Annotated in this window: 50 protein-coding genes (1 of these 50 cut by a window edge); 27 read left to right on the top strand and 23 right to left on the bottom strand. The window is 69.5% G+C overall.

The window, feature by feature from the left end; genetic code table 11:
• Positions 1-1,415: the 5' portion of a thiamine pyrophosphate-binding protein gene (locus ON19_RS29805; protein WP_043700157.1), read on the bottom strand. 274 nt of this gene lie to the left of the window's left edge; only the first 1,415 of its 1,689 coding nucleotides appear in the window; the start codon lies at positions 1,413-1,415; its stop codon lies off the left edge, out of view.
• Positions 1,416-1,551: 136 nt separating this feature from the next.
• Here ON19_RS29805 and ON19_RS29800 point away from each other — a divergent pair, with 136 nt between their 5' ends.
• The 3 genes from ON19_RS29800 (at position 1,552) to ON19_RS29790 (ending at position 3,934) form a co-directional block, all read left to right on the top strand.
• A complete protein-coding gene (locus ON19_RS29800) occupies positions 1,552-2,082 on the top strand; it encodes an EXLDI protein (protein ID WP_043700155.1) in 531 nt (176 codons plus the stop codon).
• Between the two features lie 113 nt (positions 2,083-2,195).
• Entirely contained in the window at positions 2,196-3,167 is a 972-nt protein-coding gene (locus tag ON19_RS29795; protein WP_043700153.1) for a daunorubicin resistance protein DrrA family ABC transporter ATP-binding protein, read from the top strand.
• Positions 3,164-3,934: an ABC transporter permease gene (locus ON19_RS29790; RefSeq protein ID WP_043700151.1), complete on the top strand. Its 771-nt coding sequence runs from the start codon at positions 3,164-3,166 to the stop codon at positions 3,932-3,934. Before ON19_RS29795 ends, ON19_RS29790 begins: the two co-directional genes overlap by 4 nt.
• A gap of 54 nt (positions 3,935-3,988) precedes the next feature.
• Here the strand turns inward: ON19_RS29790 and ON19_RS29785 are convergent, their stop codons facing one another.
• From ON19_RS29785 to ON19_RS29775, 3 genes are all read right to left on the bottom strand, one after another.
• On the bottom strand, positions 3,989-4,732 hold the full coding sequence (locus ON19_RS29785) for an anti-sigma factor family protein (protein ID WP_043700149.1): 744 nt from the start codon (positions 4,730-4,732) through the stop codon (positions 3,989-3,991).
• Positions 4,729-5,268 (bottom strand): sigma-70 family RNA polymerase sigma factor, encoded by a 540-nt coding sequence (locus ON19_RS29780; protein WP_227954518.1) that lies wholly within the window; start codon positions 5,266-5,268, stop codon positions 4,729-4,731. The genes ON19_RS29785 and ON19_RS29780 overlap by 4 nt, the downstream gene beginning before the upstream one ends.
• A 132-nt stretch (positions 5,269-5,400) precedes the next feature.
• Positions 5,401-6,045: a YqgE/AlgH family protein gene (locus ON19_RS29775; protein WP_043700146.1), complete on the bottom strand. Its 645-nt coding sequence runs from the start codon at positions 6,043-6,045 to the stop codon at positions 5,401-5,403.
• A gap of 138 nt (positions 6,046-6,183) precedes the next feature.
• Between ON19_RS29775 and ON19_RS29770 the strand changes: the two genes are divergently transcribed.
• On the top strand, positions 6,184-6,936 hold the full coding sequence (locus ON19_RS29770; protein ID WP_043700143.1) for a lysophospholipid acyltransferase family protein: 753 nt from the start codon (positions 6,184-6,186) through the stop codon (positions 6,934-6,936).
• Between the two features lie 4 nt (positions 6,937-6,940).
• Here the strand turns inward: ON19_RS29770 and ON19_RS29765 are convergent, their stop codons facing one another.
• Entirely contained in the window at positions 6,941-7,252 is a 312-nt protein-coding gene (locus ON19_RS29765) for a GNAT family N-acetyltransferase (protein ID WP_043700140.1), read from the bottom strand.
• A 158-nt stretch (positions 7,253-7,410) separates the two neighbouring features.
• Between ON19_RS29765 and ON19_RS29760 the strand changes: the two genes are divergently transcribed.
• Both ON19_RS29760 and ON19_RS29755 read left to right on the top strand, forming a co-directional pair.
• Entirely contained in the window at positions 7,411-8,997 is a 1,587-nt protein-coding gene (locus ON19_RS29760; RefSeq protein ID WP_043700137.1) for an alpha/beta fold hydrolase, read from the top strand.
• 412 nt (positions 8,998-9,409) lie between these two features.
• Positions 9,410-10,534 carry a glycerate kinase gene (locus ON19_RS29755; protein ID WP_043700181.1) on the top strand — a complete coding sequence of 375 codons (1,125 nt, stop codon included), beginning with the start codon at positions 9,410-9,412 and terminating at the stop codon, positions 10,532-10,534.
• Here the strand turns inward: ON19_RS29755 and ON19_RS29750 are convergent.
• Positions 10,531-10,881 (bottom strand): winged helix-turn-helix transcriptional regulator, encoded by a 351-nt coding sequence (locus ON19_RS29750; RefSeq protein ID WP_043700135.1) that lies wholly within the window; start codon positions 10,879-10,881, stop codon positions 10,531-10,533. The genes ON19_RS29755 and ON19_RS29750 overlap by 4 nt on opposite strands.
• 144 nt (positions 10,882-11,025) lie before the next feature.
• Between ON19_RS29750 and ON19_RS29745 the strand changes: the two genes are divergently transcribed.
• From ON19_RS29745 to ON19_RS29735, 3 genes are all read left to right on the top strand, one after another.
• Entirely contained in the window at positions 11,026-11,901 is an 876-nt protein-coding gene (locus ON19_RS29745; protein WP_043700178.1) for an NAD(P)-dependent oxidoreductase, read from the top strand.
• 169 nt (positions 11,902-12,070) lie between these two features.
• Positions 12,071-12,877, top strand: coding sequence for an ArsR/SmtB family transcription factor (locus ON19_RS29740; RefSeq protein ID WP_043700132.1), 807 nt, complete (start codon positions 12,071-12,073; stop codon positions 12,875-12,877).
• A 167-nt stretch (positions 12,878-13,044) separates the two neighbouring features.
• On the top strand, positions 13,045-13,491 hold the full coding sequence (locus tag ON19_RS29735; protein ID WP_043700129.1) for a nitroreductase family deazaflavin-dependent oxidoreductase: 447 nt from the start codon (positions 13,045-13,047) through the stop codon (positions 13,489-13,491).
• Between the two features lie 2 nt (positions 13,492-13,493).
• Here the strand turns inward: ON19_RS29735 and aroQ are convergent, their stop codons facing one another.
• Together aroQ and abmR are read right to left on the bottom strand one after the other, a co-directional pair.
• A complete protein-coding gene (gene aroQ / locus ON19_RS29730) occupies positions 13,494-13,949 on the bottom strand; it encodes a type II 3-dehydroquinate dehydratase (RefSeq protein ID WP_043700126.1) in 456 nt (151 codons plus the stop codon).
• Positions 13,950-14,002: 53 nt separating this feature from the next.
• Positions 14,003-14,602 carry an ATP-binding transcription factor AbmR gene (gene abmR, locus ON19_RS29725; RefSeq protein WP_043700123.1) on the bottom strand — a complete coding sequence of 200 codons (600 nt, stop codon included), beginning with the start codon at positions 14,600-14,602 and terminating at the stop codon, positions 14,003-14,005.
• 375 nt (positions 14,603-14,977) lie between these two features.
• Between abmR and ON19_RS29720 the strand changes: the two genes are divergently transcribed.
• Complete coding sequence (locus ON19_RS29720) at positions 14,978-16,657, top strand: NTF2-like N-terminal transpeptidase domain-containing protein (RefSeq protein ID WP_227954517.1); 1,680 nt, start codon at positions 14,978-14,980, stop codon at positions 16,655-16,657.
• Here the strand turns inward: ON19_RS29720 and ON19_RS29715 are convergent, their stop codons facing one another.
• The 3 genes from ON19_RS29715 to ON19_RS29705 are packed head-to-tail and all read right to left on the bottom strand — an operon-like array spanning position 16,658 to position 19,677.
• Complete coding sequence (locus tag ON19_RS29715) at positions 16,658-17,029, bottom strand: DUF3054 domain-containing protein (protein WP_043700117.1); 372 nt, start codon at positions 17,027-17,029, stop codon at positions 16,658-16,660.
• 34 nt (positions 17,030-17,063) lie between these two features.
• Entirely contained in the window at positions 17,064-18,152 is a 1,089-nt protein-coding gene (locus tag ON19_RS29710; RefSeq protein WP_043700114.1) for a lysylphosphatidylglycerol synthase transmembrane domain-containing protein, read from the bottom strand.
• A gap of 4 nt (positions 18,153-18,156) precedes the next feature.
• Positions 18,157-19,677: an adenylate/guanylate cyclase domain-containing protein gene (locus ON19_RS29705; protein WP_174377743.1), complete on the bottom strand. Its 1,521-nt coding sequence runs from the start codon at positions 19,675-19,677 to the stop codon at positions 18,157-18,159.
• Between the two features lie 143 nt (positions 19,678-19,820).
• Between ON19_RS29705 and ON19_RS29700 the strand changes: the two genes are divergently transcribed.
• From ON19_RS29700 to ON19_RS29680, 5 genes are all read left to right on the top strand, one after another.
• Positions 19,821-21,116 carry an AI-2E family transporter gene (locus tag ON19_RS29700; RefSeq protein WP_083899701.1) on the top strand — a complete coding sequence of 432 codons (1,296 nt, stop codon included), beginning with the start codon at positions 19,821-19,823 and terminating at the stop codon, positions 21,114-21,116.
• Entirely contained in the window at positions 21,076-22,269 is a 1,194-nt protein-coding gene (gene macS / locus ON19_RS29695; RefSeq protein ID WP_043700112.1) for a MacS family sensor histidine kinase, read from the top strand. Before ON19_RS29700 ends, macS begins: the two co-directional genes overlap by 41 nt.
• 19 nt (positions 22,270-22,288) lie before the next feature.
• Complete coding sequence (locus ON19_RS29690; RefSeq protein ID WP_043700109.1) at positions 22,289-22,954, top strand: response regulator; 666 nt, start codon at positions 22,289-22,291, stop codon at positions 22,952-22,954.
• 71 nt (positions 22,955-23,025) lie between these two features.
• Entirely contained in the window at positions 23,026-23,718 is a 693-nt protein-coding gene (locus ON19_RS29685) for a DUF1707 SHOCT-like domain-containing protein (protein ID WP_051169420.1), read from the top strand.
• A 45-nt stretch (positions 23,719-23,763) separates the two neighbouring features.
• Positions 23,764-24,132 carry a MerR family transcriptional regulator gene (locus ON19_RS29680; RefSeq protein ID WP_043700106.1) on the top strand — a complete coding sequence of 123 codons (369 nt, stop codon included), beginning with the start codon at positions 23,764-23,766 and terminating at the stop codon, positions 24,130-24,132.
• On the opposite strand, the gene ON19_RS29675 is transcribed toward ON19_RS29680, so the two are convergent.
• Positions 24,129-25,319: a helix-turn-helix domain-containing protein gene (locus tag ON19_RS29675; RefSeq protein WP_043700104.1), complete on the bottom strand. Its 1,191-nt coding sequence runs from the start codon at positions 25,317-25,319 to the stop codon at positions 24,129-24,131. The genes ON19_RS29680 and ON19_RS29675 overlap by 4 nt on opposite strands.
• Positions 25,320-25,691: 372 nt before the next feature.
• On the opposite strand from ON19_RS29675, the gene ON19_RS29665 reads away from it, so the two are divergent.
• Positions 25,692-26,144 carry a hypothetical protein gene (locus tag ON19_RS29665; RefSeq protein WP_043700102.1) on the top strand — a complete coding sequence of 151 codons (453 nt, stop codon included), beginning with the start codon at positions 25,692-25,694 and terminating at the stop codon, positions 26,142-26,144.
• A 916-nt stretch (positions 26,145-27,060) separates the two neighbouring features.
• On the top strand, positions 27,061-28,662 hold the full coding sequence (locus ON19_RS29660; protein WP_227954516.1) for a DUF2339 domain-containing protein: 1,602 nt from the start codon (positions 27,061-27,063) through the stop codon (positions 28,660-28,662).
• A gap of 77 nt (positions 28,663-28,739) precedes the next feature.
• On the opposite strand, the gene ON19_RS29655 is transcribed toward ON19_RS29660, so the two are convergent.
• From ON19_RS29655 to ON19_RS29640, 4 genes are read right to left on the bottom strand one after another with little or no spacing between them, the layout of a single operon-like run.
• Positions 28,740-31,751: an MMPL family transporter gene (locus tag ON19_RS29655; RefSeq protein ID WP_043700100.1), complete on the bottom strand. Its 3,012-nt coding sequence runs from the start codon at positions 31,749-31,751 to the stop codon at positions 28,740-28,742.
• On the bottom strand, positions 31,751-32,479 hold the full coding sequence (locus tag ON19_RS29650) for an NYN domain-containing protein (RefSeq protein ID WP_043700099.1): 729 nt from the start codon (positions 32,477-32,479) through the stop codon (positions 31,751-31,753). Before ON19_RS29650 ends, ON19_RS29655 begins: the two co-directional genes overlap by 1 nt.
• Positions 32,476-33,288, bottom strand: a complete 813-nt coding sequence (trmB, locus tag ON19_RS29645) for a tRNA (guanosine(46)-N7)-methyltransferase TrmB (RefSeq protein WP_043700097.1) — start codon at positions 33,286-33,288, stop codon at positions 32,476-32,478. The genes ON19_RS29650 and trmB overlap by 4 nt, the downstream gene beginning before the upstream one ends.
• A gap of 59 nt (positions 33,289-33,347) precedes the next feature.
• Complete coding sequence (locus ON19_RS29640; protein WP_043700170.1) at positions 33,348-34,694, bottom strand: lipase family protein; 1,347 nt, start codon at positions 34,692-34,694, stop codon at positions 33,348-33,350.
• Positions 34,695-34,844: 150 nt separating this feature from the next.
• Here ON19_RS29640 and ON19_RS29635 point away from each other — a divergent pair, with 150 nt between their 5' ends.
• From ON19_RS29635 to ON19_RS29620, 4 genes are all read left to right on the top strand, one after another.
• Positions 34,845-35,627 (top strand): SDR family oxidoreductase, encoded by a 783-nt coding sequence (locus tag ON19_RS29635; RefSeq protein WP_043700093.1) that lies wholly within the window; start codon positions 34,845-34,847, stop codon positions 35,625-35,627.
• 66 nt (positions 35,628-35,693) lie between these two features.
• Complete coding sequence (locus ON19_RS29630; RefSeq protein WP_043700090.1) at positions 35,694-36,827, top strand: P-loop NTPase family protein; 1,134 nt, start codon at positions 35,694-35,696, stop codon at positions 36,825-36,827.
• Positions 36,814-38,439 carry a hypothetical protein gene (locus tag ON19_RS29625; protein WP_227954515.1) on the top strand — a complete coding sequence of 542 codons (1,626 nt, stop codon included), beginning with the start codon at positions 36,814-36,816 and terminating at the stop codon, positions 38,437-38,439. The genes ON19_RS29630 and ON19_RS29625 overlap by 14 nt, the downstream gene beginning before the upstream one ends.
• A gap of 219 nt (positions 38,440-38,658) precedes the next feature.
• Positions 38,659-40,491 carry a phosphoenolpyruvate carboxykinase (GTP) gene (locus ON19_RS29620; RefSeq protein WP_043700084.1) on the top strand — a complete coding sequence of 611 codons (1,833 nt, stop codon included), beginning with the start codon at positions 38,659-38,661 and terminating at the stop codon, positions 40,489-40,491.
• Positions 40,492-40,605: 114 nt separating this feature from the next.
• Here ON19_RS29620 and ON19_RS29615 read toward each other — a convergent pair whose 3' ends face one another.
• Positions 40,606-41,358 (bottom strand): HD domain-containing protein, encoded by a 753-nt coding sequence (locus tag ON19_RS29615; protein WP_043700081.1) that lies wholly within the window; start codon positions 41,356-41,358, stop codon positions 40,606-40,608.
• A 113-nt stretch (positions 41,359-41,471) separates the two neighbouring features.
• Between ON19_RS29615 and ON19_RS29610 the strand changes: the two genes are divergently transcribed.
• Positions 41,472-42,422 (top strand): GlxA family transcriptional regulator, encoded by a 951-nt coding sequence (locus tag ON19_RS29610; RefSeq protein ID WP_043700078.1) that lies wholly within the window; start codon positions 41,472-41,474, stop codon positions 42,420-42,422.
• A gap of 345 nt (positions 42,423-42,767) precedes the next feature.
• The gene (locus ON19_RS29605) at positions 42,768-42,971 is read left to right on the top strand and encodes a hypothetical protein (protein WP_043700075.1); all 204 of its coding nucleotides are present in this window, start codon (positions 42,768-42,770) and stop codon (positions 42,969-42,971) included.
• Here ON19_RS29605 and ON19_RS29600 read toward each other — a convergent pair whose 3' ends face one another.
• The gene (locus tag ON19_RS29600; RefSeq protein ID WP_043700072.1) at positions 42,972-44,417 is read right to left on the bottom strand and encodes an aldehyde dehydrogenase; all 1,446 of its coding nucleotides are present in this window, start codon (positions 44,415-44,417) and stop codon (positions 42,972-42,974) included.
• A 209-nt stretch (positions 44,418-44,626) separates the two neighbouring features.
• Between ON19_RS29600 and ON19_RS29595 the strand changes: the two genes are divergently transcribed.
• Positions 44,627-44,938 carry a hypothetical protein gene (locus ON19_RS29595; RefSeq protein WP_043700069.1) on the top strand — a complete coding sequence of 104 codons (312 nt, stop codon included), beginning with the start codon at positions 44,627-44,629 and terminating at the stop codon, positions 44,936-44,938.
• Here the strand turns inward: ON19_RS29595 and ON19_RS29590 are convergent.
• Positions 44,935-45,720: a class I SAM-dependent methyltransferase gene (locus ON19_RS29590; protein WP_051169419.1), complete on the bottom strand. Its 786-nt coding sequence runs from the start codon at positions 45,718-45,720 to the stop codon at positions 44,935-44,937. The two genes, ON19_RS29595 and ON19_RS29590, sit on opposite strands and share 4 nt — an antisense overlap.
• A gap of 116 nt (positions 45,721-45,836) precedes the next feature.
• Between ON19_RS29590 and ON19_RS29585 the strand changes: the two genes are divergently transcribed.
• Positions 45,837-47,009: a glycosyltransferase family 4 protein gene (locus tag ON19_RS29585; RefSeq protein ID WP_043700066.1), complete on the top strand. Its 1,173-nt coding sequence runs from the start codon at positions 45,837-45,839 to the stop codon at positions 47,007-47,009.
• Positions 47,010-47,043: 34 nt separating this feature from the next.
• On the opposite strand, the gene ON19_RS44050 is transcribed toward ON19_RS29585, so the two are convergent.
• Positions 47,044-49,287 (bottom strand): MmpA family trehalose lipid delivery protein, encoded by a 2,244-nt coding sequence (locus ON19_RS44050; protein ID WP_051169418.1) that lies wholly within the window; start codon positions 49,285-49,287, stop codon positions 47,044-47,046.
• A 352-nt stretch (positions 49,288-49,639) separates the two neighbouring features.
• Here ON19_RS44050 and ON19_RS29575 point away from each other — a divergent pair, with 352 nt between their 5' ends.
• Positions 49,640-50,815, top strand: coding sequence for a polysaccharide biosynthesis protein (locus ON19_RS29575; RefSeq protein WP_227954957.1), 1,176 nt, complete (start codon positions 49,640-49,642; stop codon positions 50,813-50,815).
• 196 nt (positions 50,816-51,011) lie between these two features.
• Here ON19_RS29575 and pgfA read toward each other — a convergent pair whose 3' ends face one another.
• Complete coding sequence (pgfA, locus tag ON19_RS29570; RefSeq protein WP_043700062.1) at positions 51,012-52,163, bottom strand: cell envelope lipid trafficking protein PgfA; 1,152 nt, start codon at positions 52,161-52,163, stop codon at positions 51,012-51,014.
• 203 nt (positions 52,164-52,366) lie between these two features.
• Between pgfA and ON19_RS29565 the strand changes: the two genes are divergently transcribed.
• The gene (locus ON19_RS29565; protein WP_043700060.1) at positions 52,367-53,551 is read left to right on the top strand and encodes an acyltransferase family protein; all 1,185 of its coding nucleotides are present in this window, start codon (positions 52,367-52,369) and stop codon (positions 53,549-53,551) included.
• 18 nt (positions 53,552-53,569) lie between these two features.
• Here ON19_RS29565 and ON19_RS29560 read toward each other — a convergent pair whose 3' ends face one another.
• On the bottom strand, positions 53,570-54,070 hold the full coding sequence (locus tag ON19_RS29560) for a DinB family protein (protein WP_174377742.1): 501 nt from the start codon (positions 54,068-54,070) through the stop codon (positions 53,570-53,572).
• A gap of 125 nt (positions 54,071-54,195) precedes the next feature.
• Positions 54,196-56,710, bottom strand: a 2,515-nt coding sequence (locus ON19_RS29555) for an alpha-(1->3)-arabinofuranosyltransferase domain-containing protein (RefSeq protein ID WP_043700058.1), incomplete at its 5' end; no start/stop codon positions are given.

Raw genomic sequence — 56,710 nt, 5'->3', positions numbered from 1 at the left:
GCGTTGTTGTTCAGCACGACGAAGGTGACCGGCAGGGCATGCTCGATCGCGGTGTGCAACTCCATCCCGTGCATATAGAACGCGCCGTCACCGGCGATGACGACCGTGCGTCGCACGCCATCTGTTCTCGCGTGCCGCGCGAACGCTGACCCGATGCCCGCGCCGAACGCGTAACCCATCCCGCCCATGCCGAGCGCGACCACGAACCGCCCGTCCCGTGGGACCCGGAGATGGTGCACGACGGCCGCGCCGGTATTGCCCGCGTCGGCGAAGACATCGGTGCCTTCCGGCAAGGCGGCATCGATCGTCTCGACGACATCCCGGTAGCGCAGACCCGGACCGGAGGAGGCGGGCACGCGCAGGGAAGTCGGTGGTTGCGCCGCAGGGACGTGTTCGGATCCGGTGCGGCCGTCATCCAGTGCGTCGGCGAGGTCGGCGAGTGTCCGCGACAGATCGGTACTGGTCGCGTGGATGGTGGGCAGGTAGGGCGGCGCCACGCCGATGCTCGCCACCGTGCGGTCGGCCAGCGAAGTCTCCAAGCCGGCGCGGGTGGGCACCGGCAATCGGGTGCCGACCAGCAGGCACAGGGCCGAGGACCGGATGGCCGCGGCCAGTTCGGGGTGACCCATGGTGCCCGCGACACCGCAGAAGCCCGGATCGGTGTTGTCGTAGGTGTCCTTCGCGTCCGGCGCGACGCCCACGGCGGCGTTCAGTGCGGTGGCCAGGCGAGCCAGCTCGTCGCGCGCGTCGTCGCGCGCGACCTGATCGCCCGCGATGATCACGATCTTTCCGGTGTGCCGTGCGGTGCTGAGCACGGCGCGAACGCGGGCGATCGCGGCCTGGTCGGACCCATGCCTTCCCGGAGTCGGACGCAACGGCGCGACGTCGCCCAGATCGGCCTGCTGGACGTCTTTGGGCAGCAGCAGTACCGCCGGGCCGCCGCGCCGGGCGGCGGACACCGCCCTGTCGAGGCGATCCGGCAGGTCGGCGGCGTTTTCCACCCGTGCGCAATAGGTGCTGACCGCGCCGAACAGGCGGACGGCATCGATGGCGCCCGCGCGTCCGCTGGTGTCCTGGAACGCGCCGTTGCCCTCCAGGAGGGTCGGGGGCTGCCCGACCAGTGCGAGGACCGGCACCCGCGAAGCGAAAGATTCGGCAAGTCCGGCGACCAGATTCATCGCGCCACCGCCCGAGGTCGCCGCGACCACGCCGAGTCCGCCGGTGGTACGGGCGTAGCCGTCGGCCATGGTGGCCGCGGAGAACTCGTGTTTGGCGACCACCCCGGTCACGTGGTCCGGCGCGTCGAAGATCGCGTCGTAGAGGTCCTCGATGTTGGCGCCGTCCACTCCGAAGATGTGTCGCACCCCCAGTGCCGAAACCGCTCGCACCAGATAGTCCACGGCCCGAGTCCGCATCGGCCCTCCCTTCCGCTGACGAAATTCGACTGCGTACACCTGTGATATACGTCGTCGGCCGTCAAACGGTTCAAGGGTGGCTAAAGATTCACCCTAGGTGTTGCGTGTACGTATACATCTACGTATAGTCGGAACCATGCCCAACAAGACGATCTATGTAGCCGACGACGATCTGCCGCTTTTCCAGCGCGCGCAGGAACTGGTCGGCGGCAACCTCTCGGGGGCGGTGGTCACGGCGCTGCGCCGGTTCATCGAACTCGAAGAGGGCCGACTGGAGGGCCACGACGAGATTGTGCTCAATGTCGGTCGTGACGGTGTGCGGCAGGTGCGCTTCTCCGGCACCCTGCTCGGGGAATGGCACGACGTCAACGATACGCGGATCGAACACGTCAAGGTGTATCGCAGTCGCAAGGGCAAGTACGTGATGCACGCCCAGTATTCGAACTGGGACGAATATCCCGCCGACGCGGGTTCGAGTTGGCTCAAGGATTGGAAGGATCCGAAGAGCTGGCGCCGCCTGCTCGGCGTCGGGCAGCAGGACTGGGGTGACTTCATCTTCGTCGTGGTGGATTCCCTCGACGAGTTGAAGGGGCAGCTGCCCGACAAGCTCTATCGACGGGTGGCCGACTTGGCCGAGGGGCCGAAGATCGAGGACCTGGACATCTAACCGCCGCGCTCGGCGCGACAACCGAAATCCGTCTGGCATCGCACCCCTGGGGGCGGTGTGGATTACACATGCCCATATTCGCATATTGATATGTAGTTCAGAAAGGAAAACCCATGGTCAACGGCCATCGCACGCCCGCCGTCTCGGTACAGGGCCTGCGTAAATCGTTCGGTGAGCAGCTGGTGCTCGACGGGATAGACCTCACCGTCGCGGAGGGCACCGTCTTCTCGCTGCTCGGGCCGAACGGCGCGGGCAAGACCACCACCGTGCAGATCCTGACCACGCTGATTCATCCCGACGCGGGCGAGATCCGCGTCGGCGGTCACGATCTCGGCGCGGAGCGCGAGCAGGTACGCGCGCAGATCGGGGTGACCGGGCAGTTCTCCGCCGTCGACGAACTGCTCACCGGCCGCGAGAACCTCCTGCTGATGGCCGATCTGCACCACCTGCCGCGGCGCGAGAGCCGCAGGCTGGCAGCGGATCTGCTGGAGCGGTTCGACCTGGTCGACGCGGCGGACAAGACGGCATCCACCTACTCCGGAGGCATGACCAGGCGGCTCGATCTGGCCATGACGCTGGTCGGCGATCCGCGCATCATCTTCCTCGACGAGCCGACCACCGGCCTCGACCCGCGCAGCAGGCGCGCGATCTGGAAGATCATTCGCGGGCTGGTCGACGACTACCGCGTCACGGTCTTCCTCACCACCCAGTACCTGGAGGAGGCCGACCAGCTCGCCGATCGCATCGCGGTACTCGACCGCGGGAAGATCGTCGCCGAAGGCACCGCGGCGGAACTGAAGCGGCTGGTGCCGGGCGGGCACATCCGACTGGAGTTCGCCGATCGTGCCGCCCTGACCGCGGCGGCCGACGCGCTCGGCGCCGTCGCCGGGCCGCCGGACGACGAGGAGAAGCTCACCCTCGCGGTGCCGAGCGACGGCGGCGTGAAATCGCTGCGCGCCGTGCTGGATCGGCTCGACTATGAGCAGATCGAGGTCGAGGGCCTCTCCGTGCACACCCCCAACCTCGATGACGTCTTCCTGACCCTGACCGGACACCCCACCACCGAAAAGGAAACCGTGCGATGAGCACCATGTCCTACGCGCTCGCCGATTCGGCGACCATGCTGCGGCGCAATCTCTTACACGCCAAGCGCTATCCGAGCATGACCTTCGGCGTCATCCTGATGCCCACGGTGCTGATGCTGGTGTTCAACTTCGTCTTCGGCGGCGCGCTGGAGAAGTCTTCCGGTGGTAACTACATCGACTACCTCGCGCCCGGCATGTTGTTGATGATTCCGGCGTACATGACGGTCTCGGTCGCGGTGTCGGTCGCCACCGACGCGACCAAGGGCATCGTGAACCGGTTCCGCACCATGGACATCACACAGTCGGCCATGCTGACCGGGCACGTGGTCGGCGCGCTGATCCAAGCGCTACTCGGCATCGCCGGGATGACCGGCGTCGCAATGCTCATCGGCTTCCGCCCGAATGCGAACCCGGCCGAGTGGCTCGCCGTCTTCGGTCTGCTCGCGCTGGTGATGTTCGCGCTCACCTGGCTGTCGGTGGCGCTCGGCCTGCTCGCGCCGAACCCGGAGAGCGCGAGCAACACTCCCTTCCCGCTGGTGATGCTGCCGTTCCTCGGCAGCGGCCTGGTCGGCACCGACACCATGCCCGCCGGGTTGCGCCAGTTCGCCGAGTACCAGCCCTTCACGCCGTTCACCGAGACCATTCGCGGTTTGCTGATGGGCACCGAGATCGGCAACAACGGCGTCATCTCGCTCGCCTGGTGCGCCGGCCTCACGGTGGTCGGGTACCTGTGGTCGTCCTCGATCTTCCGGCGGCAAGCGCGCTGAACGTCGCAAGCGATCCCCCGCGGGGCAGTGCCCGGCGGGGGATCGTCCGATCGCTCAGATCGTGCCGGTGAGCAGCACCTTCCCGGTGTTCGCCGCGCGGATCTCGACCGAGCGGACCTGGTCGGGCGTGCCGTCGATGGTCCGGTCGATGGTCAGCTCGGTGCCGGGGCCCGCGGGCCACTCGTCGAGTTTCTGCTGCTGGCCGCTGGTGCTGGTGACGTACAGCGCGAGGTCCCAGTTGTAGCGCAACTGCTCCCCCGGGGGATAGCTGCAGGACATCACGAGCCGCGTGCGATCACCCTCCGGGAGCAGTTTGAAGCTCGCCGACACCGGCGTCGGTTCCAGCGGAGTCATCTGACGTTCGACGAACGCCTGCTCGCTGGTGCCCGGCTCCGGTGAGTCGTCCGACCCGGACAGCGAGACGGCGATCGGCACCGCTATCGCCGCAGCGGCCGCGGCCGAGGCCACCGCGATGCCGACCGACGTCCACCCGCTGCGGCGGCGGCGTCGTTCGGCCGCGTCGGCGAGCCGCGGTGGTGGCGGAAGCGAAGGCATCGGCGGTGGAGCCGATTCCGCCGCGAACTCGCCCGCTTGCGCGGGCGGCTCGATCATCGCGGTCGCGATGTCGGTCTCCACCAGGGCGAGCATGCCCGGCAGGCCCGCGAGTTCGGCCACAGCGGCCCGGCAGTCGGGGCAGCCCGCGAGGTGGCTCTCGTACCGGAGGCGCTCGTCGCGGGTGAGGGAGCCGAGCACGTACGCCGCGTCCCACGTGGTGTAGTCGTCGGTGATATCCGTCATTGGTTCGTCACCCCCATCTCCTGTAGTGCCAGGCGCAATGCGCGCATACCGTAGTGCATCCGGGATTTCACCGTGCCCGCCGGGACATCGAGTTCGTCGGCGATCTGCTGGGTGGACAGTCCCCGGTAGTAGGCCCGCACGATCACCTCGCGGTGGTCGGCGCTGAGCCTGCCGAGGGCGTCGGCGACCAGCCAGCCGTCCAGCGCGCGGTCGGACTGGTCCGGGGTCGCCCGTTCGGGCGGGCTGTCGGTGCGGAACTCGCGCCTGCTGCGGGCGCTGCGGTGCTCATCCACGGCGAGATTGCGCGCCACGGTGAACAACCACGCCCGCGCCGACGTGGTGGACTGATCCAAGACGTTCGGGCGTTGCCAGGCCCGCAGCAATGTTTCCTGCACGATGTCCTCTGCCCGGCCCCGGTCCCGAACCAGGCCGAGCGTGTACCGCCACAGCGGGGTGGCGTGTTCGCGATAGAGAGCCCGCATCAATTCGTCGGATTGGTCGTCGGGCTGGCCCGTCTCGCCGCGTATCTTGCGCACAACTGGATACCTCTCCGCTCGAATTGCGGGGCCGGTCGGTGGGCGTACCCGATGATTCACCCATGCTCGCGCCGGTTCAGTTGTCGTGTCTCATGTCGTGTCTCCTTCGGTCCCTTCGAGGAGTACACGGTCTCAGTTGCGTTCGAGTTCAATCGGGTGTGTCGCGAGCAGGGACAGCGGGAGCGGCTGGCGGCGCAGCACGTGCGCCCACAGGTCGGGACGGCCCGTGCTGATCGGGTCGGACGGCAGGGCCGACAGCACGATCCAGTCGTTGTTCTCCAGCTCCCCCTCCAGTTGCCCGAAGGTCCAGCCCGCGTAGCCCGCGAAGACACGGATGCCCTCGACGAGCGGAGCGACCCGCTCGGGGTCGGCGTCCAGATCGACCAGGACGACGCGTCCGTCGATGCGGCGCAGCCCCGGTACGCCCTCGATCCGCGCGCCCACCCGGACGGTGCCCAGGCACAGCGCCGCGTCCCGTTTCACCGGGCCGCCGATGAACAGCGTGCGAGGCGCCGCGACGGCGTCGGTCCAGCGGGGCAGCACCTCGTGCACGGCCGTGTCGCTCGGGCGGTTGAGCACGACGCCGAGACTGCCCGCCTCGTTGTGCTCGATGATGTAGACGACGGTGCGCCGGAAGGTCGGTTCGACCAATTCGGTGGCCGACACCAGCAGCGTCCCGGCACGAACCACCTGTTCGCCGTGCCGGAAATCGCGTCGCCTGCGGTCGCCGTGCCCGCCGCGAGTCTTCCGATCGTCCGGGTCTTCTGCGCGTGCCACTCCGACATCATCGCAGCTGTTCGCTCACAATGCGCCTTCTGCGGCTCACTTCCGTGTTCCGGATTTGCCGAGCCGCAGCGCGCACCGGACACCGGAGGCCCCGTTGCGCTACCGGCGCGACCTCGTAGAGTCCAGGTCATGGAACCGCCCGAGGTGCGCCTCGAGAACAGCGACACCGTGTACGACTTCTACCGCGATCATCGCCAGAACCGCCTGAAGGCATGGGGGGCTTACGCCATTCTCGGCCGCCGCTACCACCCGCGCGTCACCTACGCCGATGGCGCCCGCGAAGCGCTCCGCGCGGTGGTCGCGCAGGGCAGGCCGCTGCTGCTCGCGATCAATCATCTCTCCGAGAGCGATCCCTACACCGTGGCCGCGGCCGCGTGGCGCAGCGGACTACGGCGGGTGATCGGCCGGGTGCGCGTGCTGGCCAAGGACGAGCTGTTCGTCGATCCCGACCAGCGGCGCAAGATCGACATGATGGGCGGCATCCCGGTGTTCCGCGGCAAGGACCACGGCATCCGCGCGGTGAACGCGGCCGGCCAGCGCATGATGGACGTCTGCGCGGAGCGGATGGCCCGCGGCGACGGCATCGCGGTCTTCCCCGAGGGCACCTGCAACGACGTGGACCCGGCCCGCGTGCAGGCGGTGGGCAGCGGCATCGGGCACATCGCGTTCCGCGCGATGAAGCTCGGCGCGGAACCCGTGCTGGTCTCCATGGCGCTGAGCTACGGACCGCGAACGGTGCGGGCAACGAAGGAGGAGGCCAAAGGGGCGAGTTTCCACTTCGGTGTCCCCGTGCTCGAGCTGCCGCCCCGGCCCGGCGACATCGCCCGGCTGGTGCGCACCGATCTGCAGAAAGCGCTCGACGCCGCCGTCGCGGCGTACTGAACGGCTACTGCGGCAGATTCAGCCGGTCGCGCGCCCAGTGCGGCACCATCTCGAGGTATTCGGGACGGGTCTCGATGAAGTGATGGACCGTCCGGCACATGGGCAGCGCGCCGAGCTTGTCGTCGCGAGTGCTGTTGAGCGCGGTCTCCACCAGGAGCCGCGCATAGCCCTGGCCCTCGTACCGCGGGTAGATCTCGGTGTGCACGAACGCGCGCTCGGAGGCTGTGTCCTGGTATTCGGCGTAACCGGCGATCGCACCGTCGACGTAGATCTCGAAGCGTTCCAGTGCGGTGTTGTTGCTGACCTCGGTCGCCATGGCTCGACGCTACTCTGTGCGCCGTTGTCCCGGTAAATCACACACCGGGCGGGGCGGAATCCCGCCACCGACTTGTCTGTCCCGGCGGGTCTGCGCAGAATGCTCTTGGTCGGGTCCGTCGTCGCGCGCGAGCGGGCAGGCTCGGGGAGGTACGGAACATGATGAGGACACTGCGGGTTTCGCGGGTCGCGGCCACTGTCGTCGCCGTGGGCCTGCTGGGGGGATCGATCGTCACCGGCGTCGCGGACGCCGCCCCGGGAGTCGCCTTCGGTAAGTGTCCCGAGAGTGCCGTGCCCGCCGATCGGGGTGTGCAGTGCGCCGTGGTCAGCGTGCCCATGAACTACGCCGACCCGAACAGCACCGAGATCGAGTTGACCGTCAGCCGGATCGCGGCGACGGGCGAGCGGGAGGGTGTCCTGTTCGCCAACCCCGGCGGCCCCGGTGCGGACGCTCTGGACTTCTGGGCGCGCCGGGTGGAGGTGTTCCCCGCGGCGCTCGCCGAGCATTACGACCGCATCGCCGTCCAGCCGCGTGGATTGCGCTGGGCGACACCGCTGGAATGCGGGAGCAGGAAGAACCAGGAGGGGCAACAGGTCTCGTTGGGCGGCGGTAACCGCGACGAGATCAAGAAGGCCTGTGACGCGGCGCAGCCCGGTTACCTGGACACCATCACCACCGAGAACACCGCGCGCGACCTCGACGCGGTGCGCGCCGCGCTCGGTCTGGAGCGGATCGGTTACCTCGGCACGTCCTACGGCACCTACCTCGGCGCGGTGTACGCGGCGCTGTTCGGTGACCGGGTGGACCGAATGATCCTGGACTCCAACGTCAACCCGGACTGGGTGTGGACCGAGGAATTCGCTCAGCAGCAGGTCGCGGGCAAACAGCGCTTGGACGATCTGTTCACCTGGATCGCCGAACACGACGACGAATACCACCTCGGCGACACCGCCCTGCAGGTCTATCGCAACTGGGTCCGGCTGGCGGCCGCCCAGGGTGGCGGCTGGTACGCCAACCTGACCCCACCGCCCGCCAGCCTCGCCGACCTGCCCGGCGCGCTGCCCGAGCCGCTGGCCGAGATCGCGCGGGACGGCTACACCGGCAGCGTCGAGCAACTCGGCAAAGTGCAGAACCTGTTGCGCACCTTGGTGAGCGGCGGCGTCTCCGCGCAGGTGCCGTTGCTCGGCGCGACCACCGTGGCCACCTACACCCGCGCCTTCTGGCCCACCTTCGCCCGCGCGATGGCCGACGCCGCCGCCGATCCGGCGAACGTGCAGCGCCTGCGGACCATCGAGGGCGCGACCTCGACCGATCCCACCGGACGTTTCGTGTTCAGCGCCATCACCTGCAACGAGAACGCCGTGGCAGGCAGACCGGAGCTGCTCGGCGCCGCGGTCGGCACCATCGCCTCCGGCGGCAACGCCATGGACGCACGGGCCGACCTGGTGCGCTCCGGAATGGCGTGTGGGACGTGGAAGCCCGTGACGAAGCCGGTGCCGATCACCGGCGCCGGGCTGCGCACGCCGCCGTTGGTTCTGCAGAGCCGCCACGACGCGCTGACCAAGTACGAGGGCGGTCCCGCCATGGCCGCGGCGCTGGGCGGCGCGCTGGTCGTCGTCGAGGGCGGCGACCACGGCACGTTCGGTCGCGGCAACCCGGCGGTGGACGAGGCCGTGGTCACCTACCTGCGGACCGGAAAGGTCGCGATCACCCAGGCCGCCCAGGCTCCACTGCCCGCGAGCTGAACGTCCCGCACGCGGCGTCGGCCGGAATTCACGGTGCCCGCGTCGCTATCCGAAAACAGCCGCGCGCCCGGCCGCGATCGCGCCGGTCTCGTGCTGTGACGAGGTCGGGCGGCGCCGTAGGGCAAGGTCGGGTCGCGCCGGTCTCGTGCTGTGACGAGGTCGGGCGGCGCCGCAGCGCAAAGTCGCGTCGCGCCGGCGTCCCGTGCCGGAGGCGTTTGCGCAGGGCGCGGCCGGACCCCGAAGTTCGCGCCGCCGGTCAGCGGATTCGGCGTTCCTGTTCGGTCGCTCGTGCCCCGCCTCGTGAGGCTTCGTGTGGAGTCCGCGGTCGCCGGAGGTCAGCGGCTTCCATGACGGCGGCTTGTGGCGGCGGTGTCGTGGTGCGGCGGGTCCGGTCGCGGCCGACAATGTGGGGATGACGCGGGAATCCACTGCGCGAGTGATCCTCGCTCCGGACAAGTTCAAGGGGTCGCTCGCCGCGCCGGAAGTGGCGGCGGCTCTGGCGGCGGGATTGCGGCGGAGCGCACCGGAGGCCGAGATCCGGCAGGTGCCGGTCGCCGATGGTGGGGACGGTACGGTCGAGGCGTTCGTCGCGGCCGGTTGGACGCGCGTGGAACTGACCGCTCCTGGACCGACCGGCGTGCCGCGCCGCACGTCGTATGCCCGGTACGGTGCGACCGCGGTCGTCGAACTGGCCGCCGTCGTCGGCTTGGCGATCCTGCCGGTGGGGCAACTCGATCCGTTGCACGCGAGCACGTTCGGGCTCGGGGTCGTGCTGGCGCACGCGATGGACCACGGGGTCACCGAGATCGTGCTCGGCCTGGGCGGCAGCGCCTCCACCGACGGGGGCGCGGGCATGTTGCAGGCACTCGGCGTCCGCGTTTCGGATGCCGAGGGGCAGGAGTTGCCGCGCGGCGGAACGGTTCTGGCCCGCGCTGCGCGACTGGACCGTTCGGCGCTGCACCCGGGTGTCGCCGGTACGAGGTTCACGCTGGCCTGCGACGTCGACAATCCGCTGCTCGGGCCGACCGGCGCGGCGGCGGTGTATGCGCCGCAGAAGGGTGCGGGGCCCACCGAAGTCGGCGTCCTCGAATCCGCGCTCGCGACCTGGGCGGAACTCGTCGGCCCCGAGTTCGCGCGGCACCCCGGCGCGGGCGCGGCGGGCGGTACCGGGTTCGGCGCGCTCGCCGTGCTGGGCGCGCGGGTGCGCAGCGGTATCGAGGTCGTGCTCGAATTGCTCGATTTTCCCGCCCTGCTCGGGAACGCCACCCTCCTGGTCACCGGCGAAGGTTCACTCGATCGGCAGAGCCTGCACGGCAAGGCGCCGATCGGCGTATGCGCGGCGGCTCGCAAGGCGGATGTGCCCGTGGTGGCGGTGGCGGGCCGCACGTTGCTCGCGCCCGACGAGATCCGGGCCGCGGGCTTCGCGGACAGCTATGCGCTCGCCGAGCTCGAACCCGACCCGGAACGCTCGATGGCGCAGGCGGCGACGCTGCTCGAGCGGGTGGGCGCGCGAATCGCCGCCGAGTGGTTGGGTTAGCTCGCCGACGCCAAAAGGTTCGCGGCCAGTTCGTGCCGGTGCCGATCGCCCCATTCCTCGAGCGGACGCAGCGCCACGGCCAGCTCCTCGCCGAGCGGCGTGAGCGAGTACTCGACCCGGGGCGGGACCTCGGGATAGACCTCGCGGTGCACCACGCCGCTGGACTCCAGCTGGCGCAGGTTCTCGGCGAGAACCTTCTCGCTGACTCCGTCGAGCAGCCTGCGGATCTGGCCGAAGCGCTGGGGGCCGGTGCCGAGCACCCACATCAGGTGCATCTTCCACTTGCCGCCGACGACATCGATAGCGACCGTCATGCCACAGACATCGTGATCCGCGTCACTGTTCATGCCCACCGCGCTCCTTTGACCTCGTTTCGAACCTCGAGGTAAGCAACCGCACCTCGACGTTCGGTCTTCCCGACTCTACCTGCGAGAACGACGATGGATTCCGGCGCCGACCCCAATATCGAACGAGAACCGAAGGGACCCATCATGTCCGAGCAGACCACCGCCCGTGCTGTCTCCGTCGTCGGCCTGGGGCCGATGGGCCAGGCGATGGTCCGGGCCTTCCTGGAAGCCGGCGTCGAGGTGACGGTGTGGAACCGCAGCCCCGAGAAGGTCGACGCCATGGTCGAACTCGGCGCAAAGCGCGCCACGACCGTCGCCGACGCGCTCGACGCCAACGAGGTCACGGTACTCAGCCTCACCCACTACGCGGCCATGTACCAGGTGCTCGGCGAGGCGACCGGCCATCTGAAGGGCAAGGTGATCGCGAATCTGTCCTCCGATTCGCCGGAGAAGGCGCGCAAGGGCGCGGAGTGGGTTCGCTCGCACGGCGCCCAGTTCCTTTCCGGCGGCGTCATGTCGGCGGGGGACAATATCGCGCACCCGGCGTCCTACATCTTCTACAGCGGTCCCCGCGAGGTCTTCGACGCGCACGCCGAGCTGCTGCGACCGTTGAGCCCGCAGGAATACCTCGGCGAAGACGACGGTTTGGCGCAGGTTTTCTACCAGGGGCTGCTGACCATCTTCCATCCTTGGTTGCTCGCCTTCGACCAGGCCACCGCGATGATCGACGGCGCCGGTCACGACATCGCCGCGTTCGTGCCGTTCGCGATCCGCTCGGCCGCCGCCTTCCCCTACTTCATGGAGGAGTTCTCGGTGGCCAACCAGAACGGCGGCTGGGCTTCGCTGGCCAGCCTGAAGATGATGGACGCGGGCGCGCAGCACGTCATCGACGCGAGTGAGGAAGTCGGCGTCGACGCCGTTCTCTCGCACGCCGCCCAGGCGCTCTGGCGTAAAGCCATCGCCGCCAGCGAGGAGGCCGGGACGCCCGTTTCCACCTACGCCCTCCTTCGCAACCGCTGACCTCCGATCCCCGCAGTCCGACCTCGCAGAGCCGGTCGGTTCCTCGCACGCAGGTGCGGAACCGACCGGCTTTGCGAGGTCGGTTCGATTTCAGGGGTTGATATGCAGCTGCGTGGCTGCCTATTGTGGAGATAGGCAGCTGTAAGGCTGCATGTTGGGAAGGTAGGCGATGGACGAGGTGTTTCGAGCACTGGCCGACCCGAGCAGGCGGCGGTTGCTGGACAGCCTGAACGCCCGCAACGGGCAGACGCTGCGCGAGTTGTGCGCCGGGCTGGCGATGGCCCGCCAGTCGGTGAGCAAGCATCTCGCGGTACTGGAGGCGGCCAACCTCATCACCACCCGGCGCAGCGGCCGGGAAAAACTGCACTACCTCAATGCCGAGCCGATCAACGCCATCGCCGAACGCTGGATCAACCGGTACGACCGCGAGCGGGTGAACGCACTCGCCGACCTGAAGCGAGCACTGGAGGAAGAACCCATGGGCGACAACGCATTCGTCTACACGACCTACATCAGGACTACTGCCGAGAAGCTGTGGCAGGCGCTGACCGATCCGGCGTTCACCAATCGCTACTGGGGGGCCGGCTTCGACACGGATTGGCGTCCGGGCTCCGAAATGATCTGGCATCAGCAGGGCTGGACCAGCAAGGACCCCGAACAAGTCGTCCTCGAAGCCGAGCCCTACCGCCGCCTCTCCTACACCTGGCACACCTTCGACCCCGCCTTCGCCGCGACTTTCGAGATGGACCCCGACGACGTCGCGGCTTGGGCGCGCGAACCGCGATCGAAGGTGACGTTCGAGATCGAGCCGCAAGGCGAGATCGTCGAACTCACGGTCGTGCACGACGGCTTCGATCCCGGCAGCCAGGTCCTGCAAGGCATCAGCGGCGGCTGGCCCAGCATCCTCTCCAACCTCAAAACGCTCCTCGAGACCGGACAGCCGTTGCCGGACCCGGCTACCGCCGTGAACTCATGATCAACGGCACATGGTGGAGGGGCTCACTCGCGAAATGCCGCAACCATGTGCCGTTGATCATGAACTTCGCGGGTGACGCGGCTAAACGAGAGCAGTGCTCTTGACTTTGTCGCGAGGTTCGTGGAACACTTCTCGCTATAGAGAGCAGTGCTCACAAAGGAGTTGTTATGGACCTCGGTACCCGGTATGTCGGCCCGGCCGGATTCGACGCGATCTTCAATCGGATCGCCAATCTGCTGCCCAAGCTGGGCATCAGCGTGATGGGGTCGCGGCTGCTCGCCGTGCGCGGGCGCAAGAGTGGGGAGTGGCGGACGACGATGGTCAACGTGATGGTGCGGGAAGACGGCGAACGCTTCCTCGTCGCGCCACGTGGGCACACGCAGTGGGTGCGCAACCTCCGCGCGGCGGGTGGGGGCGAGTTGCGGCTCGGACGCAAGGTCGAGACGTTCACCGCCACCGAGGTGGCCGATGCCGACAAGGTGCCGCTGCTGCGTCTCTACCTGCGGAAGTGGGGCTGGGAGGTCGGCAGATTCTTCGAGGGCGTGACCAAGGACGCCACCGATGACGAACTCGCCGCCATCGCGCCGGGGTTTCCGGTCTTCCAGCTGCGGTGAGCTCAGGCCGAGCGGGCCAGGAATTCGATGGCGGCGGCGTAACCCTGGATGCCCATTCCCGCCACCACCGCGGTCGCGATCGGAGAGATGTACGAGTGGTGCCGGAACTCCTCGCGCGCGTGCACATTGCTGATGTGCACCTCCACGATGGGAAGTTCCGGGATCACCAGCGCGTCCCGTAGTGCCACCGAGGTGTGGGTGAGGCCGCCGGGATTGATCACGATGCCCGACTCGGCGCCGCGCGCCTGATGGATGCGATCGATGAGCGCGCCCTCGGAATTGGACTGGAAGGCGACGATCTCCCGGTCGAACCTCGCCGCGGTCCGCTTGCACAACTCCACGACGTCGTCCAGTGTCGCCGACCCGTACACCTCCGGTTGCCGGGTGCCGAGCATATTGAGGTTCGGGCCGTTCAGAACCAGGATCGGGCCCGGCGTCGCGTCCGCGGTCACAGCCATGCACGGCAAGATACCGCGCCGTACCGCGTCGCCTCGACCGGGCCCGACCTGGCTTACAGCCCTTGCGGACCTTCCGAGCGCAGGTCGTCGACCTTGCGCATGGCCTCGCGCAGTTCCTCCAGCCACGTCTCCGCGTGCTTGCCCGCCAGCTTCACGGTCCAGGCCAGCGCGTCGGCGCGGGAACGGGCCACACCGGCGTCGACCAAGGTGTCGAGGACCTTGCGTTCCGGCTGGCGCAGGCGGGTCATGACGGGGACGGCCAGGTGGGTGAACAGGGTCCGTTCCCCGTCCACGGAGACGCCCCAGGCCACATTGCGCCGGTAGCGGTGCTGCGCTTCGTTCGCGATCTGCATCCGGGCGGGCCGGGTGGACTCGCGGAACCGGGCCAACGCCCCCTCCTTGGTCGCGCGGGGCACTTCGTCGGTCGGGGCCTCGGCGTCGTCGGTGGCCTGCTTCTCCGGTTGCGGGATCGGCAGCTCACCGATGACGACGATCTCGTCCCGATCGATCTCGATCACCGGCGGACCGGTGAACCAGTCGCTTGGCAACCTTCCGGCGAACCAGTCGGGCACGTCCGAGGGGTCCGGCAGGTCGGCCTGCTGCCAGCCGCCTGTGCGACCGAAACCCCGGCCGCCGCGGTGTGCGTTTCTCATGATGGGTCACCTACTTACTGTGGTGCGTTGCTTTCATTGATTACAAGATTACTTCGCTAATCGGTACGCGGGTTCCGCTCTGTGCGAACAGGGGTCCGGTTGCTTCGATCTACACGCTTCGGGGTATTTATTGATTCGAAACGTCGCGTGCGGTGGTAACCGCGCGACTTTTCGTGAAGGCCGGTACGGTAGCGGCGCCGGTTGCCGCCGACCGGCTGGACGATGATCATGAAAGGCCACCCGAGATGCGAGATCCCGGGGCACAATTGGGATGCTGAGCATGGGTAACGTCCTCGCTACGGAGGCATCGCGGTCTGGTCTTTTTCGGGTACGGTGGTCTTGTTACTGGAGTGACAAGAGTGAAGAGTGGGCGACATGGACGTGTGGGGATCCCGCCGCTTTCGTGTTCGCGGCGCAATGGCACTCATGGGGGTGGCGGCGCTCGCGCTCGGGATCGGGTCGTGCGGGATACACGAGAAGCAGAACGAAGCCGAAGCGGTCGTAGAGCGCTTCACGGATCTGCTCGACGATCAGGACTACACGAAGGCGGCAGACCTGACGTCGTACCCCACTGCGGCCTCGGCAACCCTCAAGCAAATGTTCAGCGGCCTGCAGAGCGGCAAGGTCGACTATCGCAAGACCCAGTTCATCGATCTGGACGCGCAGTCCGCGATCTTCAGCATGGACGTCGAATGGAGCTTCGGCGAGCGGAAGAACTGGAACTACAGCGTGCAGGGCAACGTGCGCAAGCTGGCCATCGGCTGGCGGATCTCCTGGGAGCCCGCGGTCGTGATGCCGCAGCTCGCGCACAACCGGACGGTGCGGCTGGCACGCACCTACCCGACACCGGCGCCGCGGGTCAACGACATCGCCGGTGAGCCGTTGATGACCGAGCAGGTGATCAATGTCGTCAAGCTCGATCCCACCAAGATGCCCGACCCGGTCGCGTCGACCGACGCGCTGGCCAAGGCCATCGAACCGGTCGCGCCGCTGATCACCGGTCCGGCGCTGATGCAGCAGCTGGCCACATCGCAGGGCAAGCCGATCGTCGCGGTGAATCTGCGCGAGGGCGACTTCGCGATCCTGGAACCGCGGATGGCGCCGATTCCCGGTGTGGTGATGGAGAAGCAGCCGCGCCTGATCTCCGCCGACCGCCGGGTCTGGTCGCCGATGCTGGACGCGCTGCGCAAGGTGCAGCAGGAGAGCCAGGAGGCGCACTCCGGATGGGGCGTCCAGCTGTTCGAGCAGGACGGGCGGCTGATCACCCAGCTCGCCGGTCAGCAGGGGCCGCCGGGACCGGATATCGCGGGCACGATGGACCAGCGCTTACAGCGTGCCGCCGAGGACGCCGTGGTCAGCGTGGCAACGCAGGCCTCCATCGTGGCGATCCAGCCGTCCAGCGGAGCGGTGGTCGCGGTCGCGCAGAACAGCCAGGCCAGTGAGCACGGCTCGGTGGCGTTCACCGGACTGTATCCGGTGGGCGGCAACATGGAGCTGTTCCGCGCCGTCGCGGCGTCGGCGAAAGGCAAGGCGCCACAGGACGTCTCCGTGCAGGATGTGGCCGAGGCGGCGACCGCGCTCGGCGTCGGCATCGACTTCAAGGTGCCGGGGCTGGACGAGGTGACCGGCCGCCTGGCGACCGCGGGGCGCAGCGCCGAGCAGGTACTCCAGGGCGGTGGCTCCGACGCCGTGCTGGCCAGCCCGTTCGGCATGGCCATCGCCGCGGCGACGATCGTGCGCGGTACGGTGCCGCCGCCGATGATCGAGGCCGGACGCCCGAGCGCCACCGATGCCAAGCTCGACCCGCTGCCACCGCAGACCGCCGACCGGTTGCGCGGCATGCTGCGCGACGCCGCGAACACGCCGGAGCTGGCGAGTGTGCGCCGCTACCGGGACGTCGACGCGTTCGCCGCGACGGCGGGCCCGGACGGGTGGCTGATCGGGTCGATGGGCGATCTGGTCTTCGCGATCCACATCAACGATGTGGACAGCAAGGACGCGACGGCGCGAATGGCGGCCAGGATGCTGCAGGCGCTCGCGACTCCGGAACCGTGATCACCGCACGGCTCTGTACACCGCGCGCCAGCCGAGCAGGAATACGGCCAGCACCACCCCGGCGACCAGCACGAAGCTGACCGCGGTGCCCTGACCGCTGACCACGCGCAGCAGCATGCCGCCGACCAGGGTGCAGGCCCAGATCACGACCCCGCTGGGCCACAGGGCGGTGATGTCGAACCGCGCGTCGCCCGCGGCGGGGCGCGACCTGAGCGACACGACGACGAGCCAGCCTGCCACCAAGCCGGTCGCGAACGGCCACACGGTGCGCAGCAGTCCGGCGAGCACCGCCTCGTCGTGACTGCGCCTGCCGATCGCGCAGAACACGACCACGAGCAGCGCATCGACCAGGAACGGCCACAGTTTCCTCACGCGGGCCAGCGTAACGGGAGCCAAAGGGCGGCGATCACAGCCGCCGCTGCTCGAATTCCTTCTCGAATTCCTCGTCGTCGGCCTGCGGGGTGCGGAACAGGAACAGGAAGACGATCCAGCCGACGATCGCGACCAGGATGAAGCTCACCATCCGATAGACGAATGCCGCCGCGACCGCCTGCGCGGCGGGCAGGCCCGCCGCGGCGGTGAGACCGTAGATCAGCGTCGCGTCGACGTAGACGATGCCGCCGGGCGCGAACGGGATGGATCCGACCGCCTTGCCGACGGCGAACGCGAGCAGCAGACCCGCGATGCGTGGATCGGCGCCGACCGCGTAGCAGGCCGCGCCGAGACACGCCACGTCGGCGAAACGGTGCACCAGCGCCCAGAGCGTGACCAAGACGCCGTCGCGCTTGCCGAGCTCTACCGACTCCAGCTGGTCGAGCACGTCGGCGATCTTGTTCACGCCGTGGTCGGGCGGGCGTTTGCGCAACCGGTTGGCGAGCGCGAGCAGTTTGCGCAGCAGCGCCTCGAGCGAACCGGGTTTGCGCGAGACGTGATTGCCCGCCCACACCAGGGCGACCACGGCGGCCAGCGAGAGGATCAGTTTCAGCGGGCCGACTCGCCCGCCCGCCAGCAGCGTGCCGCCGACGCCGAGCAGCGCCAGCCCCACCGCGGCGACCACGCCGGAGAACACCAGCTGCCAAGAGGCGACGATCGGACTCGCGCCCCAGCGCCTGGTCTGCCGATAGGTGAACGCGGTGGAGAACACCTGGCCCGCGGGTAGCGTCACCGACATCGCCGTCGCGCCGTACACCACCGCGACGGACCTGCGCTGACTCACCGCGACGCCGCCCGCGCTGAGCAGCTGTTTCTGCACCCTGGCGAACCCGCTCATCGACAACGCCTGCAGCCAGATCGCGGCCGCGAGCCAGCCCCAGTGGATATCGGTGAGCTTGCGCCAGGATTCGTGCAGGCGTGGCCAGAGATACACGCCCTCGGCGATCAGCAGGGCCAGCAGGGCGGCCCCCAGCACCCATTTCAGCCAGCGGAATCTGCCACGGCGGGAACCCGCCGTGGGCGGCGGCGCAGGATCTCCTGCCAGTTCCCCGTCGGCCGTCACGCCGTCAGCCTAACGAACGCGCCGTTTCGACATCGGTATCGTCGGGCGCGTCGGCCCGTTCTCGTGGCCAGGCCAAGAGCGTTTTCCTGCGTCTGCCGCGCAGCTGCACCTCGTCGCCGGTCTCCCACTGGTCCTGCTCGCTTTCCTCGGCGAAATACAGCGCGCTGCCGGAGGCAAGCGTCCGTCCGGGACGTTCTTTGGCCAGTTCGGTGAGACGGGACGCCTCGTTGACCGGATCTCCGATCACCGTGTATTCGAAGCGGTTGGCGGCGCCGATGTTCCCCGCGACGGCCAAGCCCGCGGAAACGCCGATTCCGATGTCCAGGCCGGGCACTTCCCGGAGGGTTTCGCGCAGTTCGCGCGCGGCGGCGAGCGCGGCGGTCGGCGCGTCCGGCCGGTCCAGCGGTGCGCCGAAGATGGCCAGTGCCGCGTCACCGACGAATTTGTTCACGAAGCCGTGATGGCGGTCGATCACGTCGACCACGATGCGGAAGAACTCGTTGAGCAGGCTCACCACCTCGGTGGGCGGGCGCTCCGCGGCGGCGGCGGTCGAGCCGACCATGTCGACGAACAGCACCGCGACGAACCGGGTCTCGCCGCCGAGTTCGGTGCCGTAGTCCAGCGCCCGCTGCGCCACCTCCTCGCCGACGTGCTGGCCGAACAGTTCCTGCAGCTGGCGGCGCTTGGCGGCCTCCTCCATCATCCGGTTGAAGCCGACCTGCAGCAGGCCGATCTCGCTGCCGTCGAAGACCTCGACCTGCACGTCGCGCGCCCCGGCCTGGACCCGGTCGATGGCTTGGCTGAGCTGGCGCACCGGGTCGGAGATGCTCGAGCCGGTGAGCATGGACAGCGCGAGTGCCTGCATGATCACCACACCGCACAGCAGCAGGATGGAGATGGCCAGCGACTGCGCGGAGAACTTCACATCCGAGGAGATCTGGGTGACGCACAGCAGCACGATGGCGATGGTGGGGGCGAAGGTGCCCATGCCCCAGGTCATCGCCATCCTGGTGCCGACGCCGGGGGTGAGGGTGTGGTCGAAGGTGCCTTCGGTCAGCGCCTGGGCCGCGACCGGACGCAGGATGCGTTCGCCCAGCATGTAGGTGAAACCGAACACGATGGTCGCGGCCATGCATTCGGTGACGATGACCGCGCCCGCGAGCGCGGGAGTGTCCTTGATGATCAGGGTGGCCAGCACGGCTCCGCCGATCAGCCACAGCGCGAGATGCAGGATCGCCTGGCGCAGCGGTGCGTGCAGCGCGGCCATCTGCTCCTGGCGGCTCGGCGGTCCGCCGCGCATCTGCCAGCGCATCACCGGGCGCAGCATCAACGCGGAGGCGGCCATGCTGAGCAGGCCGCCGGTCGCGAAGACCACGGCCGGGATGAGCAGGCCGGCGCGCCTGGCACCGGAGGGCTCGCCCTCGGGGACGGGTAGTCCGTACTGGATGAAGGCCCACAACAGAACCGCGCCGAAAGCGTTCGCCAGCAGCATCGATGTCAGATACAGCGGCCAGCGCGTTCGCATGGTCTGTTTGACCGCTTCCAGAGGCGCTGACACGGGGTCCAATCTAGCGTTTCGATCATGTCGGCTTGTCCGGGGCGCTGGCCGCCGGTCGCGCCGCCGCTGATCGCGGACGGGCTTCGGCCGAGCCGGTTAGGCTCTCGAAGGTGACCGACCCGAAGTCAAGTCCAGAGCGGAGAATCACGCTGGCACGGCCCGCCGCGGATACGGTGCACCCCATCGTCCGGGTCTCGGCGGAGTGGGGCTGGCGGCTGCTCGTCCTGTTCGCGCTGGCGATAGCGGTCACCGCGATCGTGCAGAAGCTGGCGACCGTGGTCATCCCGCTGGCCATCGCGCTGCTGGCGGCGGCACTGCTCGCACCGCTGGTGGACTGGATGCAGCGTCTGGGCGTGCCGCGCGGGGTGGGTGTCTTCGTGGCCTTGGTCGGGTCGATCGGCGTGGTCGCGGGCATCATGACCTTCGTCGTCGAACAGTTCGTCGCCGGTGTGCCGCAGCTGTCGAACAAGTTCACCGACAGCATCCATCAGATCCAGGACTGGCTGATCAACGGCAGGCTGCATCTGAGCAACGAGCAGATCCGCAACGCGGGCGACGCCATCGTCAAGGCGATCCAATCCAATCAGGACAGCTTGACCAGCGGGGCGCTCACCACGGCCACCGTGATCACCGAACTGCTCACCGGCACCTTCCTGACGCTGTTCATCCTGATCTTCTTCCTCTACGGCGGCGACCAGATCTGGGAGTTCGTCACCAGGATCGTGCCCACCGACCACCGAGAGCGGGTGCGCACCGCCGGGCAGCTCGGGTTCGGCACGCTGGTCGGATTCGTCCGCGCGACGGTCGTGGTCGCCGCGGTGGACGCCATCGGCATCGGGGCCGGGCTGGCCATTCTCGGGGTGCCCTTGGCGCTTCCGCTGGCCTCGCTGGTGTTCATCGGCGCGTTCATCCCGATCATCGGCGCTTTTCTGGCGGGGTTCATCGCGGTGTTCATCGCGCTGGTGACCAAAGGGTTGGTCACCGCACTGATCGTGCTCGGCATCATCATCGCGGTGATGCAGCTCGAGGGCCATGTGCTGCAACCGCTGCTGCTCGGACGGGCGGTGAGCATCCATCCGCTCGCCGTGGTGCTGGCGATCACCGCGGGCCTGGTGATCGGGGGGATCGCGGGCGGTCTGCTCGCGGTGCCGCTCGTCGCGGTGATGAACACGGCGATCCGGTCATTGCTGGAAGGTCCCGAAGAGTTGTACGAGGAACTACAGACCGGCGACGACCATCGCGGGCTGTATTCGGCCGATCCGGATCGACCCGATCCCGGCCGGTTCGACCTGGCCGCGACGCTCATGGAGGCGTCCCACAAGCGGGCGGTGGAGCGGAAAGCGGCGCAGCAGAAAGCGGAGTCCGATGACGGCGCGCAAGCCGGCGACGGCACGGCGAAGGACTGAGCTGCGCTCGGCCGACGTGGCGACCACGCCGCTGTGGCGGGCCGCGCAAGCGCTGCGGCTGGTCACGCTGCTGTACGCGGTCGGTCAGCAGATCGCCTCGGTGCCGTACTACACGAACCAGCGGTTGAGCTGGGTGCTCGTCGCCCTGATGGCGGTGTGGTCGGGCGCTTCGGCGATCATGCTGTCGCAGTGGCGTTTCCCGGAGGTGGCCCGGCTGCGCACCTGGGTGGTGATCGGCGACCACGTGGTCGTGATCGGGTTGATGGCCGCCACGCGCCTGGTCGCCGACTACGGCTGGTACCACGGGCATCAGACGCTGCCGACCACGCTGTGGGCCACCAACGCGGTGATCGGCGCGGCGATCCTGCGCGGACCGTTCGCCGGCGTGCTGTCCGGCGCACTGATCGCCGCGGTGTCGTTGACCGTGCGCGATCAGTGGGGTGAGGACGTGTGGGCCGATGCGACGGTGCCGGTGCTCGTCTCGGTGGGTCTGGCGCTCGGCTTGGCCGCGAACACCGCGCGCCGCGCGCAGGACCAGTTGGAGCAAGCGGTGCGCCTGACCGCGGCGGCAGAGGAGCGTGAACGGCTCTCCCGCGAGGTGCACGACGGGGTGTTGCAGGTGCTCAGCTACATCAAACGCCGTGGCAGCGAGATCGGCGGCCCCACCGAGGAATTGGCCCTGCGCGCCGGCGAGCAGGAGGTGGCGCTGCGTGTGCTGATCACCGAGCAGGCCGATCACCGGGACGTGGGCGGAGCCGAGGTCGACCTGCGGCCACTGCTGACCGCGCAGTCCACGCTCACGGTGTCGGTGTCCACGCCGGGCGATCCGGTACGGGTCGGTCGCTGGATGGCGAACGAGATCGCCTCGGCCGTGGCGACGGCGCTGTCCAATGTGGCACTGCACGCCGGGCCGGATGCGCGAGCATATGTGCTGTTGGAGGACACCGGCGACGAACTGGTGATCAGTGTGCGCGACGACGGCGTCGGCATCCCGCCGGGCCGATTGGCCGAGGCGGAGGCCGAAGGACGGATGGGGGTTTCCCGGTCCATCGTCGGGCGGATCGCGGCCCTCGGCGGCAGCGCGGACCTGCTCACCGAGATCGATGGCGGGGTCGGGTTCGGCACCGAATGGGAATTCCGAGTGCCGAGATGAGCGTAGACGGGAGGCGCGGATGACGGACCGAGTGGCCGGTTCCATTTCGGTGATGGTGGTGGACGACCACCCGATGTGGCGGGACGGCGTCTCCCGTGACCTCACCGAGGCCGGATTCCAGGTGACGGCCACGGCCGACGGGATCGGCTCGGCGGCCAGGCGCGCCGCGGCGGTGCGCCCGGACGTGGTGCTGATGGACATGCAACTGCCCGACGGCAACGGGGCGCAGGCCACCGCCGAGGTACTGCGGGTGTCACCGCAGACCCGGGTGCTGGTGCTGTCGGCGTCCGCCGAACGCGACGACGTGCTCGACGCGATCAAGGCGGGCGCCTCGGGTTATCTGGTCAAGAGCGCGTCGGCGGCCGAACTCATCGATGCCGTGCACGCCACCGCCGCCGGTCAAGCGGTGTTCACGCCCGGCCTGGCGGGCCTGGTGCTCGGCGAATACCGGCGAATGGCGACCGCGCCCGTGCGGCCCGACGAGCCGCACCGGCCCGCGCTCACCGAGCGCGAGACCGAGGTCCTGCGAATGGTGGCGAAAGGACTGTCCGCGAAACAGATCGCGGCGCGGCTGGGTCTGAGCCATCGCACGGTGGAGAACCACGTGCAGGCGACGCTGCGCAAACTGCAGCTGGCGAACCGGGTCGAATTGACCCGCTACGCCATCGAACAGGGGCTGGAATAGCCCGCGCGAACACCCCGAATCAGGGATCGCCCTGATGCGGCCGTGGCCGCGCGCTCGGTAACCTCGATCGCATGGGCGGCCCCGAATCGGTATCCAATGCGGTCGGCTCCGGCGGCGCGGTGGGCGACCGGGAACTGCGCGTCTCCGACGTCGAGCGCGAACACGTCGGTCAGCTGTTGCAACGCGCGGTCGGCCTCGGCATGCTCTCGCTCGGCGAGTTCACCGAGCGGATGGACACCGCGCTGGCCGCCAAGACCCGTGGCGAACTGAACGCCGTACTCATCGATCTGCCCGGCGTCCGCCTGGTCGGGCAGCCCGCCGCACCGCGGTCGCCGTTCGTGAACTCCGCGCCCGCTTTCGCCGCGCGGGCCCATCCGGCGCCCCGCGCGAACTCCGTGGGCAACGTGATCCGTTCACGCATGTCCGGGGTGAACCGCCGCGGTCCGTGGCAGGTGCCGCCCACGCTGTATCTGAACAACTGGATGTCCGGGGTCACCTTGGACTTCACCGAGGCGATCATGTCGACTCAGGTGGTGGAGATCCGGGTCGACGATTTCTGCGGCTCGATCACCCTGATCGTGCCCGCGGAGGCGACCGTCGACCTGAACGGGCTGGAGTTGATCGGTTCCAGCGTGAACAACAAGGTCCGCACCGGGCCGCCGCTCGGGCCGCTGCACCTGGTGGTGCACGGCCGGATGCGATTCGGATCGGTCACCGCGAAGCATCCGTTCAGCGCGCAGTGGCGCCGGTTGATAGGGCGCTGAGCCCACCAGTCAGCCCGCCGCGGGACGTGAAAGGCCAGGTCACAGTTGCGGATCGGAGAGCTCGCCGAGCGTACCGGCGTGAGTGAGCGGTCGCTGCGCTACTACGAGGAGCAGGGCATGCTGGCCGCCGAGCGCACGCCCGGCGGTCATCGCGACTATCCGGAGCGGGCGGTGGACCGGGTCATCCACATTCAGGAGCTGCTCGCGGCGGGACTCACCAGCAAGAGGATCGCGCGGCTCCTGCCCTGCATGCGCGACGCGGACGGCGGTCCGAACGAGTACGCCACTCCCGCACTGGTCACCGAGCTGCGGACCGAGCGGGAGCGGATCACCCGCACCATCGCCGATCTTTTGCGCTCGCGCGAGGTGCTGGACGAGGTTATCGAACGAGCCGGCGAACGGCCGGCGACCTAGGTGTTGACCCCGATCCGGCGGGCGAACGCGCGCAGCGGCACCTTCCGGTCGTGATCGAGCAGTTCGGTGACGATATGGCGGGGCAGCGTCTGGTATTTCAACCAGTCCGCGCCGCCCACCCGTTCCGCGGTCAGCAAAGCGTCAAGCGCGCGCTGGTGCCTTCCGGTGCGGGTGAGCGCGACCGCCGTGTCGGCGAGGTGGCGCGCTCGCGACGCCTGCGGGAGGCTGCCGTTGACCGGCATGTCCTTGGCGGCGGCCAGCGCCTCCGGGTAGCGCTCGGAGGAGACGTTGACATCCACCGTCTGCATGACGACCTGGGAAGGGCCGAAATAGGTTTCGTAGTCCTGCCGATCCGCGCCGATGCGCAGGGCGACCTCGCTCGCCGTCTCGACCAGCGACAAGGCGTCGTGCACGTCCTGCGCCCGGCCGGCCGCGGTCGCGCCTTGCAGCACCAGTGAGCCGTAGGCGGACAGGTGCGACGGCGTGACCTCGCCGGAGGGCTCCAGGGTCGCGGCCGCGTTCAACGCGACGCCGCGTGACTCGTCGTAGCGGCCCTGTATCAGCAACTGCCAGGCGACCGATCCCCGGATGGTGGCGAGCAGCAGCGGGTCGTTGCCCAGCTCGGCGGCGGCGAGCGCCTCCCGGATCGCCAGGAACGCCGGATCGGTCTGGCCGAGATGCACCAGCGTGCATCCGGTCACCCAGTACATCCTGGCCAGCAACTCGTTGGCGGGCGCGACCGAGCCGTTGCGCGCGGCGTGCACCGTGGCGCGCAGCTGGGTCAATCCGGGCGGAAGGATCGAGGTGAGCAGTTCGTAGCGGCCCGACCAGTAGGCACCCCAGGCGTATTCGACCGCGCGGCGACCGTCGTCCAGGCTGACCGCCGCCTCCTCCTTGGTCTCGCCGAGCAGATCGTCGACCGGCGTCAGGGCGCGGCGGATGGCCACGATGCCCGCGCCCGGGTTGGCGGAGGGCACGCCGTGGCGCTTGCCGATCAGATCGGCGATATCCACGTCCAGGGCGCGCGCGATCTTCTGCAAGCTGGCGATGGAGGCGGTCTGACGGCCGCCCTGCTCGAGCTTGCGCACCAGATCCACACTGACTCCGGCCTGGTCGGCGAGCTGGCGCTGGGTCAGCGCCTTACCGCGGAACTGGCGGATCCGAACTCCGATCGACGATTCGTCCATACCCAAGTCCTTTTGTTAAATCTGGGTTTCAGAGTACGACGCTATGTTATCCGGTACGAACGAAGTGGGACATTGCGTACGACTCGTTCGCTGCTGGTTGGAATACCGTTGCCTTTCTGCAACTTTGACTGCAAAGGGCGGCGGCGATGAAAATCATGCCGAATACCACCGTGCAGGCCGGGCGCGCCGATCGCGCGTGGCGGCCCGGTGCACAGACCACCCGACCGGCGCGCCACCGCGCGACTCGATCGCTATCCCAGGTCAGCGCTCTGTCCGCGAACACCAGAACACCGTTGCGCGACCAGCGCGGGTTGCTACGCCGAAAGCCCCTCGTCTCGACCGAATTCGGCTCCTGCGATGCGGAGTAGAGCGATGTTCGAAGGCTGTCACACTCCCCATGAAATCGCGCATCTGCTGCGGCATACCTTCGGGCTGCCGGTCCAGCTTCTCGCCGGCCGCCCGACCGTCACCACCGGTTCGATCATCGGGGCGATCGTCATGCCGCCGGAACTGGGGCGGAAGGTACTGTCCCAGTTGGGCCGCACCCACACCGCGCCCGTGATCGCCGACCCGGGCGGACGCTCGTGGACCTTTCTCGTCACGCCCCCGAGCCCCGCTCGGCCGGTCGAGGTCCCGGTCCGGCGCTGCCTCGCGGGCCACGAGGTCACTGTGGTCCCCGGCGGTCGCATCGTGCTGCTTCCGAGTTCCGATTCGGCGCTCGGCTGGCACTGGGCGGGCGAGCCCGCGCCGGGCGTCCTGCGCATGCCGCCTCGTTCCGCGGTGATCGACGCCGTCCACGAGGTCATCGGTTTGCGCGCCCACTGACCACCTGGCGCGACCGGTCCGCATCCGACTGCACGGGTGCGGGCCGGTCGGGCGGGGCCACCTCGGCAGCCGGGTAGAACTCGGCTGTCTACCAGGGGTAACTACTCATGCTCGCGCGCGTCGCGGAAACCAGCATGTACTCATGACTACCTCCATCGATCCGGTGCTGCTCGCGCGGCTCTCCGGCGAGTTCACCACCCTGGGGACACAGCTGGGCGTGCTCGGGCGGGATCTGGAGCTGCTGCGTGAGCAAGTGGCCGCTGGTTCGGCCACCGCGCAGAAGGGTTCCGGCCTATCCCTGCCGCCGGATGCGTCCGTGACCGGGACAGCACGTGGGTGGGTATCCGGCGAGCCGGGTGCTCCGGTTCCGGGAGGTTCGGTACCGGGTGGGTCCGGCGGCCAGTCGTCGGCTGTGCATGGGGGGACAGCATTCGGTGCGACTGGCGGCGGTCCGGTTCCGGGGGGTTCGGTACCGGGTGGGATCGGCGGCCAGTCGTCGGCTGTGCATGGGGGGACAGCATTCGGTGCGTCCGGCGGCGCTCCGGTTCCGGGAGGTTCGGTACCGGGTGGGTCCGGCGGCCGGGCGTCGGATGTGCCCGGCGAGACGGCTTCCGGTGCGGTCGGCCGTCCAGTCGCCGGGCCGTCGTCAGATGCGCCCGACGCGTCCGGGCGCAGTGGATTCGCAGGATCGGAGCCCGGGCACTCCGGCGCGGTACCACCGGTCATGCCGCCTTGGCCCGGCCATTCGCCGACGGCTGGTATGCCCGTTCCCCCTCCGCGGCCCGCCTATGCTTCGCGCTTCGCCCCGCCACCTGGCGGCGCATGGGGTGGCGCTCCGTGGCCGCCGAACGCGCAGGGACCGATGCCGGGAGCGGTGCCGCCGCGTCCGCCCGTTCCCCCGCGTGCGAGGCCATCGGTGCCGCACACGCCGTGGTGGCAGCGCGACGGGGTGATCAGCCGGATCCTGGCGCTGGCCGGTGTCGGGGTGACGCTGATCGGCGTCGCGATGCTGCTGGTGCTGGCCGCGCAGGCGGGGTTCTTCGGGCCGGTGCCGAGAGTGGTGGCCGGAGCGGTCTTCTCGGTGGCGCTGGTGGGTGCGGGCGTGCGGGTTTTCGGGCGCACCGGCGGGCGGGTCGGCGGTATCGCTCTGGCGGCCACCGGCATCGCGGGTGCTTACCTCGATGTCGTCGCGGTGACCGCCATTTACCACTGGCTGCACCCGGTGCTCGGGCTCGCCGTCGCGTTCGGTGTCGCGGCCACGGGCGTAGCGTTGGCGATGCAATGGCGCTCACAGCCTTTCGCGGTGCTGGTGGTGCTCGCTGCGGCCGCGCTGTCCCCCGTGTTGACCACACGGCTGGTACTGCTCGCGTTCTTGATCGTGTTGCAGTCGGCCTGCGTGCCGGTGCAATTGACCAGGAATTGGCCGTACCTGCATGTGGCGCGGACCTTGCCCGCCGTGCTGGCGACGTTCGCGTTCATCACCGCGGCGGTTGTCGGTACACCCGATGCCGGGGAGCGCACCACGCTGCTCGTCGCCGCGGCGGCGGTCGCGCTGGTCGGGCTCACCGGGACGATCGTCGTCGTCCGGCACCGGCCGGATGATCTCACCGCCTCGCTGACGATGGCGGCAGCGCTCGTGCCGGTGCTGGTTGCCCCGGGGATGTTCGAGGAACGGGCCGTCGCGGTAGCGGTGGCGACGGTCGCCGCCACGGTGCTGTTGCTCGTCGCCGCGGTGAGCACGGTGCCGAAACTGAATGCCGTCGTGCGCCTTCCCGGACACACCGCACTCGTGGCCGCCGTCGCGGGCTCGCTCGCCTTGCTCGAGGCGTGCGTCGGTGCGACCGAGACCCGGACGCTGCCCACGGCACTGTTCCTGGTCGCGCTGACCTTCCTCGGCGTCGCGGGCCAGCGGATCTCCCGCCCGGCGGCGGGCATCGGCGCCGCGTTCGCCGTGCTCGGCGGATTCGCGCTGCTGAATATCGCAGGCCCGGAAGTCCTCGCCTCGCAGCATCGCTCGGAGGCGAACCTGGGCGTGGCGACCGTGCTCGGCGCGGTGCTCGCCCTCGGGGTGGTCGCGGTCGCGCTGTGGTGCGCGCGACGACTGGCCGGTTCGGCCGCGGGCAGTGAGTGGCAATGGATCACCGCGAGCGTCGCCGGGCTCTACGCGGTGACCGCGACGACCGTCTCCATCGGCGTCGCGACCGGTACGCCGAACGGATTCCTCATCGGCCACAGCGGCGCGACCATCCTGTGGATGGCCGCCGCGACCGGCGCCCTCCTGTTCGGACTGCGCAGGCTCGCCACCGCACCCGCCGTAGCCAAACTCGCCTTGGGTTCGGGGTTACCGGTCACGGCAGCCGCTCTGGCCAAACTGTTCCTGTTCGACCTGGCCACCTTGGACGGCCTGGTCCGCGTCGCCGCCTTCCTCGTCGTCGGCATCCTGCTACTCCTGGCCGGAACCCGCTACGCCCGCGCTTTCGCCGACGCGGGAGCGAGTCACAACCCGCATGCTGAGTGAAGAAAGCCGCCGCACCGTGGTCGATTCGACGAATCCGACTGGGTGCGGCGGCTTTTTCGTGGGTCAGTGGCGCTCGTTCACTCGCGGTCGCGGCGGCGCAGGAGTTCGTTCACGCTCACCGTGCGGCCGTCGCCGCCGTGGTGCCGGCCTTCCTCGGGCCTGCCGATGTGGCGACGGGAAGAGCGCAGTTCGGCCATCCAGCTCTCGATGCTGCTGCGATTCGTGGTGTCCGGTCCGTTGTTCGGCTCGACGGGCGGCTCGGGCTCGGGCGCGCGATGCGCGGGAGCGGCAGGCGCTTCGGGCGGCAAGTACCGCGCCTCGCGCGACGCAGCGGACTGCTGTGCCAGATCGACGGTCGGGTCCTGCGAAATGGCGGACAGTGGGTGGGCTTCCGGTGCGTGAGTCGGTCGCGGCGCGGGCGGCGTAACCGGCGAGACGGCGGCTCCCGGGCTGTGCTCGGGAAAGATCACCGACGGCACACTGACGTGCGGCGCGTTCTGCTCCGGCGGGAGACCCGTGGGGGGCGCCGGTCGCGGCGCCGGGGGACCTTGCGGGAGAGGGGGAGTCGACTGTGGCCACAGCTGCGCCTGGTCCGGACGGGGCACGTTCGGCGCCTGCGAAATTCGCCGCGGACGAATCGGCTCTCCCTGCGGGGGAGTGGAATTCCTCGGCGGTTCGGGGCGCTGCCTGGTCGGATCGAGCGGCGGCGGTGCGGGCGGCGCCTGCGGTGCGGGTGACGGCGGGACCCGGTCCAGCCGCCTGGTGGGCGCGTCGGCTTCGATCTCGGCGACCGTCCGCGGCTTGCGTCTGCGCGGCACCTTGTTGGCGGCGGTGACCGCGGGGATCTGCATGGTCACCGGGTCGGTGATCGGGGTGGTCTTGACCAGATCCACGACGTCGCCCCCGCCGACGCGCTCGTCGTCGAGGATGGGTTCGCCGAGCCCGACCTTCTCCTGCACCTTCTTCATCCAGGTCGGCGCCCACCAGCAGTCGTCGCCGAGAAGCTTCATGGTGGCCGGGACGAGCAGCATGCGCAGTACCGTCGCGTCGATGAACAGCGCGGCGATCATGCCGTAGGCGATGTACTGCATCATCACCAGGTCGGAGAAGGCGAACGCGCCGGTGACGACGAGCAGGATCAACGCGGCCGCGGTGATGATCCGGCCGGTCTGCGCGGTACCGATCCGGACGGATTCGGTGGTGCTCGCGCCCTGAGCGCGCGCCTCGACCATGCGCGACATCAGGAAGACCTCGTAGTCGGTCGACAGACCGTAGATGATCGCGATGATCAGCACCAGCACCGGCGACATGATCGGTTGCGGAGTGAAGTTCAACAGACCGGCGCCGTGGCCCTCGATGAAGATCCAGGTCAAGATGCCCAGCGTCGACCCGAGACCGAGGGCGCTCATCAGCGCGGCCTTGATCGGCAGCACCAGTGAGCCGAAGGTCAGGAACATCAGCAGTGTCGTGACGAACAGCACCAGCGCGATCATCAACGGCATCCGACTCAGCAGCGCGTCGATGCTGTCCTTCTGGATCGTCGGCTGACCGCCCACGAGCATGGTGACGCCGTCGGGTACCTCCATCGAGCGGAGGTAATCGATGGTCGGGTCGTAGTCCTCCGAATTGGCCAACGGAGTGGAAGTCTTGAAGATGGTCTTGTCGTTGGGCGCCGTGCTCGGGGGGTAAGCGAATTCGCCGGCCAGGCCGGGCGCTTGGCTCGCCTCCTTCACCACCTTGCCCACGGCGGGAGCGAGGCTGGGATCGTCGACCACGAAAACCAGCTCGATCGGGTCCGATTTGCGGAGCGGAAAGACCTTGTCGAACTCTTTCTGCGCCAGCCGGGTCGGATTGTCCGGCGGCAGATACCGCTCGTTGATGCCGCCGAAACTGAGGTTCTTGACCGGGATGATCAGCAGCAGCAGAACGATGCACAGCGGGATCGCGATCTTGAGCGGGTGCTTCATCACCCAGCGGGTGGACGCCCCCCAGAAGCCGCTCTCCACCTCGTCGGCGGTCTTGGTCTTGCGGAACCGCTTGAGGCCGAGCATGTCGACGCGCTTGCCCAGGACCGCCAGCATGGCGGGCAATACGGTGATCGAGCTCAGCGCCGCGAGGGTGACCGTCGCGATGGCGCCGTAGGCGACCGATTTCAGAAAGCCCTGCGGGAACAGCAGCATGCCGCCGAGGCTGGCGACGATCATCGTCGCGGAGAACACCACGGTGCGGCCGGCTGTCATCACCGATCTGCGGACGGCCGCCCTGGTGTCGTATCCCTCGGCGAGTTCCTCGCGGAACCGGCTGACGATGAACAGGCCGTAGTCGATGGCCAGGCCGAGGCCGATCATCGAGACGACCGGTGAGACGAACGAATTCACCTCGGTGAACTCGGTGATGAAGCGGACGATCCCCCAGGCGCCGATCACGGTGAGGCCGCCGACGATCAGTGGGAGCCCAGCCGCGACGATGCCACCGAAGATCAGGAAGAGCAGGATGGCCACGGCCGGGATGGCGAGGATCTCCATGCGCTTCTGGTCGTCGGCCATGGTGTCGTTCAGCGTGCCTGCGACGGCCTGCAACCCCGTCACTTGCACGTCGACGCCGGGGATGAAGAAGACGTTCTTCACCTTGCGGTAGTTACGCACCATCTCGGTGTCGTTGTCGCCCTTGATGGCGATGGACGCGAAGGCGTACTTCTTGTCCTTCGACGCGAAAACGCTGGTCTGCACCGGGATGTTCGCGTCATTGCGCCAGTAGATCCCGTTGATCTTGGTGATCTCGTCCGGGTGCTCGCGGGGCAGACTCGCGAGATTCTCGACGATCTTGGCGCTGAATTCGGGATCATCGATGGTCTTGCCCTCCGGCGCCGTGTACAACACGATGACGTCGGAGGTGTGATCGCGCTCGAAGGCACCGTCTTTGATCCGGGCCGCGTGCGCCGATTCGGATGTGGGGTCATCCCACCCGCTGGAGCTGAGGTGGTCCTCCAACCCGAGGCCGTAGCCACCGAGAGCCAGAAGACCGGCCACGACGATGCCTATGGTGACAAAACGCAGCCGGTATACCAGATCGCCCCAGCGTGTGAACACTAAGCGACTCCTTGGGCGGGGCGAGAGGTGAGCAGTGCCGACAGCGGCCGGAACGGCTGCAGCCAGGCACCCTCGTCGGGCAGCGAGTCGAGGCTCACGCGGGGCAGTGGTTCACGGAACACGCCCGGAATGTCCTCGAGGTCGATGAATTCGAGAGTATCGGATGTGACGGCCCAACTCGCGTGCTCGCGGAACCCGAGCACCTGGACCGGCACTCCTTTGGCGGCCAGTTCCTCCAGCGGTTCGCGGAACGCCTGGCCGTCGGCCGAGGCGACCATGATGCCCGCCAGGCCCGCGCCACGGCTGCGTAGGGCGATGTGCGCCAGCATGTCGGCGTCGACGTCGGAGTCCTCGTCGATCTTGGGTTTGGCGAAGACCGCGTAGCCGACGTTGCGCAGCGCCTCCACCCAGGGCCGGACGACGTCGGCGGTGCCGGGCGCGATGTTGGTGAAGACGGTGGCCTCGGGTTCCACCCGATGCATCGCGCCCACCGAGAGTTCGGCGGTCCGGGCCAGCAGCCAGCGCCCGAGCGCGTCGAACCGGGGGCGGTAGGCCGCGGTCGGGCGACCGCCCAGGATGGCGCCGAGGCCCATGTCGAGGTTCGGGGCGTCCCACACCAAAAGGACGCGACGCACGTCCGGCGCCGAGCCGCCCAGACCTTCCGCTCCGCCTCCGTGCACCTCCCCGGCAACATCGACCACTTCGTGGGCCATCTCACTGACGCTCATCGGTCGATCTTCCCCCATATGAGCTCGGTGATGGCGCTACCGGCACGATGTGCCTTGCCTTCGAATTTCGTGACGGGGCGTTCGAAACCGATGGGGGCCGTGGCGCGATGCTGTTCGCTGACCCCGCCCGTGGTCTCGTTCAATCCTTTGAGCAGCGGCTCCGCCATTCCGACCTCGTGAATGTGTTCGGCGTAGCCGGCATGGTCGGTGGCGACGTGCAGCACACCGCCCGGCTTCAGGCGGCTGGCGATCAACGCCACGGTCGCGGGCTGCAGCAGCCGCCGCTTGTGGTGGCGTGCCTTCGGCCACGGGTCGGGGAAGAAGACGCGCACGCCCGTGAGCGACTGTTCAGCAATCATGTTCTCCAGTACGTCGACCGCGTCTCCGCGCAGCAGGCGGATGTTGCCGATCCCTTCGCGCTCGATGCGCTGCACCAACTGCGCGAGGCCGGGCTGGTAGACCTCGATGCCGATCAGGTTCAGGTGCGGTTCGGCCTGCGCCATGGCGGCCGTCGCGGTGCCTGTGCCGCAGCCGATCTCGATGACCAGCGGCGCGTCGCGGCCGAACCAGGCGGCCGCGTCCAGCGGCTCGTCGGCGACCTCGCGGCCGATCGACGGCCACATCCGGTCCCAGGATTGCTGCTGGGTCGCGGTCAGCGCGCCCCTGCGCGACCGGAAGCTGGTGACTCGTGGGTACAGGCGGGAGCCGGTCTTGCGCCTGGGCCCGCCCTCGGCCGGAGCCGAAGATGTGGACGGCCCGCCCGGAACTGACTCGGCAGTATGGTTCGCGGCGTCGTTCACGGCGTCCATTGTCCAGCATCCGGCGATCCGTGCGGCAAGCGGTTGTGCACGGGCCGCTGAGCGGGAGGTCAGGCGGCTCGCGCGGGCGCGATTCTGGCGGTCGTCGGCTGCTCCTGACGCAGTGGACGGCCCAGCGCGACCTTGGCGGCGGTCACCGCCATTTCCAGCAGGCCGCGCACGCCCGATGGCGAGGCGGCGACCGACCAGACGGTGCTGTCGCCGGTATCGCTCACCGGTTGCCCGGCGAGCCGGTCGGCCAGCCAGTCCAGGCTGATGGGCGTGGACAGCGGCAGCAGGGAGAAATGCTCGCTGAGCCGGTCGCGGACGTAGGTCACCGCGGCGCCGCCGCGGCGGTACCGCGCCACCTGACCGTCGATGCCGTCCATGTGAATGATCTGGTCGTGGACGGGCTGCACCACCAGCAGCGGGCAGGCGGGCGCCGCGTTGCCGAGCCGCAGATCGTCGAACATCGCCCGCAGTTCCGGGGTGTCGAGAACCTCGGAGAGCGGGCGGCTGAGAAAGTCGTCCACTTTCTTGCCCGCGAGCCCGAGGATCGCGCCCAGCGGCGTCGCGTTCTCCGCCCGGACGACGAACCGGCGGCCGTCGGCGTCGAGCTCGTCATCGATCACCGAGCTCAACGCGGGATACAGCCTGCGCAGGGCGGCGATCACGATGGCGGGCAGACCCGCGAAGGGGGTGCCGTTGAGCCGGTCGAAGACCTGGCGCGGGTCGCCGACCGGTGCGCCGAGGACCGCGCCGGCGATGTGGAGTTCCGGTGCGTAGGTCGGGGCCATCTCGACCGTCCACGAGCTGGCCATGCCGCCGCCGGAGTAGCCCCACACCGCGACGCGGGTTTCGGGGCCGAGCCCGAGCGGGCCGAAGCGCAGCGCGGCGCGGATACCGTCGAGCGCGCGGTAGCCGGGCTCCCGCGGGGCGCCGAAGTTTCCGTGCGGGCCTTCGTGGTCGGCGATGCTGACCGCCCAGCCGCGCCGCAGCGCGTTCGCGACCAGCAGCCATTCCAGCTGGGTGACCGACCCGAGCGCCCGCGCGCCGTAGCGCAGGGCGTAGGACGGGGAGCACTTCTCGGCCACCGCGTCCATCGCGGTCTGGAAGGCCAGCAGCGGGCGATCCTCGTCCGGCTCCGCGCCGAGTGGCAGCAGGACCGTCGTGATCGCCGCTTCCGGGGCCCCGTGCAGGTCACAGCTGCGATACAGGAGTTGCCAGGCCGACACCTGTTGCGGCACTATCCCGAACAGCGCCACCTCGATCTTCCTGCTGCGCAGGATGGTGCCGGGCGCTTTGGCCGCGAATCCCTTCGGCGGTCGATGGAACGGGTCCACGCTGGGCAGCAAGGGTTTGCGGTCCGCGGGACAGCCGGGTTCCGGGTCGGCAGCGCCGATGACATTAGCGGTCATCGCAACCTCCTCATCGTCGAGGTCGGTTGCCGCATGCGAAAGGTGAAGCTGCGCACCGGTTATGGTGCCGACCACTTCAGCAGGGTAAGTGACCGACCGGCGTCTGGGAACCCCGGAGTACACGGCGTCCGCGGCACTAGACTCCCCGGCATGAGCAGACCGACAGTGTTCATCACCGGCGCGGCGGCCGGTATCGGGCGAGCCACGGCCTTGCTTTTCGCTGCGCAGGGGTACCACGTCGGGGCCTACGACATCGACGAAGTGGGTCTGACCAGGCTCTCTGGTGATATCGCTGACAAGGGCGGCATCGTGCACACCGGGGTGCTGGATGTGACGAACGACACGCAGTGGGCGGAGCGGCTGGCCGAGTTCCACGCCGTCACCGGACGGCTGGACATCCTGGTCAACAACGCGGGCATACTGCGAGCGGGGCCGTTCGAGTCGCTCGAGCTCTCCGCCCATCGGGCGATCGTCGAGGTCAACCTGGTCGGGGTGCTCGCCGGAACGCACACCGCGTTCCGCTATCTGCGCGACACCCCGGGCGCCCAGGTGGTCAACCTCTGCTCGGCTTCGGCGATCTACGGCCAAGCCGAACTCGCGACCTACGGCGCGACGAAGTCGGCGGTCAAGAGCTTCACCGAGGCGCTGGACCTGGAGTGGGAGCGCTACGACATCCGGGTGCTGGCGATCTGGCCGTTGTTCGTGGCCACGGCCATGGTGGACGGTGTGACGACCGGGACGACGAAGTCGCTGGGTGTGCGGTTGTCGGCGGAGGACGTCGCCACCGGGATCTGGGAGGCCACGCGCAAGCGCGCCCGGCTGCCGAAGGTGCACTACGAGATCGGCACGCAGGCGAAGGTACTGGCGACGGTGGCGAAATACGCCCCGAACTGGGCGGTGCGCACCGCGAACAAGTACTTCAGCGGCAGCTGAGCGGTCCAGCCTGTCCCGCGACCGGACTTCTGACAGAATTGCGCACCGTAAAAGGGGGTGTGCAGCATGCCGACAGCCACTGATTCCGACGGGCCGTTGCGGGAGCGCGGTGTTCCCACGTCCGATCACGATCAACTCGACAAGCTGCTCGCCGAGTTGCGCTTCGGGACGGGGCGCGATCCCCAGATCGGGTACGCCGCGGCAGCGGCCGTCAGCGCTTGGCGCAAACCGCCGCGTATCCAGGTGACCGGGCGTGCGCACGCGGGACGGACCACGGTGCTGCACGCGCTCGCGCTCATGTCCGCGGTGGAGACGGATCCGGTGGACCAGCCGGGGGCGGCCGATCCGGAACTGGACGCCGACATCGTCGTCTACGTGTTGTCGGCCACGCCGTCGCCGGCCGATCGCAGGGTGCTGGCTACCCTGCCGCCGCAGCGCACGATCGCGGTGTTGAACAAGGCCGACGCGATCGGCTCCCGCTGGGGCGACGCGGTGGCCGCGGCCGAACAGTACGGCAGCCAACTGCGGATTCCGGTGGTGCCGGTGGTCGCGTCGCTGGCGATGCGCACTCGGGCGGGCGCGCTGACCGGCGCCGAACTGGACCTGCTGCGCAAGCTCGCCGGCGAAGCCGACTCGGCGCTGGTCCTGTCCCCGGATCTGTTCGTCGCACCGGGACCGGACGCCGCGCAGCGCGAGGAGCTGCTGCGCCGCTGGGACCTGTACGGCGTGGCCTGCGCGTGCACGGCCCTTCGCCATGATCCGCACCTCACCCCGCAGGCGCTGCTGCAGATACTGCACGCGGCCAGCGGCATCGACGCGCTGCACCGGCTGCTGCAGCGCCGCTACGAGCAGGTGTCCGCGCTGCGCGGCGGCGAACTGCTCGACGAGCTGGCCCGGCTCGCGGCCCGCGCGGTCCCGGAGGAGGGCGGCCGCGCCCGCGACCTCTTGGAGTCCTACCTCTTCAGTGACGACGCTCTGTGGCTCGGGCTCTGCGCGGGGCTCGCCGGGCCGGAGGTGGCCCACCTCGCGGCAGGATATCCCGCTCCCGCGCCATCCGACGCCGACGACGCGCTGACCCGCGCTTCCCGCTGGCGCGCCGTCGTCACCAGCGATATGCCCCCGGCGGCGCGGCGCGCCGCCTTGCGCGTGCACAACGGGTACGTCCGACTATGGGAACGGATGAGTAGTGCCGGTCTCTGAGCCCCCGGAATCCTCGACGGCGGCCGCGCCTGCCGGGGCGGATGAGGTCTCGGCCGCCGGACCTGAAATGCCGGACCCGGCTGAGGGCGGATCCGATCGCCCCGCCCTGGCGACGGCGGTCGCCGCGTCGCCCGAGCTGGCGGCCGTGGTGGAGCGCTGGAACCCGCAGGGTATGGCCCTGTTGCGCGCGGTGCACGGGTCCGGCGCGGCGGGTGCGGTCACGGTGATCGGCCCCGCCGACGTCAACACGACCCTGCTGCGCACCGAGCTGGCCCGGTTCGAACCGCGCGTCACGCTGTCCGAACCGGTCGCCGACCCGAACGCGGCGGAGACCGCCTCACCCGCCGGGGCCGCTCCGCCCGCGGTGGCGCTGATCCTGCTCGACGCGGGCACCACCCTCGGCGCGGACCTGCTGGGGGTGATCCACCGCTTGCGCGCGGACGGCACCCACCTGCTGCTGGCGATGAACGGCATCCACGCCTACCAGGACTGGCGCGCGGTGCGGACGCGTGACCTTGAGCTGCTCGCCGAGCAGGGTGCCGCCGACCTGGACATCGTTCCGGTCTCGGCACGGTTGGCGGCCGCCGCACGTACCGCGGGCGACGCCGGACTGCTCGATCGCTCCGGTCTCGCGGCCCTGCACGCGCGGCTCACCGCAGCGGCCGCCGCAGGGGGTGACCGGCCGGGCGCGGTCACCGCGCGGGTTTTGGCCGACACCCGCCAGCGAGTGGTCGAGCAGGTGGCCGCGCTGCGCTCCGGCGCCGAACCGGCGCGGCTGCGTGAGCGGCGCGCCGTTCTCCTGGCCGGCCGCGACGGCGGACGCGCCACCGCGATGTCCACCCTGCGTGGGCAGTTGCACCTGGCCCGGGTGGACTTGATGACCGACATCGGCGCGCGAGTCCGCGCACTGCACGCCACCGCACGCGCCGAACTGGACCGGCTGCGCACCGCGGAGATCGCCGCCTACCCCGCCCGGCTCCAGCGAGCCGTCACAGAACTGACCGGCGCTTTCGACCACCTCATCGATCAGCGCCTCGCCGAATTGAGCGCCCGGATCGCGGGTGCGGATCGGGATACACCGCCGCGACGGCGCGACCCGGCCCCTCGGGTGGGACCGGATCCCGAGCCTCGCCATCGGGGTGTCGAAGATCACCTTATGATCGCGCTCGGCGCGTCGGCGGGCGTCGGCCTCGGTCGCCTGCTGGTTGCTCCGTTCTCGCTCGTCCCCGCTCTGGACGTCGCGACCGTGCCGGTCACTCTGCTGCTCGGCGGTGGTGCGGCGGCGTGGGTGGTGCGCGCCCGCGGCCAGCTGGCCGAGCGAGCGCACATCCGGCAATGGGTGGCCGACGCGTTGGTCAACGTAAAAGCCCAGCTCGAGCAGCGAGTGGCGACCGCGCTCGTGGAAGCCGAGACGGTTTTGGCCGACCATGTGGTCCAGGCAAGCACCGCGCGAATGGTCGAGACCGATCGCCGGGTGGCCCAGCTGGAGGCCGAATTGCGCCGGATCGCGGCCGCGCAGCCTGGTCAACTCGCCGCATGCGAGCGCGATATCCGGGTTCTCGATCACTGGCTTCCACCTGTTGAAACGAACGACCAATTGGGTACACAGTGAGGAACCCGATACCGTACCGGCCGTCACATCGCGTTAACCTCTATTCAGGAACTTGGGCGTCCGCTAAGTCCTGATCTGCCGCCCTCCTGAGGGTGCGCATTCGACCGGTCGGAGCGGGCGCCTTCCCGCCAACGGTGGCGCTCGGTGCATTCGCGCTGGTCATGGGCCTAGGGCCAGGCGGCGAAGCAGCGAGTAGTCGCCCATCTCAGGAGAGTTTTCATGACGTCAGCGACCATTCCTGGTCTTCGTGGATCCGACGGCAAGGCGCCGACCGAGCACAGCGAACTACTCGCCTGGGTACAAGAAGTCGCCGAACTCACCCAGCCGGATCGTGTGGTGTGGGCGGACGGCTCCGACGAGGAATGGGAGCGGCTCACCGAGCAGCTCGTGGCGGCGGGGACGTTCAAGCGCCTGGACGAGAAGAAGAAGCCGAACTCCTTCCTCGCCCTCTCCGATCCCTCCGACGTGGCCCGGGTGGAATCCCGCACGTTCATCTGTTCGAAGTCCGAGGCCGACGCCGGCCCGACCAACAACTGGGTCGACCCGACCGAGATGCGCGCCACCATGACCGAGCTGTACCGCGGCTCGATGAAGGGCCGCACCATGTACGTGGTGCCGTTCTGCATGGGTCCGCTGGGCGCCGAGGACCCGAAGCTCGGCGTCGAGATCACCGACTCCGAGTACGTCGTGGTGTCGATGCGCGTGATGACCCGCATGGGCGCCGCCGCCCTGGAGAAGCTGGGCGCCGACCGCCCGTTCGTGAAGGCGCTGCACTCCGTGGGCGCGCCGCTGGCCGATGGCCAGGCCGACGTGCCGTGGCCGTGCAACGACACCAAGTACATCACCCACTTCCCCGAGGACCGGGAGATCTGGAGCTACGGCTCCGGCTACGGCGGCAACGCGCTGCTCGGCAAGAAGTGCTACTCGCTGCGGATCGCCTCGGCGATGGCCCACGACGAGGGCTGGCTGGCCGAGCACATGCTGATCCTCAAGCTGATCTCCCCGGAGAACAAGGCGTACTACATCGCCGCCGCGTTCCCGAGCGCCTGCGGCAAGACCAACCTCGCGATGATCCAGCCGACCGTGCCGGGCTGGCGCGCCGAGACCCTGGGTGACGACATCGCCTGGATGCGCTTCGGCAAGGACGGCCGCCTCTACGCGGTCAACCCGGAGTACGGCTTCTTCGGCGTCGCGCCCGGCACCAACCGCAGCTCGAACCCCAACGCCATGGCCACCGTGGAAGCGGGCAACACCGTCTACACCAACGTCGCGCTGACCGACAACGGCGACGTGTGGTGGGAGGGCCTGGAGGGTGAGCCCGACCACCTGATCGACTGGAAGGGCAACGACTGGTACCTGCGGGAGACCGAGACGCTGGCCGCCCACCCGAACTCGCGCTACTGCACGCCGATGGCGCAGTGCCCGATCCTGGCGCCCGAGTGGGACGACCCGCAGGGTGTGCCGATCTCGGCGATCCTGTTCGGCGGTCGCCGCAAGACCACCGTCCCGCTGGTCACCGAGTCCTTCGACTGGCAGCACGGCGTGTTCATGGGCGCGACGCTGTCCTCCGAGCAGACCGCGGCCGCCGAGGGCAAGGTGGGCACCGTCCGCCGTGACCCGATGGCCATGCTGCCGTTCCTGGGCTACCACGTCGGCGACTACCTGGGGCACTGGATCAACCTCGGCAAGAACGCCGACGCGGCCAAACTGCCGAAGATCTTCTACGTCAACTGGTTCCGCCGCGGCGAGGACGGCCGCTTCCTGTGGCCCGGCTTCGGCGAGAACTCCCGCGTGCTGGAGTGGATCGTCGGCCGCATCGAGGGTTCCGCCGAGGCCGAGGCGACCGCGATCGGTAACGTGCCGACCGCCACGCAGCTCGACCTGGACGGGCTGGACGTCGATCCCAAGGACGTCGACGAGGCGCTCACCGTGAACGCCGAGGAGTGGCGCAAGGAGATCCCGCTGATCGAAGAGTGGTTCGAGTTCGTCGGTGACAAGCTGCCGTCCGGCGTGCGCGACGAGTTCGAGGCGCTCAAGCAGCGTCTGGGCTGACACTCCACCCAAAGTAGCATCGCCCCGCACCATCGGACAGATGGTGCGGGGCGATTTGTTCTGCGCGACAAAAGTTTTGCCATTCGGATCCGCAAATCCCGCTCGGCGTCGGCGCTATTCGGGGAACGGCGACATCCGGATCATCATCAGGAAGCCCGCGCGGTTGAGCCAGTGAATCCGGCCCGCCGGCATCGCCTTCGCTTCCGCTCGGAAGGCCGCGACGACGTGCCGCTCGAACTCCTGGCGCGGATGACGTCGCAGCAGTTCGGCGACCCAATCCCGGTCCAGCTCCGCCAGCCGCGTCCCGAGCACGTCCACCGATGCCCCCGCGGAGACGAAGCCACCCGGATCGCTGAGATCGTCGGCGACGCCGGGTGTGATGTGGGCGGCGATGGCCGCCCCGATCGCGTCGGCCCGTTCCGGCGTGGCGCCCGCGCCGAGTGCGAGGGTAGCGGCCCGTTCCCCGCCTCCCACTGCGAAACACCTTCCGGGCGTGGGATGTTCGAGCTGCAAATCGTGCAGTAGGCAGGAGACGTAGACGAGTTCGTCGTCATAGGCGGCACCGTCGAGATCGGCCAGAACCCGTCCGAAATAGTAGGTGCGAAGCGAATGGTGCAGCACGTGCGGGGAAAGCACCTCGCGCGCCTCGGTTTCCGCCGCGACGGCGAGCTTGCTATCCGGTAGCCGCAGACCGGCGAACTCCAGTTTCCCGCGCCCCCGCCGGCCCAGCGCGAGCCGGACCCGGTTGGGCACCATGGCGGGCAACGTGCGAGCGGTCGCAACAGCCAATCGGCGGCGTTGCTCCTTCGACAATGCGCCACCGGTGCTGGTGGCCCATGCCCAATCGAGGCCCGTCGGTCCGGCCACGTTGCCCTCCTTCTCGTCGGAATCCGGTGTGCACTCGAGTCAAGTGTGCGACGAGGTCGGCGACCAGTGGCGCAAATGACAGTGATGCTCGGATTCGTGTCAAACTGGCGAGGATGAAGCAAGTGGTCGCCCTCGCGCTGGACGGGGTCATGGCCTTCGATCTGGCCTGTGCTGTTCAGGCGTTCCGGCACGGACCGGGTAAGACCGGCGTGCCGTCCGGGTTCGAGATGCGGACCTGCGGATTGCGCCCCGGGCCGGTGTGGACGCCCAATGGCTTCGAATTGCGGGTGGAGCACGGGCTGGAGGCGCTGGCGGAGGCGGATGTGGTCGTCGTGCCCGGGATCGGTATTCCGACGTTGCCCACCCCGCGGGAGGCGCTGATCGCCTTGCGAAGCGCGGCGGAGCGCGGCGCGACCATGGTGAGCATCTGCGTCGGCGCGTTCATCCTGGCCGAGGCCGGACTATTGGACGGACGACCGGCGACCACGCACTGGGCCTACTGCGGCGAGTTCGCGCAGCTGTATCCGGCGGTGCGGCTGGACCCGACGGCGCTGTACGTGGACGACGGTGACGTGCTGACCTCGGCCGGCCTGTCGGCGGGCCTGGACCTGTGCCTGCACATCGTGCGCAGGGAGCTGGGCGCGCACGCGGCGGCGGAGCTGGCCAGGTGGAACGTCACCGCGCCGCATCGAGAGGGCGGCCAGGCACAGTACGTTCCGAACGCGCCGGGCGCTGCCACTGCGGACGGCGGGCTCGCCGCCACCCTGGCCTGGGCGGTCGCCGAACCCGCTGCGGCGGCGGATGTTTCGGCGCTGGCCGCGCACGCGCTGATGAGCGAGCGCACCTTCATCCGCCGCTTCAAGGCGGAAGTGGGCACCACGCCGCGGCGGTGGCTGGACGCTCAGCGCACCGCGCGTGCCCGCGAACTTCTGGAAACCACGCGTTTGCCAGTGGAAGTCGTTGCGGCCAAGGCCGGTTTCGGCAGCGTCACCGCGCTGCGGGTGCACCTGCGCGCGGCGACCGGCGCCACACCCGCCGCGTACCGCCGGTCGCTCGGCACGTGAGCCCGGCGGGGCAACTGTGCCTCAGGGTTAATGCCGTTGCGCAGCAGGTCATTCGAATATCCTGCATGAGCTGCTTTCCGGGGACTGCGCAGAGGGCATGCCGGTGTGGAGCGGGGATGTGCGAAATTTCCACGCCTCGATGGGTTTAGCCGCGTGCGGAACGGGGTAATGATCTTGTTGAGAGATTTCGTGTACTCGTGAATTATGCTTGGCGTGTTCTTCCTTTCCCATCACACAGTCGGATTACCAACGGTTAACTGATCGACTGAACTACTTCCCTACCGACATCGGACCCGCGATGCCCGCGGCGTACGGCGAGATCGACGCGCGAGAGGTGGTTGGAGCATGGCCGATCTGGAGACGGCGAGGTCGCTTGCCCCCATGGTTGCCGAATTCGAGTCGGCGACCGCGAGTACACCGCTGCGCCGGGCCGCGGGGCGGCTGCTGGCGGTGCTGCCGCCCGGATGGCGCGTCGAAATCGTCGACGCGCCACCCCGGCGCTACGGCAACCGTGCGCCGCTGCTGCGGGTGGTCATGCCACCCGACTGATCACCCGGTCCAGCCGAGTGGCATGAGCAGCGACTTCTGCTCGCAGAACGCATCGAGACCTTCCGGGCCGTTCTCGCGTCCGAGCCCGGAGGCCTTGTAGCCGCCGAACGGCGAAGTCGGGTCGAACGCATACCAATTGATCGCGTAGGTACCGGTCCGCACCCGCGCCGCGATCTCGGCGCCGTGTTCGATATCGGCCGTCCACACCGAGCCGGCGAGGCCGTAGACCGAGTCGTTGGCGATGGCCACGGCCTCGTCCTCGGTCTCGTACGGGATGACCGACAGCACCGGCCCGAAGATCTCCTCCTGGGCGATGGTCGACTTGTTGTCCACGTCGGCGAAGATCGTCGGCTCGACGAACCAGCCTCGGTCCAGGCCCTCCGGCCGTCCGCCGCCGAGTACGAGTCGCGCGCCCTCGGCCTTGCCCTTGGCGATGTAGCCCTCGACCCGTTCGCGCTGCCGTTCGGAGATCAGCGGGCCCAGCTGCACGCTCGGGTCGTTCGGGTCGCCCACCGTCATCGTCTTCACGTGTTCGACCAGCGCGTCGAGGATCTCGTCGTACCGGCCGCGCGGGGCGAGGATGCGGGTCTGCGCGACGCAGCCCTGACCACTGTTCATCAAGCCGGAGAACGCGAGCACCGGGATGCCGGCCGCGACATCCATGTCGGGCAGCAGGATGGCGGCGGACTTGCCGCCGAGCTCGAGCGAAACGCTCTTGAGCTGACCGGTGGCGATGGCGCCGATCTTGCGGCCGACCGCGGTGCTTCCGGTGAAGGTCACCTTGTCCACGCCGGGATGCGAGACGAGGTACTCGGCCGCGTCGGGCTCGGCGGGCAGCACCGAGAGCACGCCTTCGGGCAGTCCGGCCTCGGTGAAGATGTCGGCGACCATGTTGGCCGTGATCGGCGTCAGCGGGGCGGGCTTCAGCACCACGGTGCAGCCGGCCAGCAGGGCGGGCGCGAGCTTGTTGACCGCGAGGAACAGCGGGACATTCCATGCGGTGACCGCCGCGACGACCCCGCGTGGCTCGCGGGTGACCCGCGTGGTGCCGAACCCGCCCACCCGGGTCTCCTGCCACGGGAAGGTCTCGGCCAGGGCGGCGTAGGCGTCGAGCGCGGCGACCGCGGGGATCTGGTTCAGCGTCATCGCGATCATCTGCGGCGCGCCGACCTCGGCGGTCAGCGCGGCGAGCAGGTCGGCGGAGCGCTGTTCGATCAGCCGGGCCACGCGGGTGAGCACCGCGGCGCGCTCCTTCGGCGGCGTGGCGGGCCACGGGCCGTGGTCGAAAGCGTGCCTGGCCGCGGCGACCGCGGCGTCGACGTCGGCCCGGCTCACCGCGGGGACGCTGCCCACCGGCTCGACCGTGGCCGGCGAGATGACCTGGATGCGCTCGGCGGTGGCTGGCGCGGTCCAGCGGCCGCCGATGAACAAGCTCTCGTAATGCATGAGAACACGTTACAGTTTTGCCCGCCTTCTGTCTGTAACCTGTTCCAGTTTTGCCCGCCCGCGACGCCCTGGCCAGTGTGAATCCCGACCTCTCGGTTCGCTTTTCGCAGAACGCACTATTGCGTTCTGTTGCTGGAGAGGGGATGCTGTAGCGACATATCAGCTCGCTCCATTACCCAATCGTTACCGCAAACTGGGGAGTCCGAGTCATGGCGGTGCAAGTGATCGGCCGGTCGCTGATGACCAGTGATCAAACCGAGCATCAGGCTAAGTGTGTCGGCAGCGGCGGGTGGGTGGTCTCCTTCCTACCCGGCCGCACCCTGACGATCGAGCAGGCGACCGCGGCTATGCAGGCAGCGGAGGCGGTCGCCGCCGTCGGGATGCTGGCCGACATGGTCGGTCTGACCACGCTCGAGACCGTCGGGTTGGCTATGCGGGAATCGCCGTGGAGCGAGCCCGTGCACGCGCCGTGCGGGAAGCGGCACTGGCGTCGGGGATGGCTGGAGCCTTACGTCGGCTAACTTTTAGTTGCCACAACGACCAGATTGCTCACGAGTAACTCGCGCACCAGCGGTACCCGGACCAACCACCAAGCCCAGCGGGGGTGGTAGCGCGGGAAGACGGTGTGCACCTCGGCCGGAGTGCCTGCCGCCCAGCGCAATCCGTCCGCGGCCCGCACCGCGAACAGCGACCTGCCGAACCTGTTCTTGGGTTCACGTCCGTGCTTGCGCCGGTACCGGCGCGCGGCGTACTCGCCACCGAGGTAGTGCCACGGCCCGGTCTCGTGCCCGCCGAACGGGCCGTGCCACACCGTGTAGGAGAGCACGATCAACCCGCCCGGCCTGGTCACCCGCACCATCTCGTCGGCCATCACCCACGGCTTCGAGACGTGTTCGGCGACGTTCGACGAGAAACAGATGTCGAGCGCGTCGTCGCGGAACGGCAGCGCCATCCCGGATCCGCGCACCGCGCCGGCTACCGAGAGGCCCGCGGCGTGCATCTCCGAAGGGTCGGGCTCCACCGGGATGTAGCGCGCGCCGGTGCGGGTGAACTCGTCAGCGAAGTAGCCCGGTCCGCCGCCGACGTCGAGAATCGTCGCACCGTCCAGTGACCGGCCGGTGAGGTCGGCGTAGAAATCGGCGATCATCGCCGTGCTGTCGGCAGCCAGACCGCCGTAGAACAGCGCCGGATCGGTCTGCTCGAACCGGAAGCTGCCGAGCAGCCGCAGCGACCGGCGCAGGGTCGCCCGGCGGGCGAACCGTAGCGAGCTGCCGCGTGCAGGCGTGTTTTCGGCTTTGAGCACGGCGCCGAGTTTCGCACAACCCCGATGCTGGGCATCGCGGGCGGGTGCTCGGGTTAGGGTGTACCGCGACATCCGACGTTCCCCACCGGGACCTACTGACCGAGAGAAGCTCCACCGTGCGCGAAGTCCTCCTGCTCTGCTGGCGTGACACCGGGCACCCGCAGGGCGGCGGCAGCGAGCGGTACCTCGAGCAGGTCGGCGCGCACCTCGCGGCCCGGGGGGTCAAAGTCACCCTGCGCACCGCCCGCTACCCCGGGGCGCCGCGGCGGGAGCGCATCGACGGCATCGACATCAGCCGGGCGGGCGGCCGCTACACCGTATATCCGCGGGCGCTCGCCGCGATCCTGCTCGGGAAAATCGGTCTCGGCTCGTTGCGCGGGGTGCGCCCGGACGCGGTGATCGACACCCAGAACGGCATCCCGTTCTTCGCCGCCACCGTCACCAAGGCGCCGTCGGTGGTGCTGGTGCACCACGGGCACCGCGAGCAGTGGCCGGTGGCGGGCAAGCTGGTCGGTCGCGTGGGCTGGTGGATCGAGTCGCGGCTGTCGCCCCGCGTGCACCGGCGTAACCAGTATCTGACCGTTTCGCTTCCCTCCGCGGAGGAGCTGGCCGCGCTCGGTGTGGACGGTTCGCGCATCGCGGTGGTCCGCAACGGAGCGGAACCGGTTCCAGTCGACGCGCCCACCGGCGCCGCGGAGACCCGTACTTCCGCACCCACCGTCGTCGTGCTGTCCCGCCTGGTGCCGCACAAGCAGATCGAGGACGCGCTCGCGGCCGTGGCCCGGTTGCGCGACCGCATCCCCGGCCTGCGCCTGGACGTGATCGGCGACGGCTGGTGGGCGGACAACCTGCGGGACAACGCTCGCGAACTCGGCATCGCCGACGCCGTCACCTTTCACGGGCACGTGGACGAGCGCCGTAAGCACGAACTACTCGCCCGCGCATGGGTGCATGTGCTGCCCTCCCGGAAAGAGGGGTGGGGGCTCGCGGTGATCGAGGCCGCCCAGCACGGCGTGCCGACGGTCGGCTACCGGAGTTCGCGCGGGCTCACCGATTCCATCGTCGACGGCGCCACCGGCGTCCTGGTGGACGACGTCGCGCAGTTGGCCGAAGCCGTCGGCGATCTGCTGGACGATCCGGGCGCGCGCACCGTCATGGGCGAGAAGGCGCGCGCCCGCGCTCGCGAATTCTCTTGGGAGCAAACCGGAATCGGCGTCTACGAGGTGCTGGCCGCGGCCGCCCGTGGCGAACAGGTGACCGGTTTGATCGCGCCCCGGACGGCCGACTGAACTACTGCTCGAGGCTGCCGTGCGCGGCTCGGTCTCAGCGCCGCGTTCTCGTGCGGGATCGTGCCCGGATACCGAGGACGGCAAGCGGGCTCGCGACGAGCAATGCCCCCCAGAGCAAATGGGCCGTGGCGATGACGGAGCGCTGTGCCGTCGTCGATCCGCGGGGCTCGACGACTCCGGGCACGCGATACAGCGCGAGGTCGGCGTCCTCATAGCTTCGCTCGAGCTGGGCCAGCGTCATCGCCGATGCGCCGAGCGGGCCGGGAGTGGTCCGCTCGACGAGCACCCAGCCGACTCCGAGGCGGGCCAGGTCCGGGGCCGAACCACCCTGCAGGAGAAGGGCTTCCACCTCTCCGGCGCGGGCTCCCTCGCCGGACACCGTACGCCCGCGCACCGGAAGCTCGCCGGTCTGTAAGACGTCGTTGGGCAGCATGCGCGGCGCCGGGTCGAGCACGGGCGCCGGGCCGCTGTAGCGGAACTTGCGGAACATCCCACCCGGCAGCACCGCGACATCGCCGGGACCGTCGATCCGTTCGGCGACCCGCTGCCATCCAGCGGGGTAGTGCACCGCCCGGACGGCTCCACCGGCACCCCAGGCGAGGTCGTAGAGCGGCAGCACGAGAAGAGCGACGAATACCGCCGCGAGCGTGGACGTCACGGCCGGGTGGGCCGTGGTGGGACGATCCGTCGGAGCGGACGAAAGACGCCGGGCGGTCACCGTGCAGCCCGCCGCCGCGCACAGGGCGTAGGCGGGCACGGCCAAGGCCACGTACTTCTGCGTGTCCCGCAGCAGACCCGCACCGGGTACGTGGGCTACCAGCCACTCCAGCGCGTGCATGCCCCACACCGTCGCGCCGAGCGCGGGGAACAGCACCGCGATCGCCGCGAGCAGCAGCAGTGCGCGGCGCACGTGGCGATTGTCCGGATCGGCGCCGCCCGTGGCCACGGCGCGCACGCCCAGCGCGACGATCACCAGCAGCGCCAGGGTCGCTATCACGGCCAGCGGCGTGGTGCGGGAATCGGGAACCGCCTCCGCGTTCCATATCCCGCCGAGGCCGGCCAGGCTGCCGAGCGTGCCGAGGCCGGGCTCGGCCCGCGCGGCGAAGGCCGCGATGCCCGCGGGATCGGACGGCTCGGCGCCCGCGCCCGACAGCGCGGTCGCGGCGAGCCATGGCGCGGAGGCCGCGACCCAGATGACGAGCGCCGGGAGCAGTTGGCGTCGATGGACCAGGGCGAACGCGGTCACGCCCGCCAGCAGCGCTCCGGTCGGTGTGAGTCCCGCGGCGGCGAGCGATCCGGCCAGGGCGGCCCAAGCGGACACCGTCCGGATACTCCTGCGCCGTGCCGCCGTGACGAGGGGCTGATCTACCTGGTCCTTGCCTGGAATGTCGGTTGGCGCGGTGATGCGGGTTTGATCCGCCTGGTGCTTGCCCGGTGTGTCGGTTGGCGCGGTGACGCGGGGTTGATCCGCCTGGCCCTTGCCCGGCGTGTCGGCTGGTGTAGCGCCGTGGGGGTGTTCGGGGGCGTTGGCGGGCGTGGAGCTGTGGGGGTGTTCGGGGGTGTCGGCTGGCGTGGAGCCGCCGGGGGGCTCGGAAGTATCGGCTGAGGCAGCGCCATCGGGGGGCCCGGATGCGCCGGGCGTAGCCAGTGGTGTTTCAGCTCGGCCGGTGGGTCCGGCCTGCCGGTCGTGCTGTGTGGTGTCGATCGGTGGGGCATTTTCGGCGCGTTCGGCCTCCTGCGGTGCGGCCGGTCCGACCAGGCCGTTTCCGGGCTGTACCGGTGCGTTCGCCAGGATCAGCCGACGCCGTTTCGCGGTGGCGGACGATCGGAGGCGATACGCGGCCAGCGCGGTCCACGGCAGCGCGGCATATCCGGCCAGCAGGCTCCAGTGCCCCTGCAAGAGCCGCTCGGCGACATAGGGGTTCCACAGCGCGACCGTCGCGGCGACCAATTGCGGCCCGAGCGAAGCGCGCAGCAGGTCGCGGGCCAGCATCGCCGCCCCGTATCCCGCGGCCCACAGCGCGACGACCAGAATCGCCTTGACCAGCAGCCCGCCGTCGACGAACGCCGACAGCACGGCCAGCAGCGCGTCCTGCGGCACCGCCCGTGGCGCCGCGTCGCCGAGACCGAGCGCCGAGTCGGTCGGATAACTGCGCGGCGTGCTCACCGCATCCCGCAGGAGCAGGTACCCCGGCGCCAGCAGGGGCGCGGTCACCAGCAGCGCCCCGGCCGCGCTGTATCCCGCGGCTACCGCCCGGTCTCGACCGCTCCCACTCACGCCTGAGCACTGTACGTCCCGATCCCCGCCGCCGCGGAGCGAGCGACCAGGAAGTCCGGTTCGGTCCCTCGCGCGGATATTCGCCAACCGCGCCCGGCCCGCTCGGCGAATCGGCGACGACCCTCGCCGGCTCGAGTCGGCCTACCAGGACGCCGACCTCACGCTGTATTGTGTGCCGGGCGTCATCGGTCGGTGGTTCGAAGACAGTGCAGCCAGCCGCCCTCGCGCCGAGAGTGGCTTGCGACAGCGTCACCTGACTGCACAGCCTGAAGACCCGGAGAGGCGGGGGAGCGTGTCTGCTGTCCGTCGGTTACCTGTGGTGGCGGATCTGACGTGGGTGACGGCGGGCGCGATGACCGCCAACGTCGCCGGATACCTGCTGCAACTGCTGGCCGGACGATGGCTGGGCGTCACCGGGTACAGCGAGTTCGCCAGTCTGCTCGCGGTGCAGCTGCTGTGCGCGGTACCCGCCCTGGCGTTGCAGAACGTGGTCGCCCGGGAACTGGTGCGCGGTGCGGGGACGGCGGCGCTGCGCGGGCTCCAATGGCGGTGTGCGGTGATCGTGGCCGCGGTGGCGGCGGTGCTGGTGCCGCTGGTAGCCCTCACGCTGAACGTCGGGGTGGCCGCCACGGCCGCGGCGCTCGGTGCGGCCCCCGCGCTGGTGCTGTTGTCCGGTGAGCAGGGAGTGCTGCAGGGCGGCAAGCGGTTTCGCGCGTTGGGCGTGGTGCTCGGCAGCGCGGGCATCGCCCGGGTCACGCCCGCGCTGGTGGTCCTCGCGCTGGGCGGCGGCGCGACGCTCGCGCTGTGGGCGGCGGCGTGCGGGATCGCGGCGGCGGCGCTGCTGGCCAGGCTCGTCGCCGGTGCGCAGTCCGCGCGCGCCCGCGCCGTAGTCGACCCGGGCGAGATCGCCGCCGCCCCCGGCGTGCTGCCGGTGCTGCGGGCCGCCCAGGTGCAGGCGGCGCTGATGGCGCTGTCGTCGGCCGATCTGATCGTGGTCCGGATCGTGCTCGAGGACGTGGACGCCAGCCGCTACGCGCTCGGCACCATCGCCACCAAGATCGCCTTCTGGCTGCCGCAGGCGGTGGGCGTCGTGCTCTACCCGCGCATGGCCCAGCCGACGCAGTCGGCGAGCGCGATCCGGGCGGCACTGGCGGTGCTCAGCGGAATCGGCCTCATCGCGGTGCTCGGGGCGGCGCTCGCCGCGCCGGTCGCTCCGCTGCTGGCAGGCGAGGACTACGCGCCGATCCAGGGCCTGCTGTGGGTCTTCGCGCTGCACGGCGCGCTGCTGGCCGTGCTGCAGGGCGCGGTGCTCTCGGCCATCGCCGTCGATCGCACATCCCTGGCGCTGGTCACCTGGCTTGGGCTGGCCGTCGAAGTCACCCTGATGCTGTCGCTGGCCCGCTCGATCCCGGCGCTGATCATCACGGCCGTATCGGTCGCGGCCACCACCACCGTCCTGGTCGCCGTCGTCGTCCTGCGGGCGGCCGACCGCTCGACGCGTCCGGAGCCGTTGCGCCCGGTCGGCTGACCGGCACCGCCTAGGAGCGTCGAGGGCGCGCCCCGCCACGAGATCTCCCTGATGTGCGACGACTTGGACCGAACGATGGCCGAGTGGGGGCCGGTCGCCTATCCGCTCGCGTCTGCCGAAGAGTAGCGCCCCCCCGCAACGAATTCGGCTCCCCAGCCGGTGGGCGGGGGAGCCGAATTCAGGGGCATTCAGCCGGTCAGGGCTGCTTGTTGATGCGTATCTGCTCGGTCGGCGCGTCGTCGCCGCCGCGCGGGGCCGGGCGGGAGGGAGCCGAGCCGCTCGGACGCTGGCCCGGAGCGCCGCCCGCACGCGCGGGCGTCGGAGCCGAGCCGCCCCGGATACCGAGGACCACACCGGCGATCAGGGCGATCACACCGAGGACGCCCAGGATGATCGGCATGACCCGCCCGTACAGCGACAGCTTGTCGATGTTCTCCTTGGCCACCGCGAGCTGCGACTCGATCGTGTTCTCGTCGAAGACGAGGTGCGACTTCAGCGCGGTGACCTCCGGCTTGTCGGCGGTGCGCGAGTAGAAGAGGTGCAGCGCCTCGCCACCCTTGACCACCGTGCCGGTCTCCGGCTCCACCCACAGGTCGCGGGTGTTGGTGTAGTAGCGGGTCATGGTCACCGGGGCCTCGCCGCCCTCGACACCCCACTTGGCGGCGGGCAGGCTCAGCCGGTTGGTCGGCGCCTGCACGACGTCCCACAGGCTCGTGGCCGGGACCGACATCTGGAAGTGGTAGACCTTCGTGTTGTTGATCTCGGTCTCTTCCAGGAAGTTGGCGTCGTAGGTCTTACGCACGTTGAGATCGAAGTACGGGTAGGTCTTCTTCTCGGTGCCGATCGGGAACCGGTACTGCAGACCGGTGTGCTGCACCGGCTCGGCGATGCTCTGGCCCTCGAGGTTCGCCGACACCGCGATCGAGCCGTTGGGGTCGGTGGCGACCGGCTCGCCGGTCACGCGGTCGATGGTCACCCGGTCGATGCTCGCGGTGAGCAGGCCGGTGTCGCCCTGCTTGTCGATCCGCCGCAGCGTCTGGCCCGCCTGCACCGTCATCTGCTCGGCGTCGGCCGGGTCCTCGACGGTGAGGAAGCGCTGCGAGACCAGGGGGACGTTGGTGTCGACCTTGGCCGAACCCTCCGGCGCGGTCAGCGACTTGGAGTCGAGCACGAGGCTGTCCTCACCCGGCTGGTTCGTCGCGATCGTGGTGATCTCCAGATCGAGGGGAGTTTTCGCCAGTTTGTCGACGGTGTAGGTCGGGATCATGATTGCGGCGACGATCAGCAACGCGCCGAGACCCACGAGCAGGCAGGCCACCGTCCTTCTGGTACCGGCACTCAGTGCCATGCAAACTCTCCTCGTCGTAGAACAGCAGGTCGCTCCGAGAGCACTGCGGGCATGCCGCGGCACTCGTGAGCCCCGACACTAACAGTCCGATGTCGTACCATGCGGCGTCGAGGCCGGAAACGGCCCAGAAATCGCCCGAGTCTAACGCGAAATCTGAAACGTCGGGTTATCAACTGTGGATTCGCACGGCAGACTGGAGATCGATGACCGCCACCCTGCCCACCGCCGCGCCCGCGACCGAACGGGTGCGCCCGCGCTCGTTCGTGCCCGCGCTGGAAGGCATGCGCGGGATGGCCGCGCTCGGCGTGCTGCTGACCCACGTCGCCTTCCAGACCGGCGCCTCGAACACGCCGGTCCTCGGCCGGGTGTGGGGACGGTTCGACATGGCGGTGGCGGTGTTCTTCGCACTGTCCGGGTTCCTGCTGTGGCGCCCGCACGCCGCGGCCGCGCGCGGGCTCGACACCGCCCCGCCCGTGGGCTACTACCTGCGGCATCGTGCGGCTCGCATCCTGCCCGCGTACTGGGTCGTGGTGTGCGCGGTCCTGGTGCTGCTGCCCAGCGCCGCCGGGACCGCGGGCCTGCGGGTCTGGGTGTCGAACCTGGCGCTGCTGCAGGTGTTCGTACCCCTGACGCTCACCGACGGACTCACCCAGATGTGGAGTCTCTCGGTGGAGGTGGCCTTCTATCTGGTGCTGCCGTTGCTGGCGTTCGCACTGGTGCGCCTGCGCGGACCGGCGGCGCGCCTTCGGGTGCCGGTGCTGCTCGCGTCGGCCGTCGTCAGCCTCGGCTGGAATTTCATTCCGGTGCCGACTCCGGACGCGATTCACGCGGACAACTGGCTGCCGGGTTATCTGCCCTGGTTTGCCGCGGGCATGCTCCTCGCGGAACTCGCCGAACATAGCGTTCGGCTATCACGCTGGTGGAAAATCGGGGCGAATCAGCCGCTGATGTGGACCGTCGCGACCGTCGCGTTCCTGCTCGCGGCGACCGATCTGGCCGGCCCCGCCGGGCTCACCCGGGCCGAACCTTGGCAGTACGTGGTGAAGATGGGCCTGGGCGCGGTCATCGGGTTCGCGTTGCTCGCACCGCTGGTGCTGCGGGACCCGGCGGCGCGCGGGCACCGCTGGCTGGAGTCGCCGGTGGCCGCGACGCTCGGACGCTGGTCCTACGGCATCTTCATCTGGCACCTCGCGGTGCTGTCGATCGTGTTCCCGGTGTTCGGCATCCTGCCCTTCCAGGGGGACTTCGGATACGTCCTGGTGCTCACGGCCGCCATCACCCTTCCGGTCGCCGCGGCCAGTTACGCACTGGTGGAGGAGCCGGTGCGGCGCTGGGTCCGGCACAGGGACCGGGTGCGGCGAACTCCCGAACCCGAGCCCGCCCCCTGATCGTCGGCCCGTGCGAGGTCAGCCGTCGAGTTGCCGGTGCATGTCCAGCAGGTGGTGGCGCAGCTCGTGCAGGGTGTGCACCGCCAGCCAGCGCAGGGAACGATCCGCGGGCTCGGGGTAGGGGAAGCCGAGGGTCCGCTCCCAGTCGTCGTCGCCGAGTCGCTCCAGCACGTTCGCGAACAGCAGGGCGGCGTCGCGAATCTGGCGGGCCACGTCCGCGGGGTTCTGCTGGGCGTAGCCGTCGTGCTCGACTCGCTCGTCCCGGCCCATCGGCGTGATGGTGGGGTTGTCCGAACGCCGGGCGGCAAGCACTCGCTCACGCTGAGCCAGCAGCACATCCCGGACGTGGCAGGCGTATTCCAACGGCGACCACACCTCGGGCTTGCCGCGCTGCCGTAACTTGCCGCTGTCGGCGCCGAGCAGGTCGGCGTATTCCACGGCGTGCTCCCGCGCCAGCGACGGCACGTCCGCCGCCGAAGCCAAGTCGTAGACGAAACCGCATTCGGCACAGGTGTTCACGCATGGTCACGTTAGCAACGAGTGCTATTGCGGCGCATGGCGAATCGAGGTGCTACCGAGCGGTGACGCACCGCGTGCGCTCACCGGTGTGCCCGACGCCGTCGGTTGGTGAGCGGTACGGGCGGTCAGTGCTCGGCTGTCGAGGAACCCGGGTCGTCGGACCGGTTCGACCGGGGGCGTTCGGCACGTCGCGGCAGCACCGCGATGCCCACCGCGATGATCGCGATCAACGCGGGCAGCTGCACCAGCACGGACCCACCCATATATTCGCTACCCGAGCGCCATGGGCCGGTGGACAGCGCCGCGGCGGAGAGTGTGGTGCCCACGCCCGCCACGACGACCAGCGCTCGGGGCGTGAGATACGGCGTGAAACGGGTGGCGGCCAAGGCGATCGCCGTCGCGCCCGCGCCCACCGGACCCGCGATGACAGTGGCCGCGCCGGTGAGCCCCACGGCGCCCATCCAGCGCCGGCCCCAGGTGCGGGGCGCTTCGGTGCGCGGATCCGACCGATCGGCTCCGCCCGCCTCGGCAGGGGCGGCATCCCGCCGCGCACGACGGGGGATGGCCAGGACCGCGAGTGGTACGAGCAACAGCAGGCCGCCGAAGATGCCGAGGCGGTACCAGCGGTCCGCCGGGAAAGAGACCGTCACCGGTCCGGTGGCGTCGGCAGGCAGCAGCCAGGCCTGCTGCCAGCCGTCGACCACCACCGGTTCGAGCACGCGTCCGTCCGCGCTGGTCGCGCGCCATCCGACGTTGGTGCTCAGCGGCAGCACGAGCAGGCGGGTCCCCGCCTCCGAGCCGGGCGGGGCGGGAGCTTCCGTCCCGGCGCGGTGCAAGCGGAGCCGATCCACGAAGAACAGGTCGGTCGGCCCGACCGCCACGTCGGCCCGGCCCTGCGGCAGCGCGAGTTCGTCCGGTGTGCCGGCCTGCGGCTCGGTCGCGTCGTCGGCGCAGACCCGCGCGGGCACGGGTGCGCCGGAGCGCAATTCGCCGACGGTGGCGGTCACCGTGGTGCGCAGCGTCCGCCCGCCCGCGTCGATCGTCGGCCCCAGTGCGCACGGGACGGTGATCTCGCGGTCCATCGGTGCGGCCGCGGGATAGTCCGGTCCCAGGACCGTCACCTCGGCCAACCCGGCAGGCTGGGTCTGGGCGAAGCCGAGCGCGGTCTGGTCGAGCACCGGCCGCCAGGTCCGCAAGCTGAGCTCGATCCGGTCGGTCACGGTGGGGTGCAGGGAGATCCGCGTGGGTGTGCCCGGATCTTCGTCGTCCAGCACACGGACCTGGGGGCCGTCTCCGAGATTCACCGTCACCGAGGTGGGCGCCGCGGGCAGGCCGCCGAGCGATGGGGTCAGTTCGAGGCCGGTCACCAGCGTGGGCTCGGGCAGTTCGATGGTGAGCGTCGGCCTGCCACCGGTGGTCTCGCGGACCGAGTCCTCCGGCGCGGTCCAGCTCGTGCGCGGATCGCCGTCGGTCGCGGCGAAAGCGGCGCCGCGCAAGTCGCCGACATCGGCCTTGCCCCGCGCCACCGGGCGGGCGCTGTCGGTGAGCAGCGCCTCCAGGGCCGGGCCCTGCCTGGTGCGGACGGTCAGTTCCGGCGCGACCGACATCGGTTCCGGAACCGTCAGCGTGCGTTGGAACGTCCCCGGTTCCTCGGGCGCCAAGGCCAGTCCCTTGCTGCACCGCACCCGATCGGGCGCATCGAAACACGCGCTGCGACCGGGGAATTCCTGGCCGAGATCCCAGCCCCGCACCTGCGCGCCCGCCGGGGCAGCCGGCACCACCGTTCGATGCCGGATGTCGACGCGGACCGGCGCGTTACGCTGCGAATAATCGTCCAGCCTGAGTTCACTGATGCCGAATTGCCCGCCTCCGGAACCGTTTTCGGTGCGGATGGCGGTGATGGTCAGCCATTCGGTACGACCGGCGGGCAGCGAAACCGAGACCGGCGCACCGGGTTCGGACACCCGGACCGAGACGGTGCCGTTGGCGGTGCGCACTTCGATCCACTTGACCGGGTCGCCGATGGCGGCCGAGCTGGTGGTGAGGTTCAGTTGCCCGGTCTGGATGGGGCGATCGAGATCGAGCCGGAGCCACTGCCCCAAGGCGCGTTCGATGCCGCTGCTGATCCACGAGGTGGCCGGATCGCCGTCGACGACGGCAGCGGTCGAGCTTCCCGGCGCCGCGCCACCGAGCTGGGTGGCGTCCGCGGCCGAACTCGACGCGGTGATCGTCGCGCCGGACCATTCACCGCGCACCAGCTCGGCGCCGGGCACCGGATAGTCGGGCACCAGATTGTGGGTACGGCGCGCGTCGTCGGGAGCACGCAGCGCAGAGTTGTGGTTGTCCACCCGGCCGAAATCGGCCTCGCGATCCATCGGTGTGTCGGTGACGGTCACCGGACCGGTCGGTAACCCGGCCCGGGTCGCGTCGGCGGCGAGCAAGGTGGGTGTCCGGGCGGCGCCCGGATCGCGGTGCATCCGTTCGAGCACTTCGGGTCCGCCCTGAACGACCGGAACATTCCCGAGCGGAACGGTGTACGCGCCGGGGAACGCCTCCGGCGCGCCGGTACCGCTGCGCACCTCGGCGGGTGACCCCCGCCCCGGCGCGCCCACCCGGTAGATCTCGACCGCCGGGTACGGC

This window comes from Nocardia abscessus NBRC 100374 (assembly GCF_000308455.1).
GTDB lineage: Bacteria > Actinomycetota > Actinomycetes > Mycobacteriales > Mycobacteriaceae > Nocardia > Nocardia abscessus.
This window is presented reverse-complemented; position numbering and strand designations above follow the sequence as displayed.

What these genes read in the sequence shown, in the direction of transcription:
- ON19_RS29800 (WP_043700155.1), top strand. Translation starts at nt 1,552, where the DNA reads ATGCCCAACAAGACGATCTATGTAGCCGACGACGATCTGCCGCTTTTC.
- ON19_RS29795 (WP_043700153.1), top strand. Translation starts at nt 2,196, where the DNA reads ATGGTCAACGGCCATCGCACGCCCGCCGTCTCGGTACAGGGCCTGCGT.
- ON19_RS29790 (WP_043700151.1), top strand. Translation starts at nt 3,164, where the DNA reads ATGAGCACCATGTCCTACGCGCTCGCCGATTCGGCGACCATGCTGCGG.
- ON19_RS29785 (WP_043700149.1), bottom strand. Translation starts at nt 4,732, where the DNA reads ATGACGGATATCACCGACGACTACACCACGTGGGACGCGGCGTACGTG.
- ON19_RS29770 (WP_043700143.1), top strand. Translation starts at nt 6,184, where the DNA reads ATGGAACCGCCCGAGGTGCGCCTCGAGAACAGCGACACCGTGTACGAC.
- ON19_RS29765 (WP_043700140.1), bottom strand. Translation starts at nt 7,252, where the DNA reads ATGGCGACCGAGGTCAGCAACAACACCGCACTGGAACGCTTCGAGATC.
- ON19_RS29760 (WP_043700137.1), top strand. Translation starts at nt 7,411, where the DNA reads ATGATGAGGACACTGCGGGTTTCGCGGGTCGCGGCCACTGTCGTCGCC.
- ON19_RS29755 (WP_043700181.1), top strand. Translation starts at nt 9,410, where the DNA reads ATGACGCGGGAATCCACTGCGCGAGTGATCCTCGCTCCGGACAAGTTC.
- ON19_RS29750 (WP_043700135.1), bottom strand. Translation starts at nt 10,881, where the DNA reads ATGAACAGTGACGCGGATCACGATGTCTGTGGCATGACGGTCGCTATC.
- ON19_RS29745 (WP_043700178.1), top strand. Translation starts at nt 11,026, where the DNA reads ATGTCCGAGCAGACCACCGCCCGTGCTGTCTCCGTCGTCGGCCTGGGG.
- ON19_RS29740 (WP_043700132.1), top strand. Translation starts at nt 12,071, where the DNA reads ATGGACGAGGTGTTTCGAGCACTGGCCGACCCGAGCAGGCGGCGGTTG.
- ON19_RS29735 (WP_043700129.1), top strand. Translation starts at nt 13,045, where the DNA reads ATGGACCTCGGTACCCGGTATGTCGGCCCGGCCGGATTCGACGCGATC.
- aroQ (WP_043700126.1), bottom strand. Translation starts at nt 13,949, where the DNA reads ATGGCTGTGACCGCGGACGCGACGCCGGGCCCGATCCTGGTTCTGAAC.
- abmR (WP_043700123.1), bottom strand. Translation starts at nt 14,602, where the DNA reads ATGAGAAACGCACACCGCGGCGGCCGGGGTTTCGGTCGCACAGGCGGC.
- ON19_RS29720 (WP_227954517.1), top strand. Translation starts at nt 14,978, where the DNA reads ATGGACGTGTGGGGATCCCGCCGCTTTCGTGTTCGCGGCGCAATGGCA.
- ON19_RS29705 (WP_174377743.1), bottom strand. Translation starts at nt 19,677, where the DNA reads ATGCGAACGCGCTGGCCGCTGTATCTGACATCGATGCTGCTGGCGAAC.
- macS (WP_043700112.1), top strand. Translation starts at nt 21,076, where the DNA reads ATGACGGCGCGCAAGCCGGCGACGGCACGGCGAAGGACTGAGCTGCGC.
- ON19_RS29690 (WP_043700109.1), top strand. Translation starts at nt 22,289, where the DNA reads ATGACGGACCGAGTGGCCGGTTCCATTTCGGTGATGGTGGTGGACGAC.
- ON19_RS29685 (WP_051169420.1), top strand. Translation starts at nt 23,026, where the DNA reads ATGGGCGGCCCCGAATCGGTATCCAATGCGGTCGGCTCCGGCGGCGCG.
- ON19_RS29675 (WP_043700104.1), bottom strand. Translation starts at nt 25,319, where the DNA reads ATGGACGAATCGTCGATCGGAGTTCGGATCCGCCAGTTCCGCGGTAAG.
- ON19_RS29665 (WP_043700102.1), top strand. Translation starts at nt 25,692, where the DNA reads ATGTTCGAAGGCTGTCACACTCCCCATGAAATCGCGCATCTGCTGCGG.
- ON19_RS29650 (WP_043700099.1), bottom strand. Translation starts at nt 32,479, where the DNA reads ATGAGCGTCAGTGAGATGGCCCACGAAGTGGTCGATGTTGCCGGGGAG.
- trmB (WP_043700097.1), bottom strand. Translation starts at nt 33,288, where the DNA reads ATGGACGCCGTGAACGACGCCGCGAACCATACTGCCGAGTCAGTTCCG.
- ON19_RS29640 (WP_043700170.1), bottom strand. Translation starts at nt 34,694, where the DNA reads ATGACCGCTAATGTCATCGGCGCTGCCGACCCGGAACCCGGCTGTCCC.
- ON19_RS29635 (WP_043700093.1), top strand. Translation starts at nt 34,845, where the DNA reads ATGAGCAGACCGACAGTGTTCATCACCGGCGCGGCGGCCGGTATCGGG.
- ON19_RS29630 (WP_043700090.1), top strand. Translation starts at nt 35,694, where the DNA reads ATGCCGACAGCCACTGATTCCGACGGGCCGTTGCGGGAGCGCGGTGTT.
- ON19_RS29620 (WP_043700084.1), top strand. Translation starts at nt 38,659, where the DNA reads ATGACGTCAGCGACCATTCCTGGTCTTCGTGGATCCGACGGCAAGGCG.
- ON19_RS29610 (WP_043700078.1), top strand. Translation starts at nt 41,472, where the DNA reads ATGAAGCAAGTGGTCGCCCTCGCGCTGGACGGGGTCATGGCCTTCGAT.
- ON19_RS29605 (WP_043700075.1), top strand. Translation starts at nt 42,768, where the DNA reads ATGGCCGATCTGGAGACGGCGAGGTCGCTTGCCCCCATGGTTGCCGAA.
- ON19_RS29600 (WP_043700072.1), bottom strand. Translation starts at nt 44,417, where the DNA reads ATGCATTACGAGAGCTTGTTCATCGGCGGCCGCTGGACCGCGCCAGCC.
- ON19_RS29595 (WP_043700069.1), top strand. Translation starts at nt 44,627, where the DNA reads ATGGCGGTGCAAGTGATCGGCCGGTCGCTGATGACCAGTGATCAAACC.
- ON19_RS29575 (WP_227954957.1), top strand. Translation starts at nt 49,640, where the DNA reads ATGACCGCCAACGTCGCCGGATACCTGCTGCAACTGCTGGCCGGACGA.
- pgfA (WP_043700062.1), bottom strand. Translation starts at nt 52,163, where the DNA reads ATGGCACTGAGTGCCGGTACCAGAAGGACGGTGGCCTGCCTGCTCGTG.
- ON19_RS29565 (WP_043700060.1), top strand. Translation starts at nt 52,367, where the DNA reads ATGACCGCCACCCTGCCCACCGCCGCGCCCGCGACCGAACGGGTGCGC.